This window comes from Pseudomonas sp. CC120222-01a (genome assembly GCF_003097235.1).
In the GTDB taxonomy this organism is placed as follows: domain Bacteria; phylum Pseudomonadota; class Gammaproteobacteria; order Pseudomonadales; family Pseudomonadaceae; genus Aquipseudomonas.
Genome location: NZ_QEQQ01000004.1, coordinates 164,239 through 221,909, shown reverse-complemented (window position 1 = coordinate 221,909; position 57,671 = coordinate 164,239). Strand labels below are relative to the sequence as shown.

Here is a 57,671-nt window from a genome sequence, read left to right as displayed (position 1 = left end):
CACCAGCGCCGCTACAAGGAAGCCGAAGCCATGGCCGAGCAGTTCGGCGATGGCCCCGAATACGCCAACGCCCTGCTGGAGCTGCGCCTGACCTGGATCGAGCAGGACCCGCCGGCGGCCAGCCAGGTGGAAGGCTGGCTGGCCAACGCCGATGGCACCCAGCGGGTGCGCCTGTGGCAGGCCTACAGCCTGAGCCTGGCCAAGTTCGGCGGTGCCGGCAAAGCCCTGGAGTGGCTCAACCAGCTGCCGCCACGCGACGATGGCCAGGTGCTGCGCCTGGCCCGGGCCAACTTCGCCGAACAGCTGCGTAACTGGAAGGAAACCATCGAGCAACTGCAGCCTCTGGCGGACAAGGGCCAATTGCCGCCAGAAGACTGGCAGCGCCTGGCCAACGCCTATGTCCAGCAGGTCGATGAAAAGGGCCTGGAAAAGCTGCTGCAAAGCGCCCCCTCCCCCGAAGTCGCCAACCAGACGCGCCTGGCCATGGCCAATCGGGCCATCGCCGTCGGCCACAATCAACTGGCGCAGCGCTGGTTGGAAAAATTGCCCACCGAGCAGTTGCAACAACCTGAGCAGCGCCAGCAGCTGTGGGAGCTGGCCCGTGAAGGGGATGACGCGCCGCTGGTACGGCAGCTGAGCAACGAACTGCAGCGTCCTTGCCTGGAGACCGTCGACTGGTTGTCACGTCGTGACCCGGACGTTGCCCGCGAACAGTTCAAGGACTGCCCGGCCAGCGCAGACCCGCGCGCTTATGCGGTGCTCAAGCAGCGCCTGTATGGCGACCCGGTGCAGCCGCCACAACCCCGCACAGCCGCCGAATGGGAAAAACGCTACCGTCAGAACGATGACCTGGCTGCGCTTGAGCAAGCAACCTATCTGTTGCTGCAGCAAGGCCAGAGCGAGCGCGCCCGCACCCTTCTGGAGCAGGCCTATGACCGTCGCCAGGGGCGCCTGACACCTTCCCTGCTGCAGCGCCTGGGCAACATCTATGCGCGCAACGATGGCCCTCTGAACAGCCAGCGCATGCTCGGCCTGATCCCCAGGGTCGACGCCAATACCCGCGCCCAGCTGCTCGGCCGCCTGGCTGAAAACGGCCAGTGCGACGCCGTGCGCCGGGCCATCCCGGCAAATCCGACCGAAGCCGGCCAGTATCGCGCCCTGGGCCGCTGCGCCATGCCCGATCAACCCGGTGAAGCGGTGGTCTATTACCAGGCCGCCGAACGTCTGGGTGACAATAGCAACCACCTGCCCCTGGCCTACGCCCTGGAAGCCGCCGGCGATTCCGAAGCGGCCATGCCGATCTGGCGCAACCTGCCGGCCAGCGCCTGGAACGACAACGCCCGCCTGACCGCCGCCCGCGGGGCCTTGAACGCTGGCGATGCCGACGCCGCCCGCCGCTACTGGGACGCCGCCGCGCACAACAGCGCTGATGACTGGGCACTGGGTGCCGCCATTGCGCAACGTCAGGGCGACCTGCAGGCGGCGCTGGGCTTCCAGCGCCAGGCCCTGGCGCACAACCCGCGTGCCGACCACTACTACGCCGCCGCCAGCACGGCGCAACTGGCCGGCGACAGCGTACAAAGCACCGCCTGGCTGGCCGAAGCCGTGCGCCTTGAGCCCAACCAGCCGCGCTATCGTGCCGACTATGGCATGCGCCTGGCCGGCTCGCAGGACAAGGCCCAGCGTCGCCAGTCCATCCCTTATCTGGAACGCGCCACCCACGATTTCCCCGAGGACTATCGCCTGGGCGAGACCCTCGCCCTGCGTTACGACGAAGCCGAGAACAGCGCCGCCGCACGCCGTGAGTTGCGCCGGGTGATCGACGTGGAAGACAACCTGGTCGATGGCGACGACGAATACGGCAGCCTCGAAGCCCGCAAGTACCGCCAGCGCCGCGCCCACGAAACCCTGTCGCGGCGCGACACCATCACCCTGGCCAGCACCTGGTCGCCCGCCGGCACCTCGACCAACGACAAGTTCCTCGACAACGGTGAGCGCAGCGGCACCTCGCGCCGTGCGCAATCGCAGAACGTGCAGCTGGCCATGTGGGACCACGCCCTGGGCGAGGAGCCCAGCCGCAACGGCAGCACCCTGTCGGTCTACGGCCGTGTGCTGTTCGGCGGCCAGAGCCGCACCGACTACGCGCAAAGCATGGGCACCGGCGTCGGCCTGCGCTACAAGCCGCTGGGCCAGGCCAACCTCAACCTGTACGCCGAGCTGTACCACCAGCGGCAGATCGACGACGACCACTACAGCGGCCTGAGCCTTGGCGAACTGCTGAGCCCGGCCAAGGTCGGCGGTAACTGGGGCGACTTGCGCCACCACGCCGAATCGAGCAACGACCTGCTGCTGCGCGCCACCGCCTCATTCCTCGACCAGGGCGACTGGCGCAACGACTGGCGGGTCGACGAAGACGACTGGAACGAGCGTTTCCTCTACCTCGATGCCGCCTGGTGGACCCGCGCCGGCGACCACGCCTGGCTGTCGCGCTACCAGCAGGGGCACGCCTGGAAACTGCCCGGCAACTCGCCACAAACCCTCATGCCTTACGGCTTCTTCGAGTTCTCCAGCCAGGACCCAAGCAACGACTGGCGCCAGGACGCCCGTGCCGGGGTTGGTGTGCGCTGGCAATGGTGGTTCGACGACGACCGCTACAACGCCTACCGCGGTTCGCTGAAAGTGCGTGCCGAGTACCAGCAGTCGCTGGGTGGCAACCTCTACAAGAGCGCCAATGGCGTGCTGGTTGGCGCGGAGATGACCTTCTGATGCGTACGCTCCTGGCAATTTGCATGCTCGCCCTGTGCCTGCCGGCCCTGGCCGACCAGCGCCTGTTCTACCAGCCGCTCAACCGCGATGCCGCGGTGACCCCGGCGCAGTGGCAGCAACTGTGGCGCGCCACCAAGGCGCAAGGCGGCAAGACCCTGATCGTGCAGTGGAGTGCCTACGGCGACAGTGATTTCGGCGGCGCCCAGGGCTGGCTGGCCAACAGCCTGCGCGAGGCCCATGCGCAAGGCCTGGAGCTGGTGCTCGGGCTGTACCTTGACCCGGCCTATTACCAGCGCATCGAGGAGCTCGACGGCGACGGCCTGAACAATTACTGGAAGTCGCAACTGGGCCGTTCGCTGGGCCAGTACCAGCAGCTTCGCCAGGACTGGCAACTGCCCGTCGCCGGCTGGTACCTGCCCATGGAACTGGACGACCTGCACTTTCGCGATGCCGGTCGCCGCGAGGCGTTGTACAGCCAGTTGCAGGCCTTCAACCGGCGGCTGGACAAGCCGCTGCACATCAGCGCGTTCAGCGCAGGCAAACTGGCACCGCGGGTCAATGGCGCCTGGCTGGATCAACTGGCCGGGTTGGGCTTGACTGTGTGGTGGCAGGACGGTGCCGGGACCGGGCGCTTGCCGCCGCTGGTGCGCCAGAGTTACGAACAGGCGCTGCCGTGCCGGGTGGGGGTGGTGCGCGAGGCGTTTCGCCAGGTGAGTGCGCCAGGGCAGGCGTTTCGGGCTGAGCCTGCGGAGCCGAAGCTGGGTGCTGGGTGCCATGCCGAAGCGGTGTTTGCCTTGCGCTACCGGCCTTGGGCCCGGGGTGTTCTGCCACAGAATTGAGTCAACCTGTACCGGCCTCTTCGCGGGCACGCCCGCTCCCACAGGGATTGCACAGATTTCAAAAACTGTGGTGATCCTGTGGGAGCGGGCGAGCCCGCGAAAGGGCCCGAGCAGGCCATGCAGTACTCCCAGGAGCCCACCGATGTTCAAGACCATCGAAGAGCACGTGCGCAAGCAGGTCGCCCCCGCCGCCCTGCGCGCCGAATTCCGCCAGCACGAATTCGAGTCCATGCGCCCGTTCTGCATGCTGGTGTTCTGCGTTAGCACACTGATCTGGCTGATCTTCGACCTGATCGTCAGCTTTCTCGGCGGCCAAGGTTTCACCTGGCTGTCCTACCTGTTCATCGCCCTGCTCGGCTGCCTCACCGTGGTGCTGCGCTTCACCCGCCGCAGTCACCATTTCGACGTGCTCAACCTGCTGTTCATCAGCGTCATCACCCTGGGCATGCGCCTGGTGATCGATGGCATTCCCGAGCCCCTGCGCCCCGTGTGGCTGGTGCTCGGCGTATCGACCGTGCTGTATGCCGTGTCGGTGCTGCCGGTACGGCGCTGGTCGTTCTTCTGCGCCATGGTCATCACCTGGGTGATGCTCAACCCGTTCTACCACACCCGTATCGACGCCGATCAACTCGAAGGTGCCATGCTCATCAGCTACGCAGTGTTCCTCAGCGGCCTGGTGAGCTACAGCTACCTGCAGATGCGCCAGGCCAAGCTGCACAACTTCTACCTGTCCAAGGTGCTGCTGGAGCAGGCCTATGTTGATGCCCTGACCGACATCCCCAACCGCCGCTCGTTCATGGCCAAGGCCGAACGCCAACTGCGCCTGGCCACGGCCGGGCAGTACCTGGCGATGATCGACATCGACAACTTCAAGCGGGTCAACGACCGCTTCGGGCATGACATTGGCGATGAAGTGCTCAAGCGGGTGGCCGTGCATATCAAGGCAGGCGTGGCCGGCCATGAGTTCGCCCGCCTGGGTGGTGAGGAGTTTGCGATTTTCTTCGAAGGGCTGGACCAGCAAGGGGCCGAACAACGGGTCGACGCGCTGTGCCAGCGCGTGCGCGACGACCTTGGCGTACCGCCCGTGACCATCAGCATCGGCCTGGCCCGGGTCGAAAGCGGGGACAGCCTGAGCATGGCGCTGGTACACGCCGACCAGGCTCTGTACCAGGCCAAGCACAACGGCAAGGATCAGTTCGTGCTGTGGACTAGCCAGCTGGCAGCCGAATCCTGAACTGCGCCCCACCCAGCGCCGACTGCGCCACGGTCAGGGTCCCGCCCTGCCCCTCGATCGCCCGGCGGCTGATCGCCAGGCCAAGGCCGAAGCCGCCGGTGTTGCGGTCGCGGCTGCGGTCCAGGCGGTAGAACGGCTGGAAGATCCGCTCACGCTCCTCGGCCGGGATACCGATCCCGTCATCCTCCACGGTCAACAGGCAGGCGCCGTCTGCTTCCAGACGCAACCTCAGCAACAGGCTTTCATCGCAATAGCGCATGGCGTTGCGCACCAGGTTCTGTACGGCCCGGGCAGTCAGTCGCGGGTCCAGCACGAAGCGTGGCAGGTTGTCTTCGGCCTGCACTTCCCATTGGATACCCCGCGTATCGAGCTCCTCGGCAAACCCGCCAAGCACGCTGTCCACCAGCTCCAGCAAGGACACTTCGACCCGTTCCCGTGCCTGGTCTGCGTTGTACAGGCGGCTGTACGACAGCAGTTCGAGCACCAGCTCATCCAGCTCGCGCACATGCCCGACCAGTTCCAGCAGGCGCTTGCGGCTGGTCGGTGGCACCTCGTCGAACAGCAGCACCAGGCCGAAATCCAGCCGGGTCAGCGGCGTGCGCAGCTCGTGGGAGACCGCGTTGAGCAACTCACGCTGCTGATTGACGTGGCGCTCAAGATCGCTGGCCATGGTGTCGAACACCCCGGCCAGTTCACCGATGTTCGAGTGCGGCGAGATATGTGTGCGCTCGGCCATCCGCCCCTGGCCCAGGCGCCGGGCGGTTTCCTTCAGGCGCTCCAGGTCACGCCAGTGCGGCCACACCCACAGCAGCAGGCAACCGAGCATCGCCGCGCCGATCAGCACAGTCACGCCCCAGGACAACACGTTGATGTCCAGTGGATCTGGCGGTGAATGCAGGCTGACCAGCCAGTCCTTGTCCAACGGTGCCAGCACGGTCTGGTAATAGCCCCAGTCACCAATGCGCACGGCGTACTGGCCCTGCTCCAGGCGCGCCTGTTCTTCCGGGCTCAGGCCTGCTTTTTCGCTGCGCAGCAGTTTGACCTCCAGTGGCGCGAAGGCCCTGGCCAGGTCCTCCTCCACCGCTGGCCATTGCGCTTCTGGCGCCTGGCGGAACTGGCGGACGATCAGCGACTGCACACCCTTGGCCTGGTCCAGGTTGTAGGCCATGAAACGGTCGTGGAACAGGCCGACAATGGTGTCCGGGATCAACAACAGCGCCCCGGCGTAGGCGACGATGATCACCAGATACAGGCGCACCAGGATCTTCAGCATGGTGCGTCAGCACTCCCACTCGACACGACTGAACAGGTAACCCTTGCCCCACACGGTCTTGATCTTGCGCGCCTCGCCGGCGCTGTCGTCGAACTTGCGGCGCAGCTTGGAAATGGCCACGTCCACCGAACGGTCGGTGCCGTTGAACTCGATGCCGCGCAGTTGCTGGAGGATGCGGTCGCGGCTGAGCACCACACCGGCATTGCGCGCCAGCACCACCAGCAGGTTGTATTCGCCGCTGGACAGTTCCACTTCCTCGCCGCGCCAGCTGACCAGCCGCTCGGCGAGGTCGATGCGCAGGCCACCGATAAGGATCTGGTGATTGTCCAGGCGCGGTTCGTTGACGCTGCTGCGGCGCAGCAAGGTGCGCACGCGGGCCAGCAGCACGCGGGGCTCGCAGGGTTTGGTCACGTAGTCGTCGGCGCCCATCTCCAGGCCCAGCACCTGGTCGTGGCTGTCGTCGCGGGCGGTCAGCATCAGGATCGGCAGGCTTTGTGATTCCTGACGCAGCAGGCGGCACAGTTGCAGGCCATCGATGCCGGGGAGCATCAGGTCGAGAATCACCAGGTCGGGGTGGTCTTGCCGGAAGGCGTCCAGCACGTGGTCGCCACGGGCAATCACCCGGACATGGAAATCGTTGCGTTGCAGGTAGCTGGCGATCAGCTCGGACAGCGCACTGTCATCTTCGACCAGGAGAATGTTGGGCATATGAGAAGGAAATAAATGTGAGGAAAGCTTCACCGGCCTCTTCGCGGGCAAGCCCGCTCCCACAGGTACATCACAGGATTCAGATCTTGCGCGGCCCCTGTGGAAGCGGGCTTGCCCGCGAAGAGGCCGGCACAGGTTCATGGAGAATATAGAATCCTACAAACCGGTAGGACTGTTCTTAACACTTTTTCACACAGGCCCTACAGGTGTTAACAGCCGTCCGAGGAACGGTTGCCTTAGGATAGGCACGGTCATCATCGGAAGATCCGCATGCCTATTACCCTCCCCCCGCGCCTGCGCCCCCTGGCGCTCGTGGCGCTGCTTGCCCTGTCCCTGGCCGGTTGCGACGACGCGGCCGAGCAGAACGAAAAACAACCCGTACCCCAGGTCCGGGTCGAGACCCTGCAACTGCAGCCCCTGGCCATCAGCACCGAGCTGAACGGGCGCATCCTCGCCCCGCGCACGGCGGAAGTACGTGCGCGCGTCGCTGGCGTGGTGCTCAAGCGCGTCTATCGCGAAGGCAGTGACGTCAAACAGGGCGATGTGCTGTTCCTCATCGACCCGGCGCCGTTCAAGGCCGACCACGACAGCGCCCGTGCAACCCTGGCCAAGGCCGAGGCCACGCTGTACCAGGCGCGCCTGCAAGAGCAGCGCTACCGCCAACTGGTCGACGACAAGGCGGTCAGCCGCCAGGAATACGACAACGCCCGCGCCGCCTTCCTCCAGGCCGACGCAGCGGTTGCCGAAGCCAAGGCCGCGCTGGAGCGCGCCCGCCTGAACCTGGGTTATGCCACGGTCACCGCGCCGATCTCCGGGCGCATCGGCCGCGCCCTGGTCACCGAAGGCGCCCTGGTCGGCCAGAACGAGACCACGCCACTGGCAACCATCCAGCAACTGGACCCGATCCACGCCGACGTCACCCAGTCGACCCGCGAGCTCACCACCCTGCGCCGGGCCTTGCGTGCCGGTGAACTGCAGCAGGCCGGCGATGGCCAGGCCCGCGCCACGCTGATCCAGGACGATGGCAGCGCCTATCCGCTGCCGGGCAAGCTGCTGTTCTCCGACATCAGTGTCGACCCGAGCACCAACCAGATCACCCTGCGCAGCGAATTCCCCAACCCGGACCTCGACCTGCTGCCGGGCAGCTACGTGCGCGTGCGCCTGGAGCAGGCGGTGCAGCCCAAGGGCCTGAGCGTGCCGCAGCGCGCCATCCTGCGTGACAGCGCCGGGGTGCCGAAGGTGCTGGTGGTCGACGCCCAGTCGCGCATCAGCGAACGCCAGGTAGTGCTGGGCAACGCCCAGGGTGATCGCTGGCGGGTCACCGAGGGCCTGGCGCCCGGCGAGCGGGTGGTGGTCGAAGGCCTGCAGCACGTCAAGGCGGGCGACCAGGTCCAGGTCGACCCCGGCGCCCAGTCCATCGTCCAGCACACCGGCCAGTGAGGGCCTGATCCATGCCGCAGTTCTTCATCGACCGCCCGATCTTCGCCTGGGTGGTCGCGCTGTTCATCCTGCTTGCCGGCGCCCTGGCCATCCCCCAGTTGCCGGTGGCGCAGTACCCCAACGTGGCCCCGCCGCAGGTGGAAATCTATGCCGTGTACCCGGGCGCCTCGGCGGCCACCCTGGACGAAAGCGTGGTCAGCCTGATCGAACAGGAGCTCAACGGTGCCGACAACCTGCTGTACTTCTCGTCGCAGAGCAGCCTGGGCAGCGCCACCATTACTGCCACCTTCGAGCCCGGCACCCACCCCGACCTGGCCCAGGTCGATGTGCAGAACCGCCTCAAGGTGGTCGAGTCGCGCCTGCCTCGCCAGGTGACCCAGCAAGGCCTGCAGGTGGAGAAGGTGTCCACCGGCTTCCTGCTGCTCGGCACCCTCACCTCGGAGGACGGCAGCCTTGATGAAACCGCACTGTCCGACATCCTCGCGCGCAACGTGATGAACGAAATCCGCCGCCTCAAGGGCGTTGGCAAGGCGCAGTTGTACGGTTCCGAGCGCGCCATGCGCATCTGGATCGACCCGCAGAAGCTGATCGGCTTCAACCTCACTCCCAACGATGTGGCCGAAGCCATTGCCGCGCAGAACGCCCAGGTCGCCCCCGGCAGCATCGGCGACCTGCCCGCCCGTGGTACCCAGGAAATCACCGCCAACGTGGTGGTCAGGGGCCAGCTGAGCACGCCCGAGGAGTTCGCAGCCATCGTCCTGCGGGCCAACCCGGACGGTTCCAGTGTCACCGTCGGCGATGTCGCCCGGGTCGAGATCGGCGCCCAGGAATACCAGTACGGCACCCGCCTGAACGGCAAGCCGGCCACCGCCTTCAGCGTGCAGCTGGCACCAGGTGCCAACGCCATGGAAACCGCCACCCTGGTGCGGGCGAAGATGAAAGAGCTGTCGCGCTACTTCCCCGAAGGGGTCAAGTACGACATCCCCTACGACACCTCGCCGTTCGTCAAGGTGTCGATCCAGCAGGTCATCAACACCCTGTTCGAAGCCATGCTGCTGGTGTTCGCGGTGATGTTCCTGTTCCTGCAGAACCTGCGCTATACGCTGATCCCGACCCTGGTGGTGCCGGTGGCGCTGATGGGCACCTTCGCCGTGATGCTGGCCATGGGCTTTTCGGTCAACGTGCTGACCCTGTTCGGCATGGTCCTGGCCATCGGCATCCTGGTCGACGACGCCATCGTCGTGGTGGAGAACGTCGAGCGGATCATGGCCGAGGAAGGCCTGCCACCCAAAGAGGCAACGCGCAAGGCCATGGGCCAGATCAGCGGCGCCATCGTCGGCATCACCCTGGTGCTGGTGGCGGTGTTCCTGCCGATGGCCTTCATGAAAGGCTCGGTGGGGGTGATCTACCAGCAGTTCTCGCTGTCGATGGCGGTGTCGATCCTGTTCTCGGCGTTCCTCGCCCTGAGCCTGACCCCGGCCCTGTGCGCCACCCTGCTCAAGCCGCTGGCCAAGGGCGAACACCAGAAACGCAAGGGCTTCTTCGGCGGGTTCAACCGCCGGTTCGAAAGCATGAGCAACGGTTACCAGCGCTGGGTGCTGCAAGCGCTCAAGCGCAGTGGCCGCTACCTGCTGGTGTATGGCGTGCTGCTGGCCGTGCTCGGCTATGGCTTCAGCCAACTCCCCACGGCGTTCCTGCCCACTGAAGACCAGGGCTACACCATCACCGACATCCAGCTGCCGCCGGGCGCCAGCCGCATGCGCACCGAGCAGGTTGCCGCCCAGATCGAGGCGCACAACGCCGACGAGCCGGGCGTGGGCAACACCACGCTGATCCTCGGCTTCAGCTTCTCGGGCAGTGGCCAGAACGCCGCGCTGGCCTTCACCACGCTCAAGGACTGGTCCGAACGTGGTGCCGATGACAGTGCCCAGTCGATCGCCGACCGGGCAACCCTGGCCTTTACCCAGCTCAAGGATGCCGTGGCCTATTCGGTGCTGCCACCGCCGATCGATGGCCTGGGCGAGTCGACCGGCTTTGAATTGCGCCTGCAGGACCGCGGCGGCATGGGCCATGAGGCGCTGATGGCCGCCCGTGACGAGCTGCTGGCCGGTGCACACAAGAGCAAGGTGCTGGCCAACGTGCGCGAGTCTTCGCTGGCCGAAAGCCCGCAGGTGCAGCTGGAAATCGACCGCCGCCAGGCCAACGCCCTGGGCGTGTCGTTCGCCGACATCGGCTCGGTGCTGGACGTTGCCGTCGGCTCCAGCTACGTCAACGACTTCCCCAACCAGGGCCGTATGCAGCGGGTGGTGGTGCAGGCCGAGGGTGACCAGCGCAGCCAGGTGGAAGACCTGCTGAAGATCCACGTGCGCAACAACAGCGGCAAGATGGTGCCCCTGGGCGCCTTCGTCCAGGCCAAGTGGGTCAGCGGCCCGGTGCAGCTGACCCGCTACAACGGCTACCCGGCGGTGGCGATTTCCGGTGAACCGGCGGCGGGCTACAGCTCGGGTGAAGCCATGGCCGAGATCGAGCGCCTGGTCGCCCAGCTGCCGGCCGGTACCGGCCTGGAATGGACCGGCCTGTCACTGCAGGAACGCCTGTCCGGCAGCCAGGCCCCGGTGCTGATGGCGTTGTCATTACTGGTGGTGTTCCTGTGCCTGGCGGCGCTGTACGAAAGCTGGTCGATCCCCACAGCCGTGCTGCTGGTGGTGCCGCTCGGCGTGCTCGGCGCAGTGCTGGCGGTAACCCTGCGCGGCATGCCCAACGACGTGTTCTTCAAGGTCGGCCTGATCACCCTGATCGGCCTGTCGGCGAAGAACGCCATCCTCATCATCGAGTTCGCCAAGCACCTGGTCGACCAGGGCGTGGACGCCGCCGACGCCGCCGTGCAGGCCGCTCGCCTGCGCCTGCGGCCGATCGTCATGACCTCGCTGGCGTTCATCCTTGGCGTGGTACCGCTGGCCATTGCCACCGGCGCCAGCTCGGCGAGCCAGCAGGCCATCGGCACCGGGGTAATCGGCGGGATGCTCAGCGCCACGTTGGCGGTGGTGTTCGTGCCGGTGTTCTTCGTGGTGGTGATGCGGTTGGCCGGACAGAAAGCGAGAAAGAAGATGAGTAGCTGAACAAAATGGCGCTTGATGATCACCACAAGCGCCATTGCAACGCGGTGGAACCAATACGGTTTGAACAGTTAAACTGTTAGGCTTTCGCACTTCCCCGCACCTTTGGGCTGGAAGATTCTGAACTCAGTGGAGGTCCCCTGTGAAGCTCTCCCGGCTACGATTGCGCGACTATCGGTGCTTCGAATCCCTCGACATTGATTTTCATCCTCAGGTCACTGTCCTGGTTGCTTCCAATGGTGTTGGCAAGACATCAATCCTCGATGCTATTGCCGTGGCATATGGTCCCTTTGTCGGAGCCTTCGACGAAGCCACCGGGGCCCATTTCGAGCCACGGGACATTCGTCAGTTCGTGGTTCGCAAAACCGCCTCCAATGAAATGGAGTATGCCGCCAGGGGCGTAAGAATGGAGGCAGAAGGGATTATCCCAGGCAGCCTGTTCCACAATCTGGACTCAACCCTGACGAGTACCTGGCGCAGAAACCTCTCCAGCGCAGCAAAGACCAAGACAACGATCAAAGATGCAAAGGAGTTGAGTGATTACGGCAAACGGCTGCAAGAGGCCGTACGTACACCTGGCAATGATGCGGTGCTGCCTTTAATCGCCTACTACGGAACCGGTCGGTTATGGCAGCAGAAGAACAAGAAGCGCGATTCCACGAGCTTACAGCGTACGTCCCGCACTGTGGGATACACCGACTGCCTAGATCCTGCCTCTAGTTACAAATCATTTGTGGATTGGTTTCGCTACTGGAGCCTCAGCGCCAAAGAATATCGGTTCAAGGCAATGGAACTTGAAAAGCCTCCACTGTCCTCGGAGTTTGATGACTACATCGAGTCGGTCAGTACGGCAGTCGATATCTGCATGCGCCCTGCGGGCTGGCAAGGCATTCAGTACTCCTTGGCGAAGGAAGCGCTTGTCTCTAATCACCCAGAATTCGGCCAACTCCCAGTGGAAGCATTGAGTGATGGCATACGCAACATGATCGGTATGGTCGCCGACATCGCATTTCGCGCAACCAAACTGAATGGCCAATTGGGCAACTTGGCGGCAAAAGAGACACCCGGCATTGTGCTGATAGATGAGGTGGACATGCACCTCCACCCAGAATGGCAACAGGCTGTGATTCCATCCCTTACAGAAGCCTTTCCCAAAATACAGTTCATCGTCACCACTCACAGCCCTCAGGTACTCAGTACCGTCGACCGAGACTCGGTGAGGATAGTCCGTAGCGAGCGCGACCCTGAAAATAACCAAATGCGTGCGGTGGTGGAGAAGCCGCATTGGCAAACTCGAGGAATCGCCAGTACCGACCTACTGGCGCGCATCATGAATGTAAACCCAGTCCCCGACGTGCTCGAAGCTCACTGGCTCAACCAGTTTCAGGCTCTGATCCAGCAGGGCTTGCACACATCAACGCAGGGCAGTGCCTTACGTGCCGAACTTGTGAACCATTTTGGCACTAACCACCCAGTGATGCTGGAATGCAATCGCTTGGAACGGCTTCAGGCGTTCAAGCAGGGTCTGCCAAAAGCCATGAACAAGGAGTGAAATGCCATGCGGAGGCTGAACCGGGATGAGGCTCCTCCTGCGGGCTTGGACCGTTACCGTCACGGTCGTGATCAATGGTCCAGTACCACTCCAGAACTTCGCCTGCTGATATGGGAAAAGTTGGAGGACATGCAAGGTGCGAGGTGTGCTTACTGTGAGGCCGACATCAACCACTCGAAACGGCACATCGAACATTTTCGTCAACGCGATCGCTACCCACAGGGAACATTCGACTGGCACAATCTATTCGGCTCCTGTAACCGCCCAAACACCTGTGGTAAGCAAAAAGACAGCTGTGGGCTTTACCCTCATGAAGATCTCATTAAGCCAGATATAGAGGACCCCGAGGATTTTCTAGTATTCACTCCAAATGGCTCAGTTCAACCTCGAGCAAGCCTGAGTAATAGAGATCGATGCAGGGCAGAGGAAACGATCCGCATTCTAGGGCTAGATGGTGCACTTACGCAGATTCGTTTGGAACAGGTACGTGGATACCTTGAAACAGCCTGGGCCATTCAGGAAATGGCCCAGCAGTACCCAACTGAACAGTGGTTACCTTTTCTGGAAGATGAGCTCGCGCGTACCGCCAATCTACCGTTCGCAACTGCCATTAAACATGTCCTGACACCACAAAATGGATGACATGGTACCGGCCTAGAGTGGACCGGCCTGTCGCTGCAGAAACGCCTGTCCGGCATGCTGAAAAGGGGGGGCCTTTACCTATCGCTTGTCAGGTTGGCCGGCGTTGACCGCTGATTTCAACTTGCTCCCTACCCTCATCTTGACATTGGTAGCTGACGGTATGACCAGTGGCTTACCCGTTTGTGGATTACGTCCCTTCCTCTCTGCTCGCTCTTCAGCGATGAATGAGCCAAAGCCAACCAGTCGCACGTCATCACCTTCCGCCAACGCTTTCTGGATAGCATCCATGAAGCCTTGGACTACCTTGCCGGCCACTGCCTTGGACAGGTCCGCACGCTCTGCCACTTCATCTATAAGCTCTTGCTTGTTCACTTGATAGCTCCTTATGGCCCCTGACACCGCAGCTGGTGTGGCCAAGCACTATTGAATGAGCATCGAGCACCAGCCACAACTGGCAAAAATGTCAGGTCAGGCACCGTCCCGGCTTGCTGGACAAATGCACTGTGGCATGGGAGGGTTCTGCCCCGACCCTTCGGAATAATTACCATGCCTACACCCATGCCCCCCTGCTCCGTCCTGATCCTCGCCGGTGGCCGCGGCCAGCGTATGGGCGGGCGTGACAAAGGCCTGCTGGAATGGCGCGGTGAGCCATTGATTGCGCATATCCAGCGCATCGTGCGGCCGCTCACTGATGACCTGGTGATTTCCTGCAACCGCAACCAGCAGGCGTATGCCGCGTATGCCGATCAACTGGTGGGCGATGCCGAGGCGGACTTTCCTGGGCCGCTGGCCGGGGTGATTGCCGGGCTGAAGGCGGCCAAACATGACTGGGTCTTGGTGCTGGCCTGTGATGCGCCGCTGGTTGACCGGGACCTGCTCGATGCCCTGCGGCAACTGGCGGTGACCAGCGGCAGTGCTGCAATGGTGCGTCAGGGCGGTTATTGGCAGCCGATGTTCAGTGCCTTGCCGCGCTCGGTACTGCCGGTGCTGGAGCAGGCCTGGGCGGCGGGTGAGCGGAGTTTGCAGAAGGCCCTGTTGCGGGAGGACGTGCGGGGGTTGGAGTGTGCCGAGGATGATCGCAGGTTGAGTAATTTCAATAGCCCGGAGTTGCTGCAAGGCTGAGATTTTTACCGTCTGTACCGGCCTCTTCGCGGGTAAACCCGCTCCCACAGGAGCCTCACAGGGCCTGAGCAGGGTGCAGTTCCTGTGGGAGCGGGTTTACCCGCGAAGAGGCCGGAACAGGCGAAACATCAACTGGCAGTCAGTTCCTCGATACTGATCTCGCGCATCCTGAACTTCTGCACCTTGCCGGTCACTGTTATCGGGAACTCGTCGACGAAGCGGAAGTACCGGGGCACCTTGAAGTGCGCGATCCGCGCCTTCGCCCATTCGCGCAGTTCATCCGCGCTGGCGGTATGCCCCGGATGCAAACGCACCCAGGCGACAATTTCCTCGCCATACTTGCTGCACGGCACGCCGATCACCTGCACATCGGCCACCGCCGGGTGGGTGAAGAAGAACTCTTCCAGCTCCCGCGGGTAAATGTTCTCGCCGCCGCGAATGATCATGTCCTTGCTGCGCCCGACAATGCGCACATAGCCCTGCTCGTCCATCACCGCCAGGTCACCGGTGTGCATCCAGCCCTCTTCATCGATGCTCTCTGCAGTGGCCTTGGGGTTGTTCCAATAGCCCAGCATCACGCTGTAGCCACGGGTGCACAGCTCGCCGATCTCGCCCCGTGGCACCGTATTGCCGTCAGCATCCACCACCTTGCTCTCCAGCCGTGGCTGGGTGCGGCCGACGCTGGTCACCCGGCGCTCGAGGTCATCGTCGGGGCCGGTCTGCAGCGACACCGGGCTGGTCTCGGTCATGCCGTAGGCAATCTGCACCTCGGCCATGTGCATCTCGCCGATCACCCGGCGCATCACCTCGATCGGGCAGGTGGCGCCGGCCATGATCCCGGTGCGCAGGCTCGACAGGTCGAAGTCGCCGCGCTGCGGGTGGTCAAGCTCGGCGATGAACATGGTCGGCACACCATACAGCGCCGTGGCCTTTTCCTCGGCCACGGCACGCAAGGTCGCCAATGGGTCGAAGGCATCATTGGGGTAGATCAGCGTGCTGCCGTGGGTCATGCAGCCGAGGTTGGCCATGACCATGCCGAAGCAGTGGTACAACGGCACGGGTACGACCAGGCGGTCGTGCTCGGTCAGGCCCAGGCTTTCGCCGACCATGTAGCCGTTGTTGAGGATGTTGCTGTGGCTGAGCGTGGCGCCCTTGGGAAAGCCGGTGGTGCCGGAGGTGTACTGGATGTTGATCGGGTCGTCGCAGCGCAGTTGCGCCTGGCGCTCGGCCAGGGCCTCACGGCTGACGGACTCGGCACGGGCCTGCAGGTCGTGCCAGGCAAGGAAGCCTGGAGGTGGAGCAGCGGCCAGGCTGACGACCCCGCGCAGTTCAGGGAAGCGCTCGCAGACCAGGGCGCCAGGCTGGCGGTTCGAAAGCCCCGGGATCAGGCCCAGCAGCATGGCGTGGTAATCGGAGGTCTTGAAAGCGTCGGCGCAGATCACCCAGCGGCAACCGGACTGGCCGAGGGCGTAGTCCAGCTCGCTGGAGCGGTAGGCCGGGTTGATGTTGACCAGGATCGCGCCGACCTTGGCGCTGGCGAACTGGGTGATGCACCACTCGGCGCAGTTGGGCGCCCATATCCCTAAGCGGTCGCCGGGTTGCACGCCCAGGGCCATGAGGGCGCGGGCGTGCTGGTCGACGGCCTCGGCCAGCTGCTGCCAGGTGTAGCGCAGGGCCTGGTGGCGGACCACCAGTGCTTCGCGGTCGGGGAAACGGGCGACGGTGGAGTCGAAGGCGTCGCCGATGCATTGGGTAAGCAGGGATTTGTCCTGATTGCCCTGGGAGTAACTGGGTTGGCTCATCAGATTGCGCACCCTTTGAGATTGCCGGGGGCGCTTTGCGCCCCTTTCGCGACACAAGGCCGCTCCTACAAGAGACCGCATTCCCCTGTAGGAGCGGCCTTGTGTCGCGAAAGGGCTGCGAGGCAGCCCCCTGCGACTACCTGACAAACACCTGCGGCGTAGTGGTGGACATGTCACCACCCGGCAGCTTGATGTTCTTCACCTTCTCCAGGGTGTCCGGGTTGAACACCGCCAGGTCATTGAAAGTGCCGCCCAGGTACAGCTTGTCGCCCTTCTTGTCGAAGGTCACGCAGTAATAGGTGTGCTCCAGATTAGCCGCCTTGATCAGCTTGCGTTGCTTGATGTCGTACTTGGCCAGGCGGTTGAGCACGCCGTAGATCTGGTTCGGATCCTTCGGCGAACGCAGGCCGGTGAAGTAGATCTCGGTCAGGTCGGCAAATTCCTGGGTATGGGCCTTGCCGGTCTTGAGGTCGATGCTCAGGTAGCCATACAGCGGCTGCGCCTCGTTCGGGTCCTGCTTGGCATCCTTGAACTTGGCGATGGTGTAGAGCAACGAAAACTCGTGGCGCGGGCTCTGGTGCGGCCAGAAGTACAGCACGTCCGGGGCGCTGTAGCCTTTGCGGTTCCAGGTGCGCAGCGGCAATGCCACGGTGTACTTGCCGGTCTTCACGTCCATCTTGTAGATATCCGGCCCGACGAAGAACAGGCTGCCATCGTCGGCGGCACGCATCAGGTAGACCTGGCGCGGCATCGGGAAGGTACGCACCGGCTTGGCTTCCAGGCCATCGGCTGTGTTGTACACCTCCAGGCGCGGTGGCTTGACCACGTAGTGATCGTTCAGGCGCTGGGTCGGGTTGACCGTCGCGTACACCTCCTTGCCATCCGGGCTCAGGGCGAACGAGTACATCGACATGCCGGTTTCGCCGGGCACACTGGACAGATTGGCGTGGAAGGTGGTCTTGCAGGTGTCCAGGTCAATGCCATAGATATCGGCATAGTGGTTGTTGAGCACGTAGGCGGTGCGGTTGTCCGGCGCCATCAGCGCGGTGCCGGGGCCGAACTTGTCGGGCATCTGGCAGCTCTTGAACAGCGTGTCGCTGGCCACGTCGATGACGTGCAGGTTGTTCGGGTAGTTGGTGGTGATCAGGTATTCCTGGCCAGCCTTGAGGGCCGGCCCGGCATCATCGGCCTGTACCGCCCAGGCGCAGGCCGTGGCGGCGATGGTCAGCGCGAGTTGCGCGCAGCGTCCAGCTTTCATGCGGTTTCCCCTTGTCATTCTTGTTGGGCCGGTCACTTGTCTTTCGGGAACACGGTGCCGAGGTTGCGCCAGTCTTCCTGGGAGTTGTTCGCCTGGGCGTTCCAGTCCTGGTAGGTGCTCATCATGTCCGGCACCTGGGCCGGCCACCAGCAAGGGTCGGAACAGCCATAGAGGTCGGCCTCCATCGGCTGGCACAGCGAGCTGACGCCGCCAAAGGCGTCCACTTCCCAACCCGGGTCGGTGGTGGCGGTGCAGCCGGCCACCGCGCTCATGGCCATGACTTCTTCGACGCGGTCTTCGGCGGCGGCCTGCTCGAGGATGCGCGCCTTGTTGTTCAGGGGCTTCAAGTGCTTCATGTCAGTGCGCCTTCCGCGGGGTGATGTAGCGGTCGATGAAGGCCGGGTTGGCGGCCATGATGCGGCTGTAGACCTCGATGCCGAAGTCGACCCAATCGCGCATCAACTCGCAGTAGTGGTAGGTCGGGTGCTGCGGGTCGCCGTAGCGGGCGTAGCTCTCGTGGTAGCAGCCGCCAGAGCACAGGTTGCGGATGCGGCAGCTCTCGCAGCCGGTGTTGCTGCGGTCCAGGCGCTGCGACAGGAAGTCGTTGAGCTGCGCCTGTTTCACGCCCTGGTGCACGTTGCCGAAGGTCGGCAGGCTGGAGCCGGTGAAGCGGTGGCACAGGTTCAGCTCACCCTCGTGGTCCACGGCCAGCATCTTCAGCCCGGCACCGCACGGCAGGGCCTTCTTGTGGCCTTCGTGGATGTCGGTGATCAGCTGGTGCAGGTTGGAGAAGCCGATGTTGCGGTGCTCCAGCGCCGCCTCCAGGTACTTGCGGCCCAGCGCCTTCATGTTGGCGAACACCTGCACCAGCTCTTCGCCGGTGAGGTTGAAGTCGGCCATGTCGCCGGAGGTGACCGGGGCAAAACCGACTTCGGCAAAGCCCATTTCGTTGAACAGGTGATTCCAGATGGTCTCGACGTCGGTGATGCCACGGGTCAGGGTGACCCGCGCACCCACCGGGCGGCTGGTGTAGCGCGACAGCAGCAGGTCGGCCTTGCGCCGCACCACGTCGTAGGTGCCCTGCCCGCCCACGGTGATGCGGTTGCGGTCGTGCACGGTCTTCGGGCCGTCGATGCTGATCGACAGGCCGAAGCGGTGGGCGTTGAGCCAGTCGATGATCTCTTCGGTGAGCAGGGTCGCGTTGGTGGTCATGATGAACTCCACCTGCTTGCCGGCTTCGGCAAAGCGCCGCTCGCAGTAGGCGACCATGTACTCGATCAGCGGCCGGTTGGACAGCGGCTCGCCGCCGAAGAACACCACGCTGTAGCGTTCCTCGTTGGGCGATTCCTTGAGCAGCATCTCTACCGAGGCCTCGGCGGTGGCAGTGCTCATCTTCTTGCCGGCGGACGGTTTGTCCAGGTCTTCCTTGTAGCAGTAGGTGCAGCTGAGGTTGCAGCCGGTGTTGACGTTGAGCACCACGGTGTTCAGCGCCGTGCGCTCGACCTGCTTGAGGGCGATTTCCGGGGTCAACGGCGAGCCGTCGCTGACCAGCTCCAGCGCGATCAGCTCGCGCAGGGTGTCCTGGATATCATCGCCGGCAAACTGCTGGCCAAGGCGCTGCATCAGCTCCTCGGCCGAGCAGCCTTGCTGGCGCAGGGTGTCGATGATGCCGCCGGTCACTGCATCGGCGGTGAACAGCGAACTGCTGGGGATATGGAACAGCATGCGGTCGGCATCGACCTGCACTTCGTGCAGGTTGCGTTCGACCAGGTTCAGTAGCGCGCCCATGGCGACCTCCCGATAATCGATGCGTTGGAAAAACCGTCTTGCCCTGCCGTTACGGCAGCGGCGGGTTGTTCCAGCGTTGCACCGCGACGATCATGTGGCCTTCGCCCTTCTGGCCGCCATCGGCAAGGGTGGCGATGACCTTCAGGTTACCGGCGTTGTTGGTGCCCATCTTGCGCGCCGGGTTAGGGCCTGCGCCGCCAGGCACGAACACGCCGTCGGCCTGCATCTGCCCGGCGAACTTGACGTCCTCGTCCTCAGCGGCACGCTCGTTGAACGGCTCGACCGCCCAGGTGGCCGGCAGGTAGCCGATCCGCAGCGGCTGGCCACTGGCGTCCTTGCCCCAGGCTTCGGCTTCGAAACGGCCCTGGACCTTGGGCACCGAAGCACCGTTCTCGCCGATACGGGCGATGGAGAACGCCGGCACCACCTTCACTTCCTCGACTTTGTCGTAGACCGCCAGGTTGACGCCCTTGAGCTCACCCACCGCCACGTCGCGCTGGCCAGGCTTGGCGTCGGCCGCAGCGCGGGCCTTCACGCGCACCAAGGTCGGGGTCTGTTCCAGCACCTCGGTCACCTCCACGCCAGCGCCCAGGTCAGGCTTGCCGGCCAGGCCGGTGCCGACCAGGGTGATCTCACTCTCGCCACCGGCCTTGATGAACTCAGGCTGAACCGCCAACAAGCGCGCGTTGCCCTCTTTGGCTGCGATGAAGTCCAGGCCACGCTCGTCGTGATCGGCCTCGAACATGCGGCCTTTCATCTCGCCATCCAGCGCAGCGAACACCTGGCGCAGGTTGCTGTCGCCGACCTTGACGTTGCCGCGCCATTCGTAGCCGTTGTAGAGGATCGCCGTGCCACTGCCGTTGAACGGCGTGCCGTCGGCGTAGCTGCCTTTGACCTCGACCTTGAAGGTGTCGCCCTGGTCGGCAACCACCGTCATTACCCCACGCACATCGCCCTTGGCCAGCATGTGGCCGCTGAACGCCCACTGCCCCGGCAGCGCGGCGGCAGTCGGCTTGGCCTTCTGCCATTCGGCCCAGGCCGGGCTTTCCAGCGGGAAGCGTTTGGCCAGGTCCGGTACCACTTGCTTGAGGGCGATTTCCAGCCAGTCACGGTCACGCGCCTGGGCCTGGTATTCGAGGGACGGCCATTGGCCGAGGTGGAAGTTGATCAGGTGTTCCCATTCCTGCGCCGGCCGCCGCTGCAGGGCGACACGGGCACCTGAGTGACAGCGGCCACAGGTTTCGCTGAGCTGGGTATCGAAGTGTTCGACGGTGTTGAGCCGGCGTTCCATGGCGTAGCGCACGCCATCGGTCTCGCTCGGCGCCAGGCCTTGTTTGTCGGCCAGGTACTTGACCAGGGTGCGACGGTCGTCGTCGCTGATCTGCAGGCCATGCATGATCTGCATGCGGGCGATGCTCATCAGCCAGCCTTCCGGAGTCTTGCGCTGGTGGCTGATGCGGCTGTAGGTATCGTTGCCCTCGGGGATGTGGCACCCCATGCACTTGTTCTGCAACAGGCTCGGGCCCTGCTCGGCCGCCATGGCCTGGGTGCCCAGCAGTGCGGCGGCGACCAGCGCCAGTTTGCCCGCATGCCGCCGGAGTCGAGTCGTCTTCAAGGTCAGACCTCCACGGTTGTTGTTCTTATCGTTTTCACACGCTTTGGTACAGCAGGTGTGCTTGTGACGGTTGTGATACAGAAACTGTGCCAAGTGATGCAAAGGCGTTGTATTTCAGGCTTTTAGCGCCTTCATCCAGCTATGTGGCCCTGCTGGCCAAGTGGTCGGAGCGTGCCATTTCGCGACAAGGTGTTTCATCCTGAGACAGGGCCCGCTGCGCAGGCCATTCACGGGACAGGCAATGTTTCATCACCGTCTCACACCGTCTCAATGTGCAACAGCGCAGCCGTGCAAGCCCAACCTTGCACCTTGGCAAAACCCAGGCAGTTCAGCACCTTGCGCCCTTTGCACCGGTTTGGCACGCGCCTTGCGCCAGTGCCTGCCACATCCAATGACAAGAGGCACAGCCCCATGCTTTCCGACCTGCCCATCCTGCCCGCCACCCGCGCCTTCCTCGAACGCAAGCTGAAGATGCGCATCGGTGCCGACTGGCAGGACGCCGCCAGTGGCCGCACCCTGTCGTTCCGCAACCCGGCCACCGGTGAAATCCTGGGTGAAGTGCCCGCCGCCGAGCAGGAAGACGTCGACCGCGCCGTACGCGCCGCGCGCCAGGCATTCGACGACTCGCCGTGGAGCCGTGTGCGCCCCCGCGAACGGCAGAACCTGCTGTGGCGCCTGGCCGACCTGATGGAGCGCGACGCGCAGCAGCTGGCCGAGCTGGAATGCCTGAACAACGGCAAGAGCGCTGTCGTGGCCAAGGTCATGGACGTGCAGCTGGCCATCGACTTCCTGCGCTACATGGCCGGCTGGGCCACCAAGATCGAGGGTAGCACCGTCGAAGCGTCCATGCCGTTGATGCCCAACGACCAGTTCCATGGCTTCGTGCGCCGCGAGGCCGTGGGCGTGGTCGGTGCCATCGTTGCCTGGAACTTCCCGCTGCTGCTGGCCTGCTGGAAACTCGGCCCGGCCCTGGCCACCGGCTGCACCGTGGTGCTCAAGCCGGCCGACGAAACCCCACTGACCGCGCTCAAGCTGGCCGAACTGGTGGACGAGGCCGGCTACCCGGCCGGGGTGTTCAACGTGATCACCGGCACCGGCCTGAACGCCGGCGCCGCGCTGAGCCGCCACCCGGGCGTGGACAAGCTGACCTTCACCGGCTCCACCGAAGTGGGCAAGCTGATCGGCAAGGCGGCCATGGACAACATGACCCGCGTCACCCTGGAGCTGGGCGGCAAGTCGCCGACCATCGTCATGCCCGACGCCAACCTGCAGGAAGCCGCCGCCGGCGCCGCCACGGCGATCTTCTTCAACCAGGGCCAGGTGTGCTGCGCAGGCTCGCGCCTGTACGTGCACCGCAAGCACTTCGACAACGTGGTGGCCGACATCGCCGGCATCGCCAACGGCATGAAGCTCGGCAGCGGCCTGGACCCGGCGGTGCAGATGGGCCCACTGATCTCGGCCAAGCAGCAGGACCGGGTGACCGGCTACATCGAGCTGGGCCGCGAGCTGGGTGCGACCATCGCCTGTGGCGGTGAAGGGTTTGGCCCGGGTTACTTCGTCAAGCCGACGGTGATTGTCGACGTCGACCAGCGCCATCGCCTGGTGCAGGAGGAGATCTTCGGGCCGGTACTGGTGGCGATGCCGTTCGACGACATCGACGAAGTGATTGGCATGGCCAACGACAACCCGTACGGCCTGGGCGCGAGCATCTGGTCCAACGACCTGGCGGCGGTGCACCGGATGATTCCGCGGATCAAGTCGGGGTCGGTGTGGGTCAACTGCCACAGCGCGCTGGACCCGGCGCTGCCGTTTGGGGGTTACAAGATGTCCGGTGTCGGGCGTGAGATGGGGGCTGCTGCCATCGAGCACTACACCGAGCTCAAGTCAGTTTTGATCAAGCTCTGATCTACAGGCCGGGGCTGCTTTGCAGCCCTTTCGCGACACAAGGCCGCTCCTACAGGAGTCCGCGTTCTCTTGTAGGAGCGGCCTTGTGTCGCGAAAGGGCCGCAGAGCGGCCCCACGATCTCAGCTTAAACCCTGTTCTCCCAACCACCGCCGCAGCAATATCTGATGCTCCAAAGGTCTCCCATTCAAGACCCCATCGAGTGACACGCCTGCAAGCAGTTCTCCCACCACCGGCGCCAACTCGATCCCCTGCAAATGCCACACCCCCAACGGCTGATCCGCCGTCACCACCACTTCAGCCTCGTCCACTAGCCCATCCCGCAACACCGGCCGCCGCGCCACCCGCACCGCCGTCCAGTCCGCCGCCAGATGCAACGGCTGCGCATCCGGCCAGCCTCGACGGCGCTCCCAGAATGGCTGACCTGCACGTTCAAGCTCCTGCCCATAAAAATCACGCCCGATGCGGGCAAAACGCATGAACAACTGTTCGATCCGCTGCTGATGAAACTGCTTCGCCAGTGCCGCGCGCTCGGGTCGACGGAGCAAGGTGTTGATCACCACCGGCGCCTGCAACGCCGATGACAGCGACTGGAAAATCCCGTTCCCCGACAATGGGTCAACCGCCATTGCCGCATCGCCCACCCGCAACCAGTCATCGCCCACGCAGTCGCCGGCGAGGATCGCCGTGCTGCTGCGCGCATGCACCTGCGCAGGCTCCAGCGCTCGCGCATCGAACAGTTCGGCCACCAGCGCCGAAGCCCTTCGTCGTGCCGCGCAATATTCAGGCAGCGCCGCCTTGCCCGGCAGCCCCTCGGCGTCCAGGGTCACCTGCCAGTAGCAACGCCCATCGGCCAGCCGGGCCATCCAGGCCCAGCCATCGTCCAGGCTCTCCACGGCCGACGCAGGTGCGCCGGGTGCCGACTGCCAGAGGTTGAGCAGGCTGACCGTTTCCGGCCCGCGCAGACGGTCGGCCGCCAACGGCGCCTGGCGCCCGCGTGCTTCGACCAGAAAATCGCCCTGCAGCACCTGCCCGTCATCAAGGCGGACCTGGTGGCCCTCAGCACGCGAGATTTCGCGTACACGCCCTTCGACCAGCGTTACCCCTGCCCGCACCAGATCATCGCGCAAGGCGCGGTCGAAGCGCTGGCGATCGAGCAGAAACTCCTGATTCAGCTGCAGATGCTGGCCATTCCAATGCACCTGCCGTGTCGCCGGCACTGCCGCTTCGGCCAAGGCACCGCCCAGGCCGGCATGGCGCAGCCCTTCCAGCACCCGTTGCGAAACCCCTTCCACGGCGGCAAAACGCCGCCAGTCGGAGACCACCGTTACCGGGTAGCCCAGCCGGCGCAAACCCAGCGCAGTGGCGGCGCCGGCCGGCCCGGCGCCCAGCACCAGAATGTGTGCTTCAGGCATCCGCGGCACCTCGCCGCTCCGGGCCGCTGAACGCAGCGTGGGCCTGCAGCCAGGCATAGACCTGTTGCCGATCCAGCCCGGGCTGCTGCTGCAACAGCGTCGCAATCCGCCCACTCACCGCCGCGCAGCCAAGACTCGCCCCGGCCCGACCACGCTCGCCCACATGGCCACCGAAGTCGGCCTGTGCGCTGCCGAGCCACGACCACTGCCCCGGTGCGCAGCGGGCATCGCCGGTGATGCGGATAACCCCCGGATACGCCGCCGGGTACACCGCACTGCCCTGCGCCGGGCTGGACGCGCACAGCAACACCCCGGCCTGCTGCACTTCAGCGCAGGCCTGGCGCAACACCGCCCGGTCCTGCTGCAAGCCGAGGCTGAGGTTGATCAAGGCCACGCCCTGCTCCGCCAGCCAGAACAACCCGGCGGCGACCTGCAGGGCGCTGGTGCTGCCTTGCTCGGTAAATACCTGGGCCAGCAACAGCGGCAGCTCACCGGCCTCGGCTTGCAGGCTGGCCAGCACGGCACTGCCATGGCCGAGCCGGTCTGCTTGCAACTCCCCCTCGCACAGCACGCCCTCATCCAGCCAGAAGCGCCGGGCAGCGACCAGTGCCTGCGCTGGCGCACAACCACTGTCGATCACGCCGACCCTGAATTCAGCGGCCATGTTTGATCGCCTCCTGGGGCAAGACACGCAGCTGCCCACCTTGCAGATGCAGGTGCAAGTCGGCATCGGCCAGGGTCGATGCCCGGTGGCTGATGAGGATGCGCGTGCGCCCGGCGAACAATTGGTCGATGGCGGCAATCACTTCACGCTCGGTAGCTTCGTCCACCGCCGAGGTAGCCTCGTCGAGCACCAGGATCGAAGGCGCCTGCAGCACCGCCCGGGCGATGGCGATACGCTGTTTCTGCCCACCGGAAAGCTGCTGGCCACGCTCGCCGAGCAGCCCGTCAAGGCCCAGTGGCAGGCTTGCGACCAGGCTGTCGAGGTGGGCCAGTTGCACCACCCGCTCCAACTCCCCACGGCTGGCCTGAGGCGCGCCATAAGCAAGGTTCTGCGCCAGGGTGCCGCGGAACAGCACGATGTCCTGGCTGACCACCGCGATGCGCTGGCGCACGGCGGCCAGGTCGAGTTCGCGCAGGTCGGCGCCATCGAGCAGGATGCGCCCGGCATCTGGATCGTAAAAGCGCTGCAGCAGGTCGATCAGGGTCGATTTGCCGACGCCGGAAGCACCGCTGATGGCGACTTTCAGGCCACCGGCGATACAGGCATCGACCTGTGCCAGCACCGCGCCCTGGCGCCCGTCATGGGCAAAGCTCACGCCTTCCAGGCGCAGCTCGCCCGGCCCTTCCGGCATCGGCCTGGGCGAGTCGGCCTCGCGCACGGCCACCGCTTCCTGCTTCAACTCCATCACCCGGCCCAGGCTCACCGCCATGCGTTGCACCGCCACGTACAGGCCCAACAGGCTCTGCACCGGGCCGACCGCCATGCCCATGTAGGTGGAAAACGCGATCAGCGCGCCAAGCTGCCAGGTGCCCTGGATCACCCACCAGCCACCGACCAGGAACGCGCAGGCGCGGCACCACGAGGTCAGGGTCCCGGGGATCGCCTGGGTGAAGAACTCGGTGACCTGCACCTTCAGCAGCTGGCGCATGTAGCCCTGCCCCAGCTGGTCCAGGCGCCCGGCCTCGCGGTGCTGCTGGCCGGACGCCTGGATGAATTTCATCGCCGGCAGGGTCTCGACCAGGAACGACGACACATCCGCCGAGCGCTCGCGCAGGTTGCGCACCTCGCGCTCGACCTTGCGCCGCATCCAGCGCAGCCATAGCACTTCAATCGGGATCAGCAGTGCCAGCAGCAGCGACAGTTGCCAGGACAGCATCAGCATCAGCGCCACCGCGCCCACCAGGCCGATCACCGCCGACACCGCCGAGAACAGCGAATCCACGGCAAAACGCTGGATCTCGGCGACATCGCCGTCCAGCCGCGAGAGGATGTCGCCGGTACGCCGACGCCCGTAGAACGTCGGCGACAGCTGCTGCAGATGGCGGTACAGGTCATCGCGCAGGGCGAACAGGATGCGCCCCGACAAACGCGTGTGCAGGTAGCGGTTGACCCCCGCCAGCACGGTGCCCAGCAGGCCGGCGCCAATCATGATCGCCGCCATGTGCCAGAGGGTCCGGTAATCCTTGGCCAGCAGGCCTTCGTCGATCAGTGTCTTGACCAGCCAGGGTTGCACCAGGGCCAGCAGCGAAGCGCCGAAGGACAAGCCCAGCAGCACGCCGATGGCCCGTCGGTGGGGGCGGACGAAACCATACAGCCAGACCAGGGCCTGGCGCATGAGTACGGGGTCGCTGGTGTGCACCAGCCTCGCGAACAGGTTACCCATGTCAGCCGCGCAACTGTTTGAGTTTGCGGTACAGCGTCGCCCGGCTGATGCCCAGCGCTTCGGCGGCGGCCGAGACATTGCCCTGGTGGCGCGCCAGGGCGCCACGGATCAATTCCAGTTCGTTGTCCTTGAGGCTGCCGGAGGGGGTCGTGCCACTGGCCAGCTCTTCCAGCAGGCAATCGGTCAGGTGGTCGAGGGTCAGCACCTGCTCGCCGTCCTCGCGCATGGCCAGGGCGGTGCGCACGACCATTTCCAGCTGGCGGATGTTGCCCGGCCAGTCGAAGCCTTCGAGCAGCGCCGCCAGGGCCGGGTCGAGGCTCACGCCCTTGGCGCCGGACTTGTCCAGCAAGCCCTCGACGATGCTCGCCAGGTCATCGCGTTCGCGCAGCGCCGGCAGGCGCAGGGACACGCCGTTGACCCGGTAGTACAGGTCTTCGCGAAAGTGCTGTTCCTGTACCAGGCGCTTGAGGTCGCGGTGGGTGGCGCAAATCAGCGCCACGTCGATGTCCTGCTCGTCGCCCGCGCCCAGCGGCGCCACCCGGCGCTCTTGCAGCACGCGCAACAGCCGCGCTTGCAGGGCCAGCGGCATGTCACCGATCTCGTCGAGGAACAGCGTGCCGCCATGGGCCTGCATCAGCCGCCCGACCATGCCACCCCGGCGTGAGCCGGTGAAGGCGCCCTCGCGGTAGCCGAACAGTTCGGATTCGATCAGCCCCTCGGGTATCGCTGCGCAGTTGACCGCGACGAACGGTTTGTCGGCGCGCGGGCTGGCCTGGTGCAAGGCACGGGCCACCACTTCCTTGCCGGTCCCGGTCTCGCCCAGCAGCAACACCGGCAGGCCATTGCCCAGGCCCTGGCGGGCCATGCGCAGGTTGCGTGCCAGCCGCACATCCGTGCCAGCCAGCGCATCCAGCGCAGGGGTTTTGTTGGCCACCGCCGGCCTGGCCTGCGCCGCGCTGCCATTGAGCGGGCTGTGCCGCGGCAGCTGCAACGCACGGAAGAAAAATTCGCCCTTGGCCGTTTGCACGTTGCTCACACCACCCTGCCACAGGCGGGCGATGAAGGCCGGCGAGCGCTCACCCAGCAGGTCGCTGCTGCGGCGCCCGATCAGGCCCTGGCGCGGCACCTGGAGTAATTGGCAGGCGTTGTCGTTGGCGGCCAGCACCTCGCCGTCCAGGCTCAGGGCCAGCAGGCCGTGCCAGGCGCTGTTGAGGTATTGCGGGCGGCTGTGGAAAGCCAGCACCAACTGCTCGGGGTGGCACAGGCCGAACATCCGGCTCTCGATATTTCCGGCCGCCAGCATCAGCAGGCTCAGGCTGTCCTGCGGCTGGGCCATGACCCCTTCGCGGGTGACGTCGAGCACGCCGATCACTTCGCCACGCGGGTCGCGCAGCGGTACCGAGGTGCAGGAAAAGGGGCTCAGGCGGTCCAGGTAGTGTTCGCCGCAGTTGATCAGCGTCGGCCGGCCTTCGACCACGGCGGTGCCGATGGCGTTGGTGCCGCGCAGCGATTCGCTCCAGCAACTGCCGGGGTGCAGGTCGCGCAGGCCTTCGCGTTCCAGCACGTGCTTCTGCCCTTCGATGGCCAGCACGTTGGCCTGGGCATCGCCGAGGATGACGATACCGGCTTTGCCCTGCCGGGCCACCAGGTAATCCAGCTCAGGGGTGACCGCGTCTACCAGCAGCCGGTTACGTTCCAGCAGCGTGCGCAGGTCATGGCCCTGTTCCAGGCCCAGGCCGACCTGCTCGCCTTGCAGGCAATCCAGGCCATGGCCAAGGCTGCGGCGCCAGGAGGCGTCGATTTCGTCGCGCAGCATGCCCAGTGGCAGCTCGCCTTCGCTGGCCAGGCGCATGCGCGCCTGGCGGGATTCGTGCAGCGGGTCTTGGGCGTTTGTTATGGGAAATTGTCGCGCCATTTTTTGCTCCAGCTGTGGCCCTTGGGTCAGGGCTACGGGCTTGGTATTTTTTCCGCAGTGTGCGGGAGATTTTTCTGGGCGTCGAGGTGCATGCCTTAAGAGGTGTAGCGCCTGGGAGATCGAGCGCCGCCCGCGCGGCGCATCGCGAGCTGCGCTCGCTCCTACGTTTGTTTCGGGCCAGTAACGCCTGTGGCAAGCGCGCGCGACCGCCTTGTTGGTACCCTGCGATATCGCGCCATGCGCCAAGGCGTCCGCGCGCAAATCCCACAGGAATAACTGGCCCGAAACAAACGTAGGAGCGAGCAAAGCTCGCGATGCGCCGCGCGGGCGGCGCTCGATCTCCCAGGCGCCACACCTCTCAAGACATGCTCTCCCAGCCCCACCGCTGCCCCCAATCCTGGGGAACACCGCCCATCAAAATACCTGCCAAAAATTCATTCACCTCCCTGAAACCCAAGCCCCACAAGCCCTCCAGCCAATTATGAAAAAATTGGCACGCCTGTTGCGCTAGTCCTCCCAGACGCCCCAAGTCCATGGGCCCGTTAGCAGGAGGAACCGACTCATGCTCCGACCGATACCCAACACGCTGGCAGTGGCGATCGTCGCCGGCCTGTTCCAGCTCCCGGCGCAGGCAGCGCTGTATGCCGTCGACACTGGGCCCTACACACCTGAAAACGGCCACTACGCCGCCTGGTACCAAGACACCCACGGCCGCACCCTCGACCTGTGCCTGTCCAAAGCCGTCAGTTCACGCGTGGCCGGCGCCCCCGGGGCACCGTCGTACATGTGCACCCTGTTGCCGGCGCCCGGCATCTTCGATGACACCAAGCCGTTGCTCTTCCCGACCAACTGGCCGGATGAGTCCTTCTGGTTCACCGCCGATGCCGCCATCACCGATGCCGCCCGGGGAGTCACCCTGACTTACGGCACCGCCATCGAAGCTGCGTTCGGCGGTGGCGACCCGGCAGAAAACGACCAGATCAGCTTCGCCCGTGTGCGGATCCGGGTCGACGTCCCTGCGGCCGGCACCTACGTGGTCACCCACCCCTACGGCGTCGAAGTGTTCGATGTGCCCGCCGCCGGGCGCCGGGCGATCAACATGACCCGCGACATCGGCATCGGCTCCGCTGGCACCTTCACCGGCGCACTGAAGGGCGATGTCGGGCCGTTCCTGCGCAGCGTCAACGGCCCCTACACCGAAGGCAGCGAGCAATTCATCGGCGACCCCAACCTCAACGAGCGCGTCACCGGCAGCCCGTTCAACACCAACTTCGTACGCATCGAAGGCCCCGGTGGCATCGACTTGCGCACCGACCTGTTCGCAGTGTCTGGCAAGCTCTCCGAAGTGGTCCGGCCAACCCCGTTGATCCCGCTGCGCAGCACTTACTCGCGGCACACCGAGAACGGTGACCTGCGTGCGCAACAGGACATGTTCGTGCTGGCCCCTCCGCCACCAGGCAGCGCCACCCTGACCAGCCAGACCCCCAACCTGCCACTGACCGAAGCCAATGGCACCGGCACCTGGTATGCCCAATCGGCGCTCAACCCGGCACTGCCGACCAGCCTGCTGGTCAGCGCCGACAACAGCGTGGCCATCCCCACCAGCAGCGTGACCACCGCCAGCCTGCCGCTCACCGACCTGGTGACCATCACCAAGGCCGAATACAGCCTGGCCAACGCCACCCTGACCTTGATCGCCACCAGCAGTGACGAAACCAGTCCGCCAGCAATGACTGCCCGCACTGGCAACGGCACCTTCATCGGCAACTTCACCGGCGACGGCGCGCAGAAAAGCCTGACCGCCAACTTGTCGCCCGTTCCGCCGGCCAAGGTGCAGGTCACCAGCGCCAACGGCGGCAGCGATATCGAAGACGTGGTGCTGGTGCCATGAACAGACAAAGGCTCCGCCTTCAAGGAGGCAGCATGAACACTTGGCAACGCCGCGCGCTGTTGGCCGCCGGTTTCTCCCTCACGCTCTCCAGCACCGCCTGGGCCGCACTCAGCGACGTCGACCCTGGCCCCTATACCTTCGCCACCGGCGGCTTCCCTCTGTGGTACAAGGACGCCGATGGCCTGGCCATGGAGCTGTGCCGCTCCCGCGCCGTCAGTACCCTCGTCGCAGGGGCACCCGGCGCACCGGCCTACATGTGCACGCTGCTGCCGGAGCCGGGCATCTTCGACGATACCCTGCCGCTGGTATTCCCCGACAACTGGCCACCGGAGATGTTCTGGTTCCTGGCAGAAACCAGCATTCCGGCCGTGGGCAACAGCGGTTATGAACTGGACGCCTATGTCGCAGGCGTAGAGGCGGCCTTTGCCGCCGAAAACCCGGTCGACGGTGACCAGCAGAGCTTTGCCCGTATCCGCATCCGCGTGTCGGTACCACGTGCCGGTACCTACACCATCACCCACCCGTACGGTGTGGAGACGGTCAACGTCACCACGCCCGGTCGGCGGGCGATCAACATCACCCGTGACATCGGCATCGGCGCTCCGGGCAACTTCACCGGGGCGCTCAATGGTGCCATCGGCCCGTTCATCCAGGGCTTCGGCGCACCCTATACCGCCGTGAACCCGGATACCGGCACCACCGACACCTTCATCGGCGACCCCAACCGGCCAGAAGCGATCAAGGGCAGCCCGTTCGGCACCAACTTCATTCGCATCGACGGCCCGCCCGGGCGCATCGAAACCAGCCTGTTCACGGTCTCCGGCAAGGTACTCGACCAACGTCCGCAGTTGCCGGCGTCGCTGGAACGGGCGACCTACTCGCGCAATGGCAGTGGCACCCGGGTGGAGGTATTCGCCAAGGCGCCGAACACCGCCAGCGTCTGCTTGCGCAACGGCCTGGCGCTGGTCGGCACGCCGCCCTCGCCCTGCCAGTTCAGCATGACGTCGGACAACAACGGGCTGTTCTTCAGCCAGCAACTGAGCCAGCTGGCGCCGCCGCCGGTGGTCGTGGTGACGGCCAGCAGCAGCGACATCAACACCCAGCCGACTGCCATTTCGAGCAAGCTATCCGACGTGGTCAAAGTCAGCACCGCACGCTACGAGTGGGCCAACAAGCGGCTGACGATCGAAGCGCGCTCCAGCGACGAAGTGGTGATCCCGGACATGGTCGCCCAGGGCTACGGCCGCCTGTCCAAGTCCGGCACCCTGCAGACCCTCACCGTCAATGACCTGACCCAGCCTCCGGCCACCGTCACCATCAAGTCGAGCCATGGCGGTGTCGATATCGAACCGGTGGTCGTGGTCGGCACCGCACCCGTGTCAGCCGACAATCAGCCACCACTGGCCCAGGCCGATGTCGGCAGCACCAGCGTCGGCGTGCCATTGACGATGAACCTGCTGCTCAACGACAGCGACCCGGACGGCAACCTGCCACTGAGCATCACCGACGTTACCCAGCCGGCGACCGGCCAAGGCAGCGTGGTGCTCAACGGCAGCACGGCGGTGACCTACACCCCACCCCCTGGAGCAACCCAGGCGCTGGTGGCCACCTTCACCTACCGGGCAATGGACGCCAAGGGCCTGAAGTCGCAACCGGCCACCGTCACCGTCAACGTCGCGCCCAACCAGGCACCGACCGCCAACCCTGAAACCGTGACCACCCTGGCCGCCCCGCTGGTGATCAACGTGCTGGCCAACGACACCGACCCGGAAGGCAACGTGCCGCTGTCCGTCGTCAACCTCACCCAGCCGGCAGCCGGTCGCGGCACGGTGACCAGTGACGGGACCACGGTCAACTACACGCCACCGGCCAGCGTGCCAACAGCCTTCACCACCACCTTCACCTACCAGGCGCGTGACTCCCTGGGCGCGGTCTCCGCCCCGGCCACCGTCACGGTCAACGTGCAGCCACGGCCTGCAGCCGGCGAGACCTTCACGGTCACCGCAGCGACCGTCCTGGCCCGCTCGAACAACCGTTACAACTGGGATGTCAGCGGGACTTCGTCAGTGACTACCGGCAACACCGTCACCGTGCGGGTCACCACCACCACCGGCGTACAGACCCTCGGCACCACCACAGTACCGGTGACCGGCCGCTGGCGCCTGTCGGTGAGCAACAGCACCACGATCGTCCCGACTGCGGCACCGACCGCCACCGTGACGAGCAGCCAAGGCAGTACCCGTACTGTCAACGTGACTGTGCAGTAAGGCCAGGAGAACGCCATGAAGTGCCTGTATCCACTGCTGCTGAGCCTGGCCCTGGCGGGCCAGGCCGGGGCCGATGACCTGATGGACAACGCCGACCTGGCACCCGGCAGCGACCTCGGTGAACCGGTGATCATCCGCCTGCTGCCGGTCGGTGCCGGCCAGGCGGCGGTGATCGAGCAGCAAGGCAACGGCAACCGCGCCGCCCTCGACCAGAACGGCCAGGCCCTGCTGGGCCGCATCGTCCAGGCCGGGGGCGCGCAGGAGGCGTACATCCTGCAGGAAGGCAGTGACCTGATGGCCAACATCAGCCAACAGGGATATGGCAACAGCGCTGCGATCCGCCAGAGCGGCACCAGCAACAGCGCCAATATCGAGCAGATCGGCAACAACAACAGCGCCAGTATCGAGCAGGCCGGCTCAGGCCTGAGCAGCTCAGTGACCCAAGCCGGCAATGGCCAGCGTGTTCAGATCACCCAATACCGATAGACCTGGAGGCACCACCATGTTCAAGCTCGCTCCCCTAAGCGCCGCTATCGTCCTGGCCCTGGCCGGCCAGGTCATGGCAGACGACAGCACCTCGAACCAGTCGCAGAACGGTAACCAGAACATCGCCGAAGTGCAGCAGACGGTTGCACCGTTCGCCGCGGCTACCCAGACGCAGACCGGCAAGGGCCACAACCATCTGGCGGTGCAGGAAAACAGCACCAGCACCATCAACCAGACCGCCAGTGGTTCGTACAACGCCGCCTACGGTGAGCAGCTGTTCGAAAATGGCAGCCAGATCACCCAGCAGGCTTCCGGCTCCTACAACGATGCCTTCGCCAGCCAGTCGGTGGGCGAGAACAACCAGTCGCTGCAGAACCAGCAAGGCAGCGAAAACCGTTCGACCGTGTGGCAGGACACCCAGACCGGCAGCCAGGTCACCACCACCCAGAGCGGCCAGCGCAACGAAGCCTACGTCGAGCAGCTGTTCGGCGGCAGTAACAACCGCGCCAACATCACCCAGGATGGCCAGGACAACTACGCGACCTCCGAGCACATCCTGCACAACGATGGCTATGTGCAGATCTACCAGCAAGGCAAGCAGAACTTTGCCTACGGCGACCAGCGCGACGGCAACGGCGGCACCATCAACATCGACCAGTACGGCACCGGCCACTCGGTGGAGGTCTGGCAGGACACCCAGACCGGCGCCCGCGCCACGGTCAACCAGACCGGCCAGACCAACGAAGGCTACATCGACCAGAGCTTCGGCAAGGACAACGTCGCCAACCTGTATCAACAGGGCCAGTCCAACGCCAGCTGGTCGGATCAGTTCGAGACCAACAACTCGAACACCACTGTCTCGCAAAGTGGCAAGACCAACAGCAGCTTCACCTACCAGACCGGTGACAACCAGAGCCTGACCGTCAACAGCAAGGGCACCGGCAACAAGGTCCTGGCCAGCAACTGGAAAGGCGACAAGATGGGCGGCCAGTTCGGCAAGAACCAGACGGCCAACATCAACCAGAACGGCACCAACAACAGCGCCAACCTGACCCAGAACGGCGAGTACCAACTGGCCACGCTGAGCCAGAAAGGCACCGGCAACACCATGGAGACCAAGCAGGCCGACAGCTACAACGAGCTGTACTTCGAGCAGAACGGCAGCGACAACAGCCTGATTGCCGACCAGCGCGGCACCGACAACTACGCCTTCGGCTCGTCCACCGGCAGTGGCAACAGCATCAACCTGGACCAGTCCGGCTACGCCAACCAGAGCTACACCACCCAGCTGTACGGCAGTGGCAACAGCGCCACCATCAAGCAGGCTGACAGCGCCAACGTCGCCTACGTGACCCAGGGCGGCAACAACAACACAGCCAACGTCAACCAGAGCGGTGCCTATCAGAGCGCCACCATCAGCCAGATGGGCAACGGCAACACCGCCACCGCTACCCAACGCTGAGCAGCTCCCCCCTTGAACCGCGGCGTCTCCTCTCCCTGGCGTCGCGGTTCCTTTTTATTTCCCTGCTTTGCACATGAGTGATGACACGGTCCTTGTAGGAGCGGCCTTGTGTCGCGAAAGGGCTGCAAAGCAGCCCCGGCAATATCTGCGGCGAAGCTGAAATACTGGGGGCGCTTCGCACCCCTTTCGCGACACAAGGCCGCTCCTACAAAGACCGCGTTGGGCTTACAATATCTTGCACTCACCCATGCCACCGCCCTGATGATCCAGTCCGACCTCGACCTGTTCGGCCCCCAGCCGCAACGCCTGGCCAGCCACACCGTGCTGCTGCCCGGCTTCGCCCTGGCCGTCATCGAGCCACTGCTCGACGCCCTGCGCCCGGTGCTGCGTGCCGCGCCGTTCCGGCACATGCAGACGCCCGGCGGGTTGAACATGGCGGTCGCGCTGACCAATTGCGGTTCGCTGGGTTGGGTCAGTGATGCCAAAGGCTACCGCTACAGCCCCACCGACCCGGTCAGCGGCCAACCCTGGCCCGCCCTGCCCCAGGTCCTGCTCGAGCTGGCAGGTCGCGCAGCGGCGGCAGCCGGTTTCGAGGGTTTCGTGCCCGATGCCTGCCTGGTCAACCATTACCTGCCCGGCACCCGCCTGAGCCTGCATCAGGACCGCGACGAGCAGGACTTCGGCCAGCCGATCGTGTCGATTTCACTGGGGTTGCCGGCGGTGTTCCTGTTTGGCGGGTTGCAGCGGTCGGACAGGACTCAGCGGATACCGTTGAACCATGGTGATGTGCTGGTGTGGGGAGGCGAAGATCGGCTGCGCTTTCATGGGGTGTTGCCGATAAAGCCGGGGGTGCATCCGCGGATGGGGGAGCGGCGGATCAACCTGACCTTGCGCAAGGCAGGTTGACCCAGTGCGCAGGGCCGGCCAGCCGTCAGATACCCGGCACCACCTTCCGCCCAGCCAACTGCTGCCTTTCCACCCCATCCAGCAATGCCTCCACCACCGCCTTGGCCGAATCCAGCCCATGGTCATTGCTCAGCAACAGATCACGACAGGTTCCTTTGGCCAGCTCCAGCGCCTTCAGATTGGTCGCAAACGCCCCTTTCAGCAGCGTGGACAGGTGCACCAGCGCATCTTCGTAATCTACCCCCGAGCGCACGGCAAACAACGGCGGATGGCTGGATTCACAGGTGGAGAAACTGGAGGCCGCCGTAGTGGCGCGTACGGGAGGATCAGGTAAGCCTTTTGTCATTGTGTCGCTCCTTGATTCACTGGAGCCGCCACAGATCGCTACCAAACGAAAGGGTGACGGCTGTACGCAGGTTGGTAGACCGGGAATCAAGGAAACCGGCGCGCACGGAGGCGCCCTACGCACAGCCGCCATAAAACGAAACAGCCAGGCACAAAAAAGCGCCAACTGTATCGCAGAGCGGGCGCTTGTGCGCCTTGATTGATCGCGGGCTACCAAACCCGGCTACTGGATTTACAGCAGCGGGCCAAGACTACCGGTGTCAGGGAAGCGTTTCAAGCGAAGGGCATGTGCAGTAACACTTCTCCTGCTGGCCGCCACATCCTCACCTGCTGACGCGGTCGATGCTGGGGAAATGGCTGGGTAGATCGGGGTATGGCTGGGGTGTAGGGCTCAAGCTTGGGTGGGGGCTGACATCGAGCGCCGCCCGCGCGGCGCATCGCGGGCAAGCCCGCTCCCACATCTGTTTCGGGCCAGTCTCTCCTGTCATGCCAACAGGGCCCGCCTTGTTCGCATGGCGATGCATCTCGGTGGAAGCCAGCAGGGGCATGGCGATGCACCTCGGTGGGCGCTGATGCTGCTCCACCTGTCTCCCGTCATGCACCAAGGCGGTCCCTGTTGGCGGTACAGGAGAGACTGGCCCGAAACAGATGTGGGAGCGGGCTTGCCCGCGATGCGCCGCGCGGGCGGCGCTCGATCTCATAAGCGCTGCATGCCTAGCGGCCTACACTTAAAGACCCAGAGGCCAATTTTACGTTTTGCGACAATTTTTTTACATTTGTCGTTATAACGTTACGCCGCTCGTCACCGGTGGCCGTCAGCTCGTTCGGCTCCAGACTTGCAAAGCCTGGAATTTCCTGGAGTCTGAATGAGAGTCGATCTAGACACTGAGGCCGCCGACCTCGATGGTTACCCCCGTTTTCAGCGTGCGCTGGTCCATACGCGCAAGCTGAGGCAGCTGATGTACCTGGCGCTGGCTGTTGCTGTACTGCTGGTGCTACTGCAAGGGCTGATCGGGATATTCAGCCCTGACGCCTACTGGCTGGTCCTGCTCGCCGTCAACGGCGCCGTGCTGCTTCTGTTGGCGGGCGCCGCGCAGTCGGCCTGGCAGGTGGCCAGCTGGCGTGCGACTGCCATGGGCCAGGCGCCCGTGCTGCTGCTGTTCTCACGCGTAGGCGAAGAAACCGTCGAACCCGAGTCGCTCAGCCGTTTCGATCGCTGGTGCCGGGACGTGGCCGATGCCTGCCGTCGGCAATGGCGCAGGCTTGGCGCAGAAACCCCCTGGCTGATTGGCCTGGCGTGCCTGGCACTGCTGCTGGTCAAGGGCGCCTGGCGCTTCGACCTGCCGACACCGACGGTGGCAGGGCAGGTGACCTGGGTTGCCATCGGCCTGTTGGCCATTCTTGCGTTCTGCCTGGTCGTGCTCGAACGCCACCTGATGGCTGAAAGCGAGGCGACCTGGCCCGAGGCCGCGGCGCTGGCCGCCACCTTGCGGCTGGTCATCGCCGTGCAGGTGCTGACCATTGCCTGCCTGGTCTGCATTGATGGCCAGCGGCTGTGGCCGGCGCGCCTGGCGGTGCTGATCGGTCTGTTGCCTGGCCTGGCCGCGCTCGAACTGTTGACAAGAGCAGTGCTGGCGATGTTCCGCCCCTCGCGCCCGGGTGAAGAGCCGGCGCTGGTCGCACGCAGCCTGGCAGGCGACTTCCTGCAATGGCCACCGCGGCCATTGGCGGTACTGCAAGATGAACTGCATGAGCGCCTGGGCATCGACCTGCGTCAGGTATGGGCCTTCGCCTTCATGCGCCGGGCATTCCTGCCGGTGGCGGCGCTGGTGGCGCTGGTCGGTTGGTTGCTGACCGGCATCGTCGAGGTGCCGACCAACAACCGCGGCGTCTACGAACGCTTTGGCAACCCCGTGGCGGTGTACCCGCCAGGCCTGCATGTCGGCTTGCCCTGGCCCTTTGGCAAAGTACTGACAGTGGACAACAGCATCATCCATGAACTGGCGACCACGACGACCGAGGGTGTCAACCAACCCCTTGCAGCTGCCGACGGTGCACCGCCGACCACCGCCAACCGACTGTGGGACGCCACTCACCTGAGCGAGAACTCACAGGTGATTGCCGGTGCCGACGGTGGGCGCCAGGGCTTTCAGATCGTCAACATGGATGTGCGCTTCATCTACCGCATCGGCCTGAGCGACACGGCCGCGCTGGCGGCGGCCTATCACACGGCCAATGTCGAGCAACTGCTGCGCAGCGTTGCCAATCGCGTACTGGTCCACGATTTTGCCGGCCGCTCGCTGGATGGCCTGTTGGGCGCCGAACGGGCCGAGCTTGGCCGTGACATCGGCCGTGCTGTGCAGGCCGACCTTGACCGCATGGATACCGGGGTGGAGCTGCTGGCAACTTCGGTAGAGGCGATCCACCCGCCAGCTGGAGCGGCCAATGCCTACCATGCCGTGCAGGCCGCGCAGATCACCGCCCAGGCGCTGGTCGCCCGTGACCGTGGGCAGGCCGCGCAGAAGCTTGATGAGGCTCGCCAGAACGCCACGTCATTGACCGACAAGGCCACGGCCGACGCCCATGAAACCCAGACCAAGGCCGACACCGCCGCGCTGCGCTTCGATGCCGAGCACACCGCCTGGCAGCATGCAGGCCAGGCGTTCATCCTCGAACAGTACCTGGAGCAGCTGTCCCAAGGCATGGCGCATGCAAGCAGCCTGATCATCGATCACCGGCTGGCGGCTAACCAGGCGCCGACCCTGGACCTGCGCAGCTTTGCCGCACCCGTCGACCCTTCGCAAGTGAAACCCGCATCCGGCCGTACCCAGGAGCGTAACCAGTGAGTTCCCATACCGCACATGGTCATGACCACGACCACGACCACGACCACGACCACGACCACAATCACGAGCATGACCATGCCGATAGCCACGACCGTGCCCGCCCCGCCTGGCTGCGCGTCGGGGTAGCGCTGCTGCTGGTCCTGATCATGGCCGCGACGGCCTGTCTGGTGCAGGTGCGTGTCGGCGAAGCAACGGTCATCACGCGCTTCGGCAACCCGTCGCGGGTGCTGATCGAACCCGGGCTCAACTGGCGCTGGCCGGTGCCGTTCGAGGCCGCGGTACCGGTCGACCTGCGCTTGCGCACCACCTCAAGCGGGCTGCAGGACGTCGGCACGCGGGACGGCCTGCGCATCATCGTCCAGGCCTATGTCGCCTGGCAGGTGGCGGCCGATCCGCAGAGCATTCAGCTGTTCATGCGCGCGGTGCAGAACCAGCCCGACGAGGCGGCGCGGCAGATCCGCACCCTGGTGGGCTCGGCCCTGGAAACCACGGCGAGCGGTTTCGAGCTGGCCGACCTGGTCAACGTCGATGCCAGCCGGGTGCGCATCGATGCCTTCGAGCAGCGCCTGAGTGAGCAGATCGAGCAGCAACTGATCAACAGCTATGGGGTGCGCGTGGTGCAAGTGGGCATCGAGCGCCTGACCTTGCCCAAGGTCACCCTCGAAGCCACCGTTGACCGCATGCGCGCCGAGCGCGAGACCATTGCCACCGAGCGCACGGCCGAAGGCAAGCGCAAGGCGGCGGAGATCCAGTCGGCCGCCGAGCGTGATGCCCGCATCCTGCAGGCCGATGCCAGCGTGAAGGCCGCGCAGATCCAGGCGCAGTCGCAGGTGCAGGCGGCGGATATCTACGCCAAGGCCTACGCCGGTGCGCCGCAGCTTTACACCTTGCTGCGTTCGCTCGACACCCTCGGCTCGGTCATCAACCCCGGCACGAAGCTGGTACTGCGCACCGACGCGGCACCGTTCCGCGCCCTTGTAGAAGGGCCTGTGCTGCCGACGGGGGCCGACCATGGCCAACCATGAGCCGTTGTCGGCCAGGCTGCCCGCCGGCCCCTGGCTGCAATCGGGGCGCATCGGCTTTATAGCGCTGTACGTGGTGGCATTGTTGGCGGCGCTGGGCTGGCTGTTTGGCAATGTGCGTCAGATAGGCCCGGAATACCGTGCGGTGGTCTTGCGCCTGGGTGCCGAGGAGCGCATCCAGAACGCGGGCTTGTTGCTGGCCTGGCCAGAGCCTTTCGAGCAGGTGGTGATGCTGCCCTCGGCGGCGCGGGTCAGCGAACGCCGGGTGGAGCTGCTGTTGCGCTCGGAGCTTGCGCAGAAGTCCGACAAGGACGGCACGTTGGCCAGCGATGCCACCGCTGGTTCCGGTTATCTGCTGACCGGCGATGCCGGGGCGGTGCAGCTGGACGTGCGGGTGTTCTACACGGTAAGCGACCCCTATGCCTACGCGCGCCAGGGGCAACACGTGGAGCCTGCGCTGGACCGCCTTGTGGAGCGTAACGCCGTGCAGATCTGCGCCTCGCGCGACATGGACGCCATCCTGGTCGCACGCCCTGAGCTGGTTGGCGGTGATGCCGGGCTGGCTGACCAGCGTGAACGGCTGCGCGGCGACCTGCAGCAGGGCATCAATGGCAGCCTGGCTCGGCTGCGTTCGGCGGGCGCCAGCCTGGGGGTCGAGGTGGTGCGGGTCGACATCCAGTCGTCGCTGCCATGGTCGGCCGTCAGCGCCTTCAATGCGGTGCTCACCGCCAGCCAGCAGGCCGAGCAGGCAGTGGCCAGGGCCCGTAATGATGCTGCGCGCCAACTGCAGCAGGCTACCCAGGCCGCCGACCGCACCGTGCAAGTGGCCGAGGCCGAAGCCAGCGAGCGGCTGTCCCGCGCCCAGGCCGCCACCGCAACGATCGTTGGCCTGACCCAGCAGCAGGATCCGCAGCTGTTGCTGCGCCTTTACCGTGAGCGCGTGCCAGCGATTCTGGCGCGTGCCGGGTCGGTCACCACCGTCAACAAAGAGGATGCCGGGCACATGATCCTGCAGGGGCCAGCGCAATGAGTTCGATGCCTTTTTCCCATTTCTGGAGCTGCGCGCGATGAGTACTCATCATTGTGGTCACGGGCATCATCACCATGCCCACACCCACCTCACGTCCGGCCTGCTGTCCCAGGCCGAGCAGCGCACGGCCGCACGCCAGCTTAGCCTGGCGATGCTGGCCCTCGGGTTACTGGCACTGGGGCTGGTCTGGCGCTGGCTGGCACCGACCCAGGAAGGGGTCAGCCAGCTGTTGCTGGGCGGCGCCTCGCTGCTGGTGGCCGTTCCGGTGTTGCGCTCGGCCTGGTACAGCCTGCTGCACCCCAGCCTGCATGGCCTCACCGATCAGTTGATCGCCCTGGCCATGCTGGGGGCCTGGGCGACCGGCGACCTCGCCACCGCGGCACTGCTGCCGATCATCATGATCTTTGGCCACATGCTCGAAGAGCGCAGCGTGCTGGGTTCGCAAGAGGCCATTGCCGCGCTGGGGCAGTTGACCCGCAGCCATGCGCGGCTGATCGATGCCGATGGCCAGGTGCGCGAGGTCGATAACGCCAGCCTCAAGCCAGGCGACCAGGTCGAGGTGCGCGCCGGTGATCGTGTGCCGGCTGACGGCCGCGTCCTGCAAGGCCAGGCCAGCCTGGATACCGCGCCGATTACCGGCGAAGCGGTGCCGCTGGAAGTGGCCAGTGGCATGGATATCCATGGGGGGTCGATCAACCTGGACGGTCTGTTGCGGGTTGAAGTAACCCGGGTAGGCGATGACTCCACCCTGGGTAAGGTCATCGCCCTGATGCAGCGCGCCGAGCAGGCCAAACCACCGATCACCCGGCTGCTGGAACGCCACGCCGGGCGCTATCTGGTGCTGGTCTTGCTGATTGCCGCGGTGACCTGGTTCATCACCCGCGATGCCCAGGCCATGCTTGCCGTGCTGGTGGCTGCCTGCCCGTGCGCGCTGGTGCTGTCGGCGCCTGCCACGGCGGTGGCAGGCATTGCCGTCGCTGCCCGGCATGGCATCCTGATTCGCGGTTCGGCCTTCCTTGAGGAACTGGCCGATTTGTCTTCGCTGGTGATCGACAAGACGGGCACGCTGACCTACGGCGACCTGCGCCTGCGCAGCGTGGTCGGCACTGCGGCAGGCTTGCCCGAGGCCGATATCGTCAACCTTGCGGCCAGCCTCGGCGCCGCCAGCAGCCACCCGGTCAGCCGGGCCCTGGCAGCGCTGGTGCCCCATGAGCAGCATCTGGCCCTGCTGGACATCCACGAACGCCAGGGCTTTGGTGTGGTGGCGCACACGGCTGAGGGTGAAGCGGCCCTGGGGCGCCCGGAGCTGTTCCGCCAACTGGGCCTGCAGGTGCCGCCGGTGCCCGAGCATGACGGCCCGATTGCCGGCCTGGCGCTGAACGGGCAGTTCCTCGCCTGGCTGCTGTTGGCCGACCATGTGCGGGCAGAGTCTGCCGAGGCGATGCAGCAGCTGCGCGAGCTTGGTCTGCGGCGTCAGTTGCTGCTGACCGGTGACCGCAGCCGTGTCGCCGAGGCCATTGCCGAGCAGGTCGGCATGACGCGCGTGGTGGCTGAAGCCCTGCCGGAAGACAAGATGCACCACGTCAACCAGGAATTGCAGCTGGGCTTCCGCCCGCTGGTGGTAGGGGATGGCATCAATGACTCGCTGGCGCTGAAGGCCGGTGTGGTCGGGGTGGCCATGGGCGCCAACGGTGCCGACATTGCCTTGGCCGCAGCAGATATCGTGCTGATCAACGGCGACCTGCGGCGCCTGGCCACCTGTATCCGCCTCAGCCGCGAATGCCGACGCACACTCCAGGTGAATGTGCTGATCGGACTCGGTTGGACCTTGGCGATCGTCGTTGCCGCCGCCTTTGGCCTGCTGGGCGCAGCGGGCGCCATGATCGCCGCGCTGCTGCACAACCTCAGCACGCTGCTGGTGCTGACCAACGCCGGGCGCCTGTTGCGCTATGACGAACGGCTCGGGCAGAGCAATACGGTGCCGGCGCTGCAGCCCTAGCTGAGCACGGCGTCATGGCCAGGCACGTGCCTGGCCGGGCCGCTGTTTGCGACAGGCGCGGTGCTCCACTCGGCGCTGTCGCGTTGCTGCAGGCGCCGGAAGTGGACGGCGATGCTGGCGATGATCGGCGCATCATCGACCGGGTCCAGCCCCGGATAGGGCTTGCCGTGGTAATCGCCGTCATGGGTCAGTACCGCCTCGACCTGTTCGCCGCTGGCACTGTAGAGCTGCTTCATCAGCTGCGCCTCGCGGTCTTTGCTGGGGTTGCAGCGCAACGCATAGTGAATGGCCAGTGCCGCCCCCAACGTCAGGGCCGGCGTGTCTATGCCGTGCTTGCGGGCCAGGTCGATGCTGCTGAGGATGCGTTCGTTGCGCTGCAGCTTGCGCATCGGGTCGCGGCCCACACGGGCGCAGGGGTCCTTGAACGAAGATTTGCAGCGTTCAAGAAACGCATTGGCAAACCGCTCGACCACGTCGGCCATCTGCGGATACTCGGCCACCAGTGCGGGCGCCACTTCCTGATGGATCAATCGCTCGGCCAGCGCGCTCACACGGGCATCGCCCATGCCCTGGCCGACCCAGGTGTGCCCCAGCAGGCTGGCGTACCAGGCGATGATGGCGTGCGGGCCATTCCACAAGCGGTTCTTGATGATCTGGATCTGGGTGATGTCGCTGACGGTTTTCACCTGGCGCAGCCGCTCCAGCAAGTCGCCGCCGCGCTCGACATACAGCGGCATGTCGGGCTCGCTGTTGAACAGCACCAGATGCAACTGGCTCAGGGCATTGCTGGACTGGGCGAAAGGCCTGAAGTGGCTGATCAGCCGTTGGTACTCGGCGGTCGGTTTTGCCAGCGCTGGTTCGTCCTCAAGGCTGTTCTGGAACATCTGCGACTTGATGCGCAACTGCCGAACCAGCGCATCGTTGCTGATCTTGGAAACGATGCGGCTGACCACGGTTTCGGCGAAGTGGGTCTTTTCCAGTACCTGCTTGCAGATTTCGGGTGCACACAGCAACGCCAACTGCGCCTGCACTTGCCGGCGGACAAACGCGCCGCCGCCGATCTTGTTGAGCACGATCAGCAGGGTCAGCTCACGACCGCGGCGCTCGAAGCGCTGAAGCAAGCCCTTGGCAATCACCTTGGCCTGCTGCTGGATCGCCTGTTCGGGCAGGCTCAGGCCGATGATTTCGGCGGCGTTGTACATGTCGATCACCGCCTGCTCATCGTCCATGTCGATCATGCGCACATTTTCGACGGTCTGGTCGAACGCGCTGGCACCGTAGCGCACGCTGTAGCGGCCGAACGCGGCAACGGTTTCCCTGAGCATGCGCGAGCGGGTGGCAGCGATGATTTCGCAAGGCCGGGTGTAGCCGTCCCAGTGGGCGAACACCTGGGTCAGGTAACCGCCGCCGATGGCGCCGAAACCATGGATGCCGACACGGAACTGGTTGAGCGAGGCCGGGAAGGGCTCGGCGAGCTCTGGCATGCCCAGGTCGGGCACGCATTCGCTCAGGTCGGCGAGGAACCCGTGCATGCTGCGGTAGGCCTTGAGCGCACCCGCCTTGACCTCGGGCGCAGGCGGCTTGATGTCTTCGATCAGAATCGCCTGGCCTTCGGCGCGGATGGCCGACAGCAGGCCGTTTTCCGAGTCTTCGAGCATGAAGCACTGAGCGGGCGCGCAATTGAGGGCGCGGGCAGCGCGCAGGAAGATTTCCGGGTGCGGCTTGCCCTGGCTGACTTCATCGCCGCAAACGGTGATGTCGAAGTACTTGAGCACGTTGGCATTGATCAGGTATTCCTCGGCAATCGCACGGCGGCTGGAGGTGGCCACCGCCAGGGTCAGGCCGGACTTGCGCAGCCGCTCCAGCACTTCCAGCAAGCCTGGCTTGATCGGTACGCCGTGATTGCGCACGTACTCCAGCTCCAGCTCATCGGCGCGCTGACGAATTTGCGCATAGGGGAAGTCTTCGCCGTTGTGGGCCTTGGCGAGGGCTTCGGCCTTTTTCGCACTCAGGCCCAGCGAGCCGATCAGCGTCTGTTCGCTCAAGGCCTTGCCGTAGATTTCCAGCGAGGCCTGTTTCAACGTCCTGAAACGCAGGCGCTCGGTGTCGAACATCGTGCCATCCATATCGAAGATGGCGCTGAGAATTTTGTTGCCCTGAAACAAGATCATGTGGGTATTGCCCCTTTTTTTGGCGTGAAACACCTCGCCTTCAGCGGCTGAATGGCGAGCTAATGCGCGTCGACTGCAGCGTGGGCAGTCAGGTAGGGGGCATGCGATCTACAGGGGGGCGCTCGGCTTTGACCCAGAGGTAGGGCGGTACGGCGCGGGGTGTGCAGAGGAGGGCGAGGAATTTGCAGGCAAGGCGGGCGACTTTGGATTCACGCCCACTGGCTGCAGCTTGGCTGGCAGACAATGGGCGCACATAGCGATGGATACGTGTGATTCCGAGCATGAGGTGCTGTTCTTCCTTTTCTGGTGACTGACGTTCCTTTTTTACCCTTGCACGTATGCGCAAGCAGATGCAAGGCGCCAGTCACAGAAGAACAGGTGCACATGACGCGCGAAGCAACCTGTTATCTGATTTAACAGAGGACACTGTGGGAGCGGCTTTAGCCGCGAACACCGGCAACGCCGGTGCCATCCACCGCGTCGCCTGCTTCGCGGCCAAAGCCGCTCCCACAGGGGATCGCGCCAGCTTTTAAAGAATGAGCAATACCTTTGCCGGTGTGAAACTCAGCTGTCCTTGCCCAGCACGTAACGGTCGAACTGCTCGATGTACTCGTCGACGTTGTCTTCCAGCATCATCCGGTACTGTTCGCTGAAGTACTTGAGGATTTCCTCGCGTGCGGCGGCCATTTCGGCGCCGGACTTGAAGTTGCGGGCGCTGAGCCAGGCACTGAAGCGGCTGGCGGCGAAAGTCATCGAGGCGCTGACCTTGCCGATATCGGCAAGTGTGTCGAGCTGCTGGTTGGCCAGGTCGATGTGCGCATCGGCGCGGTCGTAGAATGCCTGGTCGGTGGCTTGGGTCATGGCGGGGTACCTGTGTGGGCCTGTCTTGCGGGGCGCAAAGGATGCCACAGCGGGCGCCTCGCCGGCAGCCATTACCGGCGGCGGCTCACCCGGCCACGGAACGGCGCCGCTTCTTGCGGTACATGTCGTCATCGGCGCAGTTGAGCAAGGAGTCGATGTCTGCGCCATCAGTGGGATAGCAGGCTACACCGATGCTGCAGGACGGCATGGGCAGCGCCCGCTGGCCGCTGGTCAGCGGCGCGGCCATGGCGGTGAGGATCTGGGCCATCTTATCGGCGACCGCGCCCGCCGCGCTCAGGCCGGTCAGCAGCACGGTAAATTCGTCGCCGCCCATGCGCGCCACCGTGTCCTGCTGGCCGACACAGTCCTCCAGGCGCCGTGCGACGGCGCACAACACTTGGTCACCGATGGCATGCCCATGCACATCGTTGATGCCCTTGAAGTCATTGATGTCCAGGAACAGCAGTGCAAACGGGCGTTCCTGGCGCAGGGCGCTGGCCAGCCGTTCGCTGAACAGCGAGCGGTTGCACAGCCGGGTCAGCGGGTCGTGGTGGGCGAGGAAGCGCAATTCCAGCTCGGCCTGGGTAAGCGCCGTGACGTTGCGCGCCACGCCGATGCGCGCGCCTACCTCTTCGGACCAGAAGGCCGACCAGAGGATGTGCACCACGCCACCGTCCTTGCGCAGGTAGCGGTTGCGGAAGTCACTGTGGGACTGGCCGTTCATCACCCGGATGATCGAAGCCCGGGTGGCGTCCAGGTCTTCGGGGTGCATGTAGCGGGTGATCGGGGTGCCGATCAGCTCGTCGGCGCGGTAACCGAGCAAGGCCTCGCAGGCATTGCTGACGAACACGATGGTGTTGTCCCGGTCGACCACGAACACGGTGTCGAGCATCAGCTGGATCAGCTTCGGGTAAAGTGCTTGCAGGTCAACAGGCATAGGGGCGTCCGCTGCATCGGGCTCGGGCGTGGCCAGCATACACAGGGGTGGGCAGGTTCCACCAGCGGCCATTCAAACAGATATACTCCGCGGCCGTTTTTAGCATTCAGGAGTCGTTCATGCAGCAGGTACTGCTCATCGTTGATGTCCAGTCCACTTTCAGCCCACCCGAATGGCTGGTAGACGGGATTCGCCTGTTGTCAGCGAGGATTCCGTCGATCGCCTCGGTCGAGTTGCACGATGAGCAGGTGACGCCGTTCCAGCGCCAGCTCGGTTGGCACCCGGCAGCCGAGGACGAGTGCCTGGTCGAGGTGGACCAGGTGTTCATCAAGCATGGCTACGGCCAGACCGCCGAGACCATCGCCTACATCCGCCAGCTGGGCGTGGAGCGCGTGCTGGTCTGCGGCATGCAGACCGAAACCTGCGTGCTGGCGGCAGGCTTTGCACTGTTCGATGCCGGGCTCTGCCCGACCCTGGTGACCGACCTGACCGTCGGCTCTTCGCTGGACCGCTCCGGCAAGCTGGGCACCGACCTCTGGAAGCACCATTTCGGCAACGTGATTACGCGGGCCGAGGTGATGGCCGAGATCGCGCAGTCGGGCCTCTGAGAAAACCGCGAAAAGCCAGCGCGCATCGTTTAGCATGGGGACGCCGATGCATTTGGCCCCCTTCCTTATCGAAACGCGCTAGCTCCCCATGACTGCCTTTTACCTCAAGTTCCTCATCACTCCCACGCTCATGCTGGCCATCTCGCTGGCGGCCAAACGTTGGGGCACGCAAATCGGCGGGCTGCTCTCCGGCCTGCCGGTCACTTCAGCCCTGGTCGTGCTGTTCCTGAGCCTCGAACAGGGCCCTGGCTTTGCCTTGCAGGCCGTACCGGGGGCCCTGGCCGGCCTGGCGGCGGTGCAGGCGACCTACCTGTTCTACTACCGGGTGACGCGGCGGATCGGCGCATTCCCCGGCTGCATCGCCGCGTTGGCGGTCTACGCGGCCATGGCTGCCTTGATGAGCCACCTGGGTTGGGTGGCGCTTTCGGTGGTGGTGACCCTGGCGCTGCTCAGCCTGATCATCGTCGTCACCTCGCAACCGGCGCCCACCGGTACCGCCAAGGTGGTGCAACTGCCACGCTGGGTGATCCCGATGCGCATGCTCACGGCCACCGCGCTGCTGGTGGCGATCACTGCCAGTGCCGAGTGGCTCGGCCCGGTGGCCAGCGGCCTGCTGGCGCCGATCCCGGTGATTGCCTGGCCGCTGGCGGTGTTCGCCCATGTTCAGGGCGGGCACCATGAGCTGGGCGCGATCGTGCGCGGCAACGCCATTGGCGGCGTGGGCGTGTTGGGGTTCTACCTGACGGTGAACAGCTTCATCGAGCAATGGGGCACCGTGCCGGCCATTGCCGCTGCCGTGGTGCTGGCCGTGGTGGCGACTTTCGCCCTGGCCAAGTTGCTGGACCGCCGCTGACTTCTGTACTCCAGACAGGCGCTTGTATCGTTCTGTATCAACGCGCCTGCCACGCCTACTCGCATACAAAACCTTCGTTCTCCTGATACGCCCGGGATACATCCCTGGGGCCAAATGACCCAGCCCGAACGAACAAGCCCTACGGCCTGCGTTCCCTGGCTCTTTCGCCCTTGAGGCATGACCGTACGACCATCAGGAGAAACACCATGTCCCGTATCCAGTTCCCCAACAAAACCCGTCTCGGCCTGCTGAGCATCGCCCTGGTGGGCGGCATCAACCTGGCTTCCTCTGCGTTTGCCGTCGAGGCACTGCCACAAGGCTATCAACTGGCGGCGGCAGAAAAGGCCGGCGAGGGCAAGTGTGGCGAAGGCAAGTGTGGTGCCAGCGGCGCCAAGGCCACCCAGGCCGAAGGCAAGTGCGGCGAGGGCAAGTGTGGCGCCAGCGGTGCCAAGGGCAAGGTTACCCAGGCCGAAGGCAAATGCGGTGAAGGCAAGTGTGGCGACGCCTCGTTCGCCAGCACCGACGCCGACCATGACGGCCGCGTGTCCCGCGCCGAACTGCTGGCGGTGGCGCCAAAGGCAGGTGCCGAGTTCGATGCGATCGACGCCAACCACGATGGCTATCTTTCCGAGGCCGAGGTTTACCAGTTCCGCAAGCACCAGTTCGACGCCAATGGCAATCCATTCCCGACCGACCTGTACAGCAAGCTGAGCCAGGCCAAGAACTGACCCGCAGCGGCATCCTCCCTAGGCCCTGGGCCGGGGAGGGCGCTGCACCACAAGGAACAAGCCAATGAGTACTTCTTCAACCCTGCAGGGCGCAGGCCTGGGCTTGCGCCGTGGGCTGCTGCCCGAGCTGCTGAACATGGACGCCGGCGCCGTGGACTTTCTCGAATGCGCCCCGGACAACTGGATCGGCGTCGGCGGTGCCTTCGGCGAAGGCCTCGCGCAACTGGCCGAGCGCTATCCGCTGTCCTGCCACGGCCTGTCATTGTCGCTGGGTGGCCCGGCTCCGCTGGACCATGGCTTTCTGCGCCAGATCCGCGCCTTTCTCGACCGTCATCAGGTTCCGCTGTTCAGTGAGCACCTGAGCTACTGCGCCGATGACGGCCATCTGTACGATCTCATTCCGATGCCGTTCACCGACGAAGCCGTGCGCCATACTGCCCGGCGTATCGCTGAAGTCCAGGATGCCCTCGGCCGGCGTATCGCCGTGGAGAACATCTCGTACTATGCCGCGCCGTATCAGGCGATGAGCGAGATCGAGTTTCTTCGGGCGGTGTTGAGCGAGGCGGACTGCGACCTGCTGCTGGACATCAACAACATCGTGGTCAATGCCTGCAACCATCGCTACGACGCTGCCGAGTTCCTCGCCCAGGTGCCGGCCGAGCGGGTGGTCTGCCTGCATGTGGCCGGGCACTACGACGAAGCGCCGGACCTGAAGATCGACACCCATGGCGCCAGCGTCAAGCCGGATGTCTGGGGCCTGCTGGCCAGTGCCTACCAGCACCTGGGGCCGGTGCCGACCTTGCTCGAACGCGACTTCAACCTGCCACCGCTGGCCGAACTGCTGGCTGAGGTGGGGCACATTCGCAGCCTGCAACCCGTGGCGCCGGCCCTGGCGGTGCGCCATGGCTGACTCGCTGCGCGAACAGCAACTGCGCATGGCCGGGCATATCCGCGATCCGCAGGCCAATCCACCGCCGCCCGGTATCGAAGCACGGCGTCTGGCGGTGTACCGGCAACTGTTCTTCGGCAACCTGCAGTCACTGTTGGCCGGCAGCTTTCCGGTGCTGCATGCCAGCCTCGCCAGCGAACACTGGCAGGGGTTGTGTGAAGACTTTTATGCCCGTCATCGCTGCCACACGCCGCTGTTCACCGAAGTTGGCGGCGAATGGGTCGAGTACCTGCAAGGGCGCACCGACCAGCCCGAGTGGGTCGCCGAACTGGCCCATTACGAGTGGATCGAAACGGCCTTGCTGCTGAGCGATGCCGCCGAACCTGAGCATGACCCTGAAGGTGATCTGCTCGAAGGCGTGCCTGTGCTGTCCAGCCTCGCCGTGCCGCTGGCCTATGCCTGGCCGGTTAGCCACATCGGGCCGGAGCATCTTCCGGTTGAGGCGCCAGACGTGCCGACGCTGCTGCTGGCGCACCGAGGCGCGGGCCACAAAGTGAGCTTCTCGCGCCTGGCACCGTTGGCCCATGCGCTGCTGGCGTCGTTGCAAGACCAGCCACTGAGCGGGCGTGAACACCTGGCGGTGCTGGCTGCGGCTGCCGGCGTCGAACTCGCCGCCATCGAGGCCCAGGGTCTTGCGTTGTTACTCAGCCTCAAAGCCCAGGGCGTGGTACTCGGCACGCGCTGCGACTAGGCCGGCGCCAGCCCATTGAGCAGCAGGCGCAACGAAGAATCGGCCGCAGCCTGGTAGTCGATCCGTTGCCCGGCCTGGCTGGGGGCATGCCAGCCCAGGCCGAGGCAGGACTGGGCGATGGCCCACACCGACGGCAGCACATGCTCCGGATTCACCGGCGCCAGCTTGCCGCTGCTGATCCACTGGCGCACATGCGCGGTGTTTTCCCGTGCCTGCTGCGCCCAGTGCTCGAGAAAGTTGCCGGGAATGCGCTGGCCACCTTCCTTGAGTTCCTGCAGGAGCACCTTCGAGGCGAATGGCCGGTGCTCGAACAGGCTGATCAGCGCCGTCACCGTGCGGCTCAGTGCCTGCAGCGGTTCGTCTTCCCTGGCGAACGGTGCGCAGGCCTGCAGGTAGCAGGGGGCGATGTCCTCCAGCACCTGGCTGTAGATGTTGGCCTTGGACTTGAAGTAGTAGAGCACGTTGGAGCGGGGCAGGCTGGCCAGCGAGGCAATCGCCGAGAGCTTGGTGGCGGCATAGCCCTGTTGGGCGAATGCCTCGCCGGCGGCGTCGAGGATGACCCGCCGCACCGGTGCGTTCAGGGTGTCCTCGGTTTCTCGTGGCAATTCGAACGGCATGATGTACACGGCAACGGTTCCTGGCTGCGCCGGGTGCGTTGCCCCGTGCGCTGAGCAAATGAGAATTCGCAATATACAAAAATATATAGCGATAGTGCGCAGGAATCTTGCCCTTGCGGTCAGGTGATTGCCTTGGCGGCCGTCAGCACCAGCCCGCGCAGCCACTTCGAGGATTGCGCCCGGTGCTTGCGGGCATGCCACAGCTGGTAATAGCGCAGCGGTTGCGCGGGGACCGGGAATGGCTCGATCCGCACCGGCAGCAGTTCGGCGTAGTGCCTGGCGAACGCGCGCGTGGTGGTGAACACCAGGTTGGACTTCACCAGGGCATAAGGTGCCAGGCAGAAGTACGGCAGGGTGGTGGTCACGCGCCGGGCCAGGCCGCTTTTGTCCAGTTCGGCACCGATCGTGCCTTGCCCGCAGGCGCCGAGGGTCAGCACGTCGAGGTGGTCCGCCTGCAGGTAGGCTTCACGGGTCAGGCCACCGGGGGGTACCGGGTGATCATCGCGTACCAGGCAGACCAGGTCGTCGTCGCACAGGGCCTGCAAGTGCAGGTGCTGTGCGGGGCTGCGCCAGTTGCCGATCACCAGGTCCAGCGTGCCGTCCTCCAGCCCGCGCGTGTAACCGCCCTCGGCCTGCAGGTGGGTCAGCTCCAGGGTGGCCAGCGGGGCCTGGGCGTGGAAGCGTTCGATGATGGCCGGCACGAAGAACACGCTGAGGTAGTCCGGCGTGCTGATGCGAAAGTGCAGGCGGGTGGTGGCGGGGTCGAAGCGGTCGATCGGGTCCAGCACCTGCTCGATCCCGGCCAGCGCCTGGGCCAGGGGTTCAATCAGGTTCTCGCCATGGCTGGTCAGCACCATGCGGCTGCCACTGCGTACCAGCAGCGGGTCGCCAGTGAGCTGGCGCAGGCGGCGCAGGGCCACGCTGACCGCCGGCTGGCTCTGGCCTAGGCGTTCGGCGGTGCGTGACACGCTGCATTCGGACAACAAGGTCTGCAACGTGCGCAGCAGTTGGGTGTCGCAGTTCGGCACGGCTTTGGCCACGGCAGCCTCGCTCAGGCGCGGGGCATCTGCGCAATGCCCCGGGCCGGTTCTGGTCTTTGTCTCGCTATATACTAAACAATATATCGAGGCTTGGCTGCGTGCCGTTACCTCCAGTCCGGCAAGGCTTTGAGCAGTTCGGCCTTCTCGCCGGTGGCAGCGCCCATCAGCACAAAGCCCTGCATCCGCCGCTCAGGGTCGTGGAACACCGCACGCACCTTGGCCATGCCGCGGTCGCAGTGGCCCAGCAGCTCGGTAGACCAGGCGCCCTTATCACCTAATGGCGTGGCTACGACGGTCGGCAGCACACTGGTTTTCACCGTCACCGGCATGGCCGGGTAGGCAACCGGTGTCAGCTGGCCGGCCAGGGTGCGCGCCAGGGCACGGGCCTGGAGCATGATCGGCAGCACGTAAGGCAACACCAGGCCATGTACTTCGGCACAGTCGCCCAGGGCATAGACATTGCGGGCACTGGTCTGCAGGCAGGCATCGGTGACGATGCCGCTGCCCACTTCAAGCCCGGCGCTGCGGGCCAGCTGCACCCGCGGAGCCAGGCCGATGGCGCTGAGTACATAGTCCACTTCCAGCTCCTGGTCATCGGCCATCAGCACCTGCAACGCCGCGCCCTTGCGTTGGACAGCGACGGGCGTGGCACCTAACGCCAGGGTGACGCCGAGCGAGGTCAGGGCACTGGCCATCGCTGCACCGGCCGGCTCCGGCAGCAGCCGGCTCAGCGGCCAGGTGGCACGGTCGACGAGGGTCACCGCATGGCCGGCATGCCCCAGGTCATTGGCGAATTCGCAGCCGATCAAGCCACCCCCCAGAATCGCGACCCGGCTGGCCTGGCCGATCTGCAGGCGAAAGCGGCGGTAGTCGTCCAGGTCGTTGACGGTGATGATCGCCGGCACACCGTCACCTTCGAGCGCCGGGCGCCGAGGGTCTGCGCCCAGCGCCAGCACCAGTGCGCTGTAGCGCTGCGCCTGCCCGGCGATATAGACGCACTGTGCGTCTGTGTCGATGCGTTCCACACAGGTGCCGGTGACCACGCTGGCAGCCAGTTGCTCGGCCATCTGCGCCGCACTGGCGGTGACCAGCTGCTCGGGCAGCCTGCCACTTTGCAAGGCGTTGGAAAGCGCGGGCTTTGAGTAGAACTCGCCGCCATCGCGGGTGATGATCAGGATCGGTACGGCGGTGTCGAGCTTGCGCAGTTCGCGCGCCACGGTATAGCCGGCGAGCCCCGAACCGATTATCACCACCGGGTCCGGCGCCTGTGGGGCTAGCGGCTCTGCCGCCTGGGCATCCAGCGGCAGGCGGACCATGTCGAAGTCACCCTTGCCCACGCCGCACTCCGGGCAGAACCAGTCCTGCGGTACATCTTCCCAGCGGGTACCCGCTGTGATGCCATCTTCCGGTATCCCCACGGCTTCGTCGTAGATGAAACCGCACACCAGGCATTCCCATTTGTACATGTTCGATACTCCCTCGCAGGTTTGCCCGTCAGCTGGTGAAGGCGCGGCCCAGGCCCAGGGCGCTCAGGGCCCGGCGGTAGGCGGTGGAGGAACGGTCGGCCGGGATGTGGATTTCCAGCGAAAGGTCCAGGGGCAGGTCTTCGGGGCGGCACAGTTCGACGATGTCGCGGTCCTCTTCGAACACTTGCTGGTTGAACGCATACACATCGTCCAGCGGCAGGTGCTGGTCGAAGTTGCGGGTGATCGCGCAGAACATCCGGGTCTTGCGCGCCGAGATCGGGCTGGCGGCATTGAGGATGACCAGGCGCTGTTCAGGGTCGGGGAAATTCACCGCAAGCCGTGCGGTGAACGGCGCGAACACGTCGAAGGTGCGCTTCCACTGGAAGTCGCTCGGTGCCCGGTGCTGCAAGTGCTTGGGGAAGTTGCTGACGCTGCTGACGTATTCGGCGTGCATGCCGTGGGCCGTCAGTTCAGCCCGGTAGGTCGGTACCACCGGGTTGTCGCGGTCGGCGAAGGCGTCGTGGTGGATCCAGGCGAAGTGGGCGACATCGATGAACCCCTCGACCTGGCGCCCGGCCGAGGCAGCGATGTCGATCGATGGCGGCAGGATGCGCTGATAGCTGTCATCGTGCCAGGAAGGCATTTCGGGGAAGGGCGCGTCGCTGCCGGCCATCAGTACCCAGACCAGCCCGAATTCCTCGCGGGCGGTGTACATCTGGATGCGGTGGCGTTCGGTGAGGTTGGCATTGGGCTCCGAGGGGATCCGCGTGCAGCGGCCATCAGTGCCGAAGTGCAGCCCATGGTACGGGCAGATGATGTTTTCGCCCTGCACCCAACCGCGGCTCAGCGGTGCGCCGCGGTGGCTGCAGATATCCCGGGCAGCATTGAGCTTGCCGCCAGTGCGGTACAGCACGATGGGCTCATCGAGCAGGGTGACGGCATAGGGTTTGTCGCCCACCTCGGCGCTGAAGGCCACGGGGTGCCAGTGGCGGGTGAGGATTTCACGGTCGTGGGCGCTGAACGAGCTGGTCTTGGTGATCGGGTTCCAGGTCACGCTCTGGCAGGCGGTGGCGGCATTGGACATCTCGCTTCTCCTTGTTTTCGAATGGCCGGAGCCATGCTAGGGAAGCGATCTCAGCCTGCCCATGGCGGGGCAGGCATGTAGTTCATGTGCAATGGGTTATGGGCCAGGCGAGGGCCGGTGCACGCAGCGCTTAGCGGCGATAGTAGCGGTGGTCGTCATCATAGTGGTGGGCGCGCTCGTTGCGGCGCTCCCATTCGTGGCGGCGTTCGGCTTCGCGGCGCGCCTGTTCCCGGCGCCATTGGGCCCGGCGCCATTCTTCGCGGCGGCGGTCCTCGCTGTGGTAGTGCCAGCGGCCGTCGCGCCAGTAGCGGTCGTCATGGGCCAGCAGGGGCCCTGGCTGGCCGTCGGCGACGCTGGCCAGGTTTGGCCAGGGACTTTGGGCGGGTTTGGCCGGCGCTTGCACGATGCTTTCAGCGGCCAGGCCCGCATGGGTAGCGTGCATTGGCGTGGCGGACGCAGAGCCGACGGCCGCCAGGGCGAACAGGCCGGCGAGCAGGCACTTCGGGATAGGGAATTTCATGAGTTAAGGCAACCCCCAAGGTTGTCATTGAACATGCAGTGCGCAGCGCCTTGAGGCTGCGCCACCACGTGCGTGGGCATGTCCAGATAGACAAGTTATTGGGGAAAAGTTCTGTTCGCTCAGCGCTTTAGTAGCTACGGCTCACTGAGCCAGACCAACGGCCGTGTCGGCTCGTCGCTGGCCATGCGAGCAAAGGTATCCGACTCGAGCATGGCCTTGACCTGCCCGCCAAGCGCCAGCAGCCGCTCGGCGAAGCCCGGGCCGATGACGCCGTTGTCTTCCAGCGACAGGCCACTCTGGCTGTGCTGGATCGCCAGGTGGTAGTGGCTGGCATCGTCGCCGCTCGCGGCGAGAATCACCGTGTAGCGAGGGCCAAGCACGCAGCTGAGGCGTTGCTGCACCAGGTCGAGCAGCGAGGCGTGGCTGTCGTCGTGCAATGCCGAGGCCAGGGCGGTGGGGGCGAAGGGTGGCATGGGGTTACCTGCAAGGCATGTTCATATGTCTCTCAGCTTAGGCAAGGTGACTGTCAACTTGGGTTAAGCGAGGGTAAAAAGCGGTAATTTGTGCGCGCAGGATCAGAAGGTCTGCCCCAGGGAGAACTGGAAGATCTGCGTTTCGGCGTTGTCCGGCTTTTTCAGCGGCGCTGCCAGGCTGAAGCTCAGCGGCCCCATCGGGCTGTACCAGGTCACCCCCACGCCCAGCGACACCGCCAGCTGGTTCAGGTCGACGTTGCCGCAACCCTGGGTGGTAGACAGGTAACAGGTGTCGGCATAGACGTTGCCGGCGTCGACGAACACCGAGCTGCGCAGCTGGCTCTGGTTCTTGATGAACGGCATCGGGAAAATGTATTCGGCGCCGCCGGTGACCAGGATGTTGCCGCCGAGCACGTCGGTGTCACGGTCGGAGTAATAGGCCTGGCCGGCGCTTGCATAGGTGCCGGTGGCCGGGGTGCTGCGCGGGCCGAGGGTGCCGTCCTTGAAACCGCGTACCGAGCCTTGACCACCTGCGGTGTAGCTTTCGTAGAAGGGCAGGCCGTCAGTGGAGCCGTAGCCGTTGCCGTAGCCCAAGGTGGTGTGCAGGCGCAGGGTGGTGTCCTTGCTCAGCGGCAAGAAGGTCTGGCCGTTGTAGTCGAGCTTGTAGAACGACAGGTCGCTGCCCGGCGTAGTGGCCATCAGGGTCAGGGCCTGGGAGTGGCCGCGGGTCGCCAGCACACCTTTGTTCAGGGTCGATTCGGACCAGCCGATCGAGGCCTTGAGGTTGTTGAAGCTCTTGCCTTCGCGTTGGATGAAGTCGTAGATCTCGTCGGCGCTGTAGGTGCCCGGGTTGATGTCGTCGTGCTGCAGGGTCAGGCCGTAGGTCAGGCGCGAGGTCTCGTTGATCGGGTAGCCGAAGTTGACGCCCGCGCCGTAGCTGTTGATGGCGTAGTAGGACACGCCGTCACTGTAGTAGTCGCTGTAGTCGGTGCTGCTGTAGAACAGGTTGTAGCCCAGGCTGACGCCGTCTTCGGTGAAGTAGGGGTTGACGAAGCCAAAGTTGTATTTGGTCTGGTACTCCGAACGGGTCAGGCCGATGGACACCTTGTTGCCGGTACCGAGGAAGTTGTTCTGGCTGATCGAACCGCCGAGGATCAGGCCGGCACTCTGGGCAAAACCGACGCTGGCGGTGATCGAACCGGAGGCTTGCTCTTCGACGCTGTAGTTGACGTCGACCTGGTCGTCGACACCGGCTACTGCCGGGGTCTCGACGTTGACTTCCTTGAAGAAGCCCAGGCGCTCGAGGCGGGTCTTGGACTGGTCGATCAGGTAGGTCGAAGCCCAGCCACCTTCCATCTGGCGCATTTCGCGGCGCAGCACCTGGTCTTCTGTCTTGGTGTTGCCGCGGTAGTTGATGCGGTTGACGTAGGCACGCTTGCCCGGGTCGACCACGAACATGATATCGACGGTGTGGTCCTGGTCGTTCGGCTGTGGCACGCCGTTGACGTTGGCGAAGGTGTAGCCTTCGTTGCCCAGGCGACGGGTGATCAGCTCGGAGGTGGTGGTCATCACCTTGCGCGAAAACACCTGGCCCGGCTGCACCAGCAGCAGCGACTTGACCTGGTCTTCCGGCACCTTCAGGTC

The 57,671-nt window shown here is 65.0% G+C and carries 46 protein-coding genes (1 of these 46 running past the window's edge); 23 read left to right on the top strand and 23 right to left on the bottom strand.

Annotated features, from left to right (window positions below; translation table 11 throughout):
• The 3 genes from N430_RS08085 to N430_RS08075 form a co-directional block, all read left to right on the top strand.
• Positions 1-2,766 carry the 3' portion of a phage receptor gene (locus N430_RS08085; RefSeq protein WP_110638968.1) on the top strand. The gene continues 237 nt to the left of window position 1, outside the view, so the window shows 2,766 of its 3,003 coding nt (coding positions 238-3,003); the start codon falls outside the window, past its left edge; its stop codon occupies positions 2,764-2,766.
• On the top strand, positions 2,766-3,605 hold the full coding sequence (locus N430_RS08080) for a DUF4434 family protein (RefSeq protein WP_110638967.1): 840 nt from the start codon (positions 2,766-2,768) through the stop codon (positions 3,603-3,605). Before N430_RS08085 ends, N430_RS08080 begins: the two co-directional genes overlap by 1 nt.
• Before the next feature lie 142 nt (positions 3,606-3,747).
• Complete coding sequence (locus tag N430_RS08075; protein WP_110638966.1) at positions 3,748-4,839, top strand: diguanylate cyclase; 1,092 nt, start codon at positions 3,748-3,750, stop codon at positions 4,837-4,839.
• Here N430_RS08075 and N430_RS08070 read toward each other — a convergent pair.
• Both N430_RS08070 and N430_RS08065 read right to left on the bottom strand, forming a co-directional pair.
• The gene (locus N430_RS08070) at positions 4,814-6,112 is read right to left on the bottom strand and encodes an ATP-binding protein (RefSeq protein ID WP_110638965.1); all 1,299 of its coding nucleotides are present in this window, start codon (positions 6,110-6,112) and stop codon (positions 4,814-4,816) included. The two genes, N430_RS08075 and N430_RS08070, sit on opposite strands and share 26 nt — an antisense overlap.
• 6 nt (positions 6,113-6,118) lie before the next feature.
• Positions 6,119-6,820 carry a response regulator transcription factor gene (locus N430_RS08065; protein WP_110638964.1) on the bottom strand — a complete coding sequence of 234 codons (702 nt, stop codon included), beginning with the start codon at positions 6,818-6,820 and terminating at the stop codon, positions 6,119-6,121.
• A 270-nt stretch (positions 6,821-7,090) separates the two neighbouring features.
• On the opposite strand from N430_RS08065, the gene N430_RS08060 reads away from it, so the two are divergent.
• The 4 genes from N430_RS08060 (at position 7,091) to ptuB (ending at position 13,570) form a co-directional block, all read left to right on the top strand.
• Positions 7,091-8,260: an efflux RND transporter periplasmic adaptor subunit gene (locus N430_RS08060; protein ID WP_110638963.1), complete on the top strand. Its 1,170-nt coding sequence runs from the start codon at positions 7,091-7,093 to the stop codon at positions 8,258-8,260.
• A gap of 11 nt (positions 8,261-8,271) precedes the next feature.
• The gene (locus N430_RS08055; RefSeq protein ID WP_110638962.1) at positions 8,272-11,379 is read left to right on the top strand and encodes an efflux RND transporter permease subunit; all 3,108 of its coding nucleotides are present in this window, start codon (positions 8,272-8,274) and stop codon (positions 11,377-11,379) included.
• A gap of 139 nt (positions 11,380-11,518) precedes the next feature.
• The gene (locus N430_RS08050; protein WP_110638961.1) at positions 11,519-12,928 is read left to right on the top strand and encodes an AAA family ATPase; all 1,410 of its coding nucleotides are present in this window, start codon (positions 11,519-11,521) and stop codon (positions 12,926-12,928) included.
• Between the two features lie 6 nt (positions 12,929-12,934).
• Positions 12,935-13,570: a retron Ec78 anti-phage system effector HNH endonuclease PtuB gene (gene ptuB, locus N430_RS08045; protein ID WP_110638960.1), complete on the top strand. Its 636-nt coding sequence runs from the start codon at positions 12,935-12,937 to the stop codon at positions 13,568-13,570.
• Positions 13,571-13,648: 78 nt separating this feature from the next.
• Here ptuB and N430_RS08040 read toward each other — a convergent pair whose 3' ends face one another.
• Positions 13,649-13,957 (bottom strand): HU family DNA-binding protein, encoded by a 309-nt coding sequence (locus N430_RS08040; protein ID WP_256592115.1) that lies wholly within the window; start codon positions 13,955-13,957, stop codon positions 13,649-13,651.
• A 159-nt stretch (positions 13,958-14,116) separates the two neighbouring features.
• Here N430_RS08040 and mobA point away from each other — a divergent pair, with 159 nt between their 5' ends.
• The gene (mobA, locus tag N430_RS08035) at positions 14,117-14,692 is read left to right on the top strand and encodes a molybdenum cofactor guanylyltransferase MobA (protein WP_110638958.1); all 576 of its coding nucleotides are present in this window, start codon (positions 14,117-14,119) and stop codon (positions 14,690-14,692) included.
• Between the two features lie 128 nt (positions 14,693-14,820).
• Here mobA and N430_RS08030 read toward each other — a convergent pair whose 3' ends face one another.
• The 5 genes from N430_RS08030 to peaA form a co-directional block, all read right to left on the bottom strand.
• Positions 14,821-16,494 (bottom strand): fatty acid CoA ligase family protein, encoded by a 1,674-nt coding sequence (locus tag N430_RS08030; protein WP_110638957.1) that lies wholly within the window; start codon positions 16,492-16,494, stop codon positions 14,821-14,823.
• Between the two features lie 136 nt (positions 16,495-16,630).
• On the bottom strand, positions 16,631-17,752 hold the full coding sequence (peaD, locus tag N430_RS08025; protein ID WP_110638956.1) for a quinohemoprotein amine dehydrogenase subunit beta: 1,122 nt from the start codon (positions 17,750-17,752) through the stop codon (positions 16,631-16,633).
• A gap of 32 nt (positions 17,753-17,784) precedes the next feature.
• Complete coding sequence (qhpC, locus tag N430_RS08020; RefSeq protein WP_027916687.1) at positions 17,785-18,108, bottom strand: quinohemoprotein amine dehydrogenase subunit gamma; 324 nt, start codon at positions 18,106-18,108, stop codon at positions 17,785-17,787.
• Position 18,109: 1 nt separating this feature from the next.
• Complete coding sequence (gene peaB / locus N430_RS08015) at positions 18,110-19,540, bottom strand: quinohemoprotein amine dehydrogenase maturation protein (protein WP_110638955.1); 1,431 nt, start codon at positions 19,538-19,540, stop codon at positions 18,110-18,112.
• 49 nt (positions 19,541-19,589) lie between these two features.
• Positions 19,590-21,155, bottom strand: coding sequence for a quinohemoprotein amine dehydrogenase subunit alpha (gene peaA / locus N430_RS08010; protein WP_110638954.1), 1,566 nt, complete (start codon positions 21,153-21,155; stop codon positions 19,590-19,592).
• A gap of 411 nt (positions 21,156-21,566) precedes the next feature.
• Between peaA and N430_RS08005 the strand changes: the two genes are divergently transcribed.
• On the top strand, positions 21,567-23,060 hold the full coding sequence (locus N430_RS08005) for an aldehyde dehydrogenase (RefSeq protein WP_110638953.1): 1,494 nt from the start codon (positions 21,567-21,569) through the stop codon (positions 23,058-23,060).
• A gap of 120 nt (positions 23,061-23,180) precedes the next feature.
• Here the strand turns inward: N430_RS08005 and N430_RS08000 are convergent, their stop codons facing one another.
• The 4 genes from N430_RS08000 to N430_RS07985 are packed head-to-tail and all read right to left on the bottom strand — an operon-like array spanning position 23,181 to position 28,775.
• Positions 23,181-24,473: an NAD(P)/FAD-dependent oxidoreductase gene (locus N430_RS08000; RefSeq protein ID WP_110638952.1), complete on the bottom strand. Its 1,293-nt coding sequence runs from the start codon at positions 24,471-24,473 to the stop codon at positions 23,181-23,183.
• On the bottom strand, positions 24,466-25,137 hold the full coding sequence (locus tag N430_RS07995; protein WP_110638951.1) for a peptidase S8 and S53 subtilisin kexin sedolisin: 672 nt from the start codon (positions 25,135-25,137) through the stop codon (positions 24,466-24,468). The genes N430_RS08000 and N430_RS07995 overlap by 8 nt, the downstream gene beginning before the upstream one ends.
• The gene (locus tag N430_RS07990) at positions 25,127-26,860 is read right to left on the bottom strand and encodes an ABC transporter ATP-binding protein (RefSeq protein WP_110638950.1); all 1,734 of its coding nucleotides are present in this window, start codon (positions 26,858-26,860) and stop codon (positions 25,127-25,129) included. Before N430_RS07990 ends, N430_RS07995 begins: the two co-directional genes overlap by 11 nt.
• A 1-nt stretch (position 26,861) precedes the next feature.
• A complete protein-coding gene (locus N430_RS07985) occupies positions 26,862-28,775 on the bottom strand; it encodes a sigma-54-dependent Fis family transcriptional regulator (RefSeq protein WP_110638949.1) in 1,914 nt (637 codons plus the stop codon).
• A gap of 562 nt (positions 28,776-29,337) precedes the next feature.
• On the opposite strand from N430_RS07985, the gene N430_RS07980 reads away from it, so the two are divergent.
• The 5 genes from N430_RS07980 (at position 29,338) to alkB (ending at position 35,787) form a co-directional block, all read left to right on the top strand.
• Positions 29,338-30,666, top strand: a complete 1,329-nt coding sequence (locus N430_RS07980; protein ID WP_110638948.1) for a hypothetical protein — start codon at positions 29,338-29,340, stop codon at positions 30,664-30,666.
• Between the two features lie 32 nt (positions 30,667-30,698).
• The gene (locus tag N430_RS07975) at positions 30,699-32,933 is read left to right on the top strand and encodes an Ig-like domain-containing protein (protein WP_110638947.1); all 2,235 of its coding nucleotides are present in this window, start codon (positions 30,699-30,701) and stop codon (positions 32,931-32,933) included.
• 15 nt (positions 32,934-32,948) lie between these two features.
• Positions 32,949-33,419 (top strand): curlin, encoded by a 471-nt coding sequence (locus N430_RS07970; protein WP_110638946.1) that lies wholly within the window; start codon positions 32,949-32,951, stop codon positions 33,417-33,419.
• A 16-nt stretch (positions 33,420-33,435) separates the two neighbouring features.
• Complete coding sequence (locus tag N430_RS07965) at positions 33,436-34,881, top strand: curlin (protein ID WP_110638945.1); 1,446 nt, start codon at positions 33,436-33,438, stop codon at positions 34,879-34,881.
• Positions 34,882-35,142: 261 nt separating this feature from the next.
• Positions 35,143-35,787: a DNA oxidative demethylase AlkB gene (alkB, locus tag N430_RS07955; protein WP_110638943.1), complete on the top strand. Its 645-nt coding sequence runs from the start codon at positions 35,143-35,145 to the stop codon at positions 35,785-35,787.
• Between the two features lie 25 nt (positions 35,788-35,812).
• Here alkB and N430_RS07950 read toward each other — a convergent pair whose 3' ends face one another.
• Positions 35,813-36,049 (bottom strand): hypothetical protein, encoded by a 237-nt coding sequence (locus tag N430_RS07950; protein ID WP_110638942.1) that lies wholly within the window; start codon positions 36,047-36,049, stop codon positions 35,813-35,815.
• Positions 36,050-36,998: 949 nt separating this feature from the next.
• On the opposite strand from N430_RS07950, the gene hflK (N430_RS07940) reads away from it, so the two are divergent.
• The 4 genes from hflK (N430_RS07940) to N430_RS07925 are packed head-to-tail and all read left to right on the top strand — an operon-like array spanning position 36,999 to position 43,029.
• Positions 36,999-38,978 carry a protease modulator HflK gene (gene hflK, locus N430_RS07940; protein ID WP_110635074.1) on the top strand — a complete coding sequence of 660 codons (1,980 nt, stop codon included), beginning with the start codon at positions 36,999-37,001 and terminating at the stop codon, positions 38,976-38,978.
• Positions 38,975-40,003 carry a protease modulator HflC gene (gene hflC, locus N430_RS07935; RefSeq protein WP_110635077.1) on the top strand — a complete coding sequence of 343 codons (1,029 nt, stop codon included), beginning with the start codon at positions 38,975-38,977 and terminating at the stop codon, positions 40,001-40,003. Before hflK (N430_RS07940) ends, hflC begins: the two co-directional genes overlap by 4 nt.
• Positions 39,990-41,030 carry a protease modulator HflK gene (gene hflK / locus N430_RS07930; protein WP_110635080.1) on the top strand — a complete coding sequence of 347 codons (1,041 nt, stop codon included), beginning with the start codon at positions 39,990-39,992 and terminating at the stop codon, positions 41,028-41,030. Before hflC ends, hflK (N430_RS07930) begins: the two co-directional genes overlap by 14 nt.
• 37 nt (positions 41,031-41,067) lie before the next feature.
• Entirely contained in the window at positions 41,068-43,029 is a 1,962-nt protein-coding gene (locus N430_RS07925) for a heavy metal translocating P-type ATPase (protein ID WP_110635083.1), read from the top strand.
• Here N430_RS07925 and mtlD read toward each other — a convergent pair.
• The 3 genes from mtlD to N430_RS07910 form a co-directional block, all read right to left on the bottom strand.
• On the bottom strand, positions 43,026-45,200 hold the full coding sequence (mtlD, locus tag N430_RS07920; protein ID WP_110635086.1) for a bifunctional mannitol-1-phosphate dehydrogenase/phosphatase: 2,175 nt from the start codon (positions 45,198-45,200) through the stop codon (positions 43,026-43,028). The two genes, N430_RS07925 and mtlD, sit on opposite strands and share 4 nt — an antisense overlap.
• Positions 45,201-45,764: 564 nt before the next feature.
• A complete protein-coding gene (locus N430_RS07915) occupies positions 45,765-46,061 on the bottom strand; it encodes a DUF3144 domain-containing protein (protein ID WP_103447561.1) in 297 nt (98 codons plus the stop codon).
• An 85-nt stretch (positions 46,062-46,146) separates the two neighbouring features.
• Positions 46,147-46,998 (bottom strand): GGDEF domain-containing protein, encoded by an 852-nt coding sequence (locus tag N430_RS07910; protein ID WP_110635538.1) that lies wholly within the window; start codon positions 46,996-46,998, stop codon positions 46,147-46,149.
• A 119-nt stretch (positions 46,999-47,117) separates the two neighbouring features.
• On the opposite strand from N430_RS07910, the gene N430_RS07905 reads away from it, so the two are divergent.
• The 5 genes from N430_RS07905 (at position 47,118) to N430_RS07885 (ending at position 50,827) form a co-directional block, all read left to right on the top strand.
• Positions 47,118-47,606 (top strand): isochorismatase family protein, encoded by a 489-nt coding sequence (locus N430_RS07905; RefSeq protein ID WP_110635089.1) that lies wholly within the window; start codon positions 47,118-47,120, stop codon positions 47,604-47,606.
• Between the two features lie 88 nt (positions 47,607-47,694).
• Positions 47,695-48,459: a hypothetical protein gene (locus N430_RS07900; RefSeq protein ID WP_110635092.1), complete on the top strand. Its 765-nt coding sequence runs from the start codon at positions 47,695-47,697 to the stop codon at positions 48,457-48,459.
• A gap of 206 nt (positions 48,460-48,665) precedes the next feature.
• Positions 48,666-49,187 carry a hypothetical protein gene (locus N430_RS07895; protein WP_110635095.1) on the top strand — a complete coding sequence of 174 codons (522 nt, stop codon included), beginning with the start codon at positions 48,666-48,668 and terminating at the stop codon, positions 49,185-49,187.
• A gap of 64 nt (positions 49,188-49,251) precedes the next feature.
• Entirely contained in the window at positions 49,252-50,097 is an 846-nt protein-coding gene (locus N430_RS07890) for a DUF692 domain-containing protein (protein ID WP_110635098.1), read from the top strand.
• Complete coding sequence (locus N430_RS07885) at positions 50,090-50,827, top strand: DUF2063 domain-containing protein (protein WP_110635101.1); 738 nt, start codon at positions 50,090-50,092, stop codon at positions 50,825-50,827. Before N430_RS07890 ends, N430_RS07885 begins: the two co-directional genes overlap by 8 nt.
• Here N430_RS07885 and N430_RS07880 read toward each other — a convergent pair.
• The 7 genes from N430_RS07880 to bamA form a co-directional block, all read right to left on the bottom strand.
• Positions 50,824-51,444 carry a TetR/AcrR family transcriptional regulator gene (locus N430_RS07880; protein WP_110635542.1) on the bottom strand — a complete coding sequence of 207 codons (621 nt, stop codon included), beginning with the start codon at positions 51,442-51,444 and terminating at the stop codon, positions 50,824-50,826. The two genes, N430_RS07885 and N430_RS07880, sit on opposite strands and share 4 nt — an antisense overlap.
• A 119-nt stretch (positions 51,445-51,563) precedes the next feature.
• Positions 51,564-52,484: a LysR family transcriptional regulator gene (locus tag N430_RS07875; RefSeq protein WP_110635104.1), complete on the bottom strand. Its 921-nt coding sequence runs from the start codon at positions 52,482-52,484 to the stop codon at positions 51,564-51,566.
• 104 nt (positions 52,485-52,588) lie between these two features.
• Positions 52,589-53,950: an FAD-dependent oxidoreductase gene (locus N430_RS07870; protein WP_110635107.1), complete on the bottom strand. Its 1,362-nt coding sequence runs from the start codon at positions 53,948-53,950 to the stop codon at positions 52,589-52,591.
• A 28-nt stretch (positions 53,951-53,978) separates the two neighbouring features.
• Positions 53,979-55,034, bottom strand: coding sequence for a Rieske 2Fe-2S domain-containing protein (locus N430_RS07865; protein ID WP_110635110.1), 1,056 nt, complete (start codon positions 55,032-55,034; stop codon positions 53,979-53,981).
• 130 nt (positions 55,035-55,164) lie between these two features.
• On the bottom strand, positions 55,165-55,554 hold the full coding sequence (locus tag N430_RS07860) for a hypothetical protein (protein ID WP_110635115.1): 390 nt from the start codon (positions 55,552-55,554) through the stop codon (positions 55,165-55,167).
• A 134-nt stretch (positions 55,555-55,688) separates the two neighbouring features.
• On the bottom strand, positions 55,689-56,027 hold the full coding sequence (locus N430_RS07855) for a hypothetical protein (protein WP_110635118.1): 339 nt from the start codon (positions 56,025-56,027) through the stop codon (positions 55,689-55,691).
• A gap of 102 nt (positions 56,028-56,129) precedes the next feature.
• A partial coding sequence (gene bamA, locus N430_RS07850; RefSeq protein ID WP_116583639.1) for an outer membrane protein assembly factor BamA occupies positions 56,130-57,671 on the bottom strand: 1,542 nt, incomplete at its 5' end.

Coding starts and splice junctions, on each gene's coding strand:
- N430_RS07985 (WP_110638949.1), bottom strand. CDS start 28,775: ATGGCGCGACAATTTCCCATAACAAACGCCCAAGACCCGCTGCACGAA.
- hflK (WP_110635080.1), top strand. CDS start 39,990: ATGGCCAACCATGAGCCGTTGTCGGCCAGGCTGCCCGCCGGCCCCTGG.
- N430_RS08030 (WP_110638957.1), bottom strand. CDS start 16,494: ATGAGCCAACCCAGTTACTCCCAGGGCAATCAGGACAAATCCCTGCTT.
- N430_RS07975 (WP_110638947.1), top strand. CDS start 30,699: ATGAACACTTGGCAACGCCGCGCGCTGTTGGCCGCCGGTTTCTCCCTC.
- N430_RS07995 (WP_110638951.1), bottom strand. CDS start 25,137: ATGGCCGCTGAATTCAGGGTCGGCGTGATCGACAGTGGTTGTGCGCCA.
- alkB (WP_110638943.1), top strand. CDS start 35,143: ATGATCCAGTCCGACCTCGACCTGTTCGGCCCCCAGCCGCAACGCCTG.
- qhpC (WP_027916687.1), bottom strand. CDS start 18,108: ATGAAGCACTTGAAGCCCCTGAACAACAAGGCGCGCATCCTCGAGCAG.
- N430_RS08055 (WP_110638962.1), top strand. CDS start 8,272: ATGCCGCAGTTCTTCATCGACCGCCCGATCTTCGCCTGGGTGGTCGCG.
- N430_RS07890 (WP_110635098.1), top strand. CDS start 49,252: ATGAGTACTTCTTCAACCCTGCAGGGCGCAGGCCTGGGCTTGCGCCGT.
- N430_RS08080 (WP_110638967.1), top strand. CDS start 2,766: ATGCGTACGCTCCTGGCAATTTGCATGCTCGCCCTGTGCCTGCCGGCC.
- ptuB (WP_110638960.1), top strand. CDS start 12,935: ATGCGGAGGCTGAACCGGGATGAGGCTCCTCCTGCGGGCTTGGACCGT.
- N430_RS07870 (WP_110635107.1), bottom strand. CDS start 53,950: ATGTACAAATGGGAATGCCTGGTGTGCGGTTTCATCTACGACGAAGCC.
- N430_RS08005 (WP_110638953.1), top strand. CDS start 21,567: ATGCTTTCCGACCTGCCCATCCTGCCCGCCACCCGCGCCTTCCTCGAA.
- N430_RS08065 (WP_110638964.1), bottom strand. CDS start 6,820: ATGCCCAACATTCTCCTGGTCGAAGATGACAGTGCGCTGTCCGAGCTG.
- N430_RS07915 (WP_103447561.1), bottom strand. CDS start 46,061: ATGACCCAAGCCACCGACCAGGCATTCTACGACCGCGCCGATGCGCAC.
- N430_RS07965 (WP_110638945.1), top strand. CDS start 33,436: ATGTTCAAGCTCGCTCCCCTAAGCGCCGCTATCGTCCTGGCCCTGGCC.
- N430_RS08060 (WP_110638963.1), top strand. CDS start 7,091: ATGCCTATTACCCTCCCCCCGCGCCTGCGCCCCCTGGCGCTCGTGGCG.
- N430_RS07885 (WP_110635101.1), top strand. CDS start 50,090: ATGGCTGACTCGCTGCGCGAACAGCAACTGCGCATGGCCGGGCATATC.
- hflK (WP_110635074.1), top strand. CDS start 36,999: ATGAGAGTCGATCTAGACACTGAGGCCGCCGACCTCGATGGTTACCCC.
- N430_RS07865 (WP_110635110.1), bottom strand. CDS start 55,034: ATGTCCAATGCCGCCACCGCCTGCCAGAGCGTGACCTGGAACCCGATC.
- N430_RS08000 (WP_110638952.1), bottom strand. CDS start 24,473: ATGCCTGAAGCACACATTCTGGTGCTGGGCGCCGGGCCGGCCGGCGCC.
- N430_RS07900 (WP_110635092.1), top strand. CDS start 47,695: ATGACTGCCTTTTACCTCAAGTTCCTCATCACTCCCACGCTCATGCTG.
- peaD (WP_110638956.1), bottom strand. CDS start 17,752: ATGAAAGCTGGACGCTGCGCGCAACTCGCGCTGACCATCGCCGCCACG.
- peaB (WP_110638955.1), bottom strand. CDS start 19,540: ATGGGCGCGCTACTGAACCTGGTCGAACGCAACCTGCACGAAGTGCAG.
- N430_RS07990 (WP_110638950.1), bottom strand. CDS start 26,860: ATGGGTAACCTGTTCGCGAGGCTGGTGCACACCAGCGACCCCGTACTC.
- mtlD (WP_110635086.1), bottom strand. CDS start 45,200: ATGATCTTGTTTCAGGGCAACAAAATTCTCAGCGCCATCTTCGATATG.
- N430_RS07895 (WP_110635095.1), top strand. CDS start 48,666: ATGTCCCGTATCCAGTTCCCCAACAAAACCCGTCTCGGCCTGCTGAGC.
- N430_RS07980 (WP_110638948.1), top strand. CDS start 29,338: ATGCTCCGACCGATACCCAACACGCTGGCAGTGGCGATCGTCGCCGGC.
- N430_RS07860 (WP_110635115.1), bottom strand. CDS start 55,554: ATGAAATTCCCTATCCCGAAGTGCCTGCTCGCCGGCCTGTTCGCCCTG.
- N430_RS07970 (WP_110638946.1), top strand. CDS start 32,949: ATGAAGTGCCTGTATCCACTGCTGCTGAGCCTGGCCCTGGCGGGCCAG.
- N430_RS07910 (WP_110635538.1), bottom strand. CDS start 46,998: ATGCCTGTTGACCTGCAAGCACTTTACCCGAAGCTGATCCAGCTGATG.
- mobA (WP_110638958.1), top strand. CDS start 14,117: ATGCCTACACCCATGCCCCCCTGCTCCGTCCTGATCCTCGCCGGTGGC.
- N430_RS08070 (WP_110638965.1), bottom strand. CDS start 6,112: ATGCTGAAGATCCTGGTGCGCCTGTATCTGGTGATCATCGTCGCCTAC.
- N430_RS07905 (WP_110635089.1), top strand. CDS start 47,118: ATGCAGCAGGTACTGCTCATCGTTGATGTCCAGTCCACTTTCAGCCCA.
- N430_RS07925 (WP_110635083.1), top strand. CDS start 41,068: ATGAGTACTCATCATTGTGGTCACGGGCATCATCACCATGCCCACACC.
- N430_RS07880 (WP_110635542.1), bottom strand. CDS start 51,444: ATGCCGTTCGAATTGCCACGAGAAACCGAGGACACCCTGAACGCACCG.
- N430_RS08075 (WP_110638966.1), top strand. CDS start 3,748: ATGTTCAAGACCATCGAAGAGCACGTGCGCAAGCAGGTCGCCCCCGCC.
- N430_RS07855 (WP_110635118.1), bottom strand. CDS start 56,027: ATGCCACCCTTCGCCCCCACCGCCCTGGCCTCGGCATTGCACGACGAC.